Consider the following 41,488-nt stretch of genomic DNA (forward strand, 5'->3'; position numbering starts at 1 on the left):
CGATTCGACCTAAATTTCTACTCCAAACTAAAAAATTTCTGTTCTTTTTTTTTATTTAATTAGGAAGGGAATCTGCCATGTTTTTGGAAGCTTCGATTTCTTGAAGATTCATAACTACTTCAGTCGGGTCCCAGTAACCAATTTGTCTCACTATTTTTCCGTCAATAAATTTGTATGTAAGATGAATTGGTATGGTGATTTCTTTTCCATTGGCAGCCAAAGTTGCTTTCCATTCTAACCAGCTATTGACCCAAGTTTCACCTTCATCGGTCACAACCATTTCATATTCTGGTTCATTATTCGTAAATCCACGACTGGAATAATTGGCATCATTTGCTTTATGATACGCAACAGTTTCTTTTTTAGACATAAATTTATCTTTAGAATTTGAGTTGAAAAATGTTTTCGAGCTATCAGCATAGACACTCATATCATAAGTCTTATCATTATAACTTTTGATAGCTTTCTTTACTGTTTCAATCTCTGGTGATTGTTGTGTGTAGCGTGTGTCTTTTTGAATACAGGCTGTAAACAGGACTATTGCAAGTCCTAATAAGAATAAATTTTTCATTGGTTTTATGTTTTGAGATAAACCTACAAGGTTGAAACCTTGCAGGTTTGGTTATTGATTGGTTATTTTTTTGCGGTATAGCCTAAATCTGGACGCATCGCACCAGTTTTTACTTCGTAGCGATCTAACAAGGCAAACATTTCACTAAATAATTTTTTACCTTCATCACCAAGTAATGTGTCATTTTCTTCGCTTGCTTTTGCATAAGACTGCTCATCTTTTGCAGAAATCACTGCTAAATAATATTCTCCCATGGTGCCAAATCCGCTGTGATACATTCTGTAATGTTCTTTTGCACCTTTTTTTACATAGAGTGCTTGGATTTCTTTGATTTTAGCGCGAAGTGCTTGGGAGTTACTTGGTGTGACATACAAAAAATGCCATTTTCTGTAGTCTTGTCCGGGAGTATTTAAGGTCAGACCATCAGGCATATAGGAGAGGTCGTTGTTTAAAGTGACAATATAGTCGCCATGTTTGTCATAACACTCATTGAAGCGTTTGAAAATATCCCGAAAGTCATCTTCTCCCATTTTTTCCATTAAAGGTGCCAATGGGTTTTTGTCTAGGTCGGCCATGTTTGCAATTGGTGTAATGCTTAAATAGGTGCCGTCATTAACATGGGCCGTTGTCCAATCGGCATCTTTAAGATCATGTTTTTTGCAAGCTTCAATAAAATCTTTTGTAACTTTTTCGTAATCTGCCTGCTTGGAGGGTTTAACTTGATCTGCATGAATCCAAAATGTTTGGTTTTGTGCAACAGTGAATGTCGATGCTGTAACTAACAAGATTGCTGTTAACAGCGCGTTTTTTAAAGTTTTCATGATTAATAGTTTATAGTTGGTTAATAGTTATTGCATGCTGATATCTTTTGCCAGCGTATAAGTGTAGTCCCATATATTATCCACCGATGCTCTTAGTTTTGTACGAGTCTCTTTCGTTTTTGCCTTACCATGTACACTTTCGTATATTTTCCATACACCATCTCTATCGACGTCTAAAGCAGCAAAGTCTTTAAAGGGAGTCGATACAAAATAATCGCTACCTTCTCCGCCCATCACACTGTACCAGTAGCCTCTACTCTCACCTTCTTTTGAACTCATAGTGGTGGTAACGTCCTTTATAACTTCATTAAAGGCAGCATCATCTTTTACTTTAAAGTTTGTAACCCAAACAATAGACATGTCTCCCAAAGGCGCTTTTCTGCTTATTTCGGGCATAGGCGTTGCCATATTGAATTCTGTGCTTTCAATGTGCGGTGTAATATATTCTAGGCCAACGGCACGACATGCTTTTCCTGCTGCATCTTCTTTATCCATTTCGGCCCAATTCGCCATGTTTCCGGAAAGCACATACACATTTCCTTTACCTTGTATACGATGCCATACATTCCATGTGTTTGTTCCGTTATTGTCCTTATAACATTTGTTCCATTTTTTTACACCCTCTTTAAAATTACCGTCATGGCCATATTTTATGGTAAATTCGGTTAGGTTCATAATAAAGTTTTCTTGCTCTTGGGATTGTGAAATCATTGGCAACATCAATAGCAGTGAAAGTGCAAAAAAGGTTGTTTTTAAAATTTTCATGATTAATAGTTTTTATGGTTATTATTAACCTAAACTACTGTATATCAATATAAAATAAAATCAATCTAGGACGAACAGTAGCATAGTCTGTCCGAAACAACCGATTTATTTATCGGAAGTTATGAAAGTAGAAGAAAGGGCGTTTTCTTTAAATGGTCTGCAATCGATTCAATAATTCCTCTTTTAAGATTTTGCTAACAGGAATGGCTTTTTTGGCAATCACGATATGACTGTTCGCTACTTCATCAATTTGGGAAAGATTGACAATGAAGGAACGATGCACTCTTATAAAGTGTTTTTGTGGCAATTTTTCATCCATATCCTTTAGTGTCATGACCAAAAGATATTCTTTGTCTTTGGAATAGATGCGGCAATAATTGCGTTCGGCTTCGATATATAAGATGTCCTTAATAACCACTTTTACCATTTTATCGAGATGGCGAACGAAAATACAATCGCTTAAGATGAAGGGTGAATTGTTGGTCATGGTTGCACTACTTTCAGAATCTTTGCGACAATGTATCTGATTGATGGTTAATTCTATGGCTCTTTGGAGATCCAGTTTTTTGAAAGGTTTGGAAATAAAAGCATAAGGATTGGTGGCTTTTGCTCTATCAAAATTAACATCATCAGCATTCGCCGTCAGGTAAATAACAGGAATGTCGTAATCATTTTGCATAATTTGTACGGTCTCTATGCCATCGAGTTTGCCCTTTAAAGAAATATCCATCAATAGTATGTCCGGTTGGTTCTGTTTGATATTTGTTAATGCTTCTTCACCACGAGGAATGATGCCTGTAACGTCATAGCCCAAACTGGAAAGTTGCAAGGAGATATTGGCAGCAATAATCATTTCGTCCTCAACAATCAATATTTTTATAGGTGTTGCCATTATGCTGCTGGTTTAGTTTTAAATTGAAATAAAATGGACGTGCCATTCTCATGGTCTTCCATCATTTTTCCATCTAATTGTTGGGTCAATAATTGAATGAGTTGTGAGCCAAAACCTGTTCCTCTTGGTGCCATTCCAACTACTTTGCCCACGCCATTATCGGCAACTCTTAAGGTCAATAATTCGGGTGTTGATTGTGATAAGCTAATGAGAATATTTCCTCTGCCATCTTTTGGGAAGGCATATTTTAAGGCGTTTGTCAATAATTCATTGACGATTAGGCCAATTGGTACTGCAGTGTCTACATCCAATTCCAAATTGTCCATGGCACATTCTATTTTTACTTTGGCATCTGCATCAAACGTATCCAAAATGCCTTCACCGAGATTTAAGAAATAGTCTTTCATTTCGATACTGCCCAAGTTTTCACCTTGATACAATTTCTGATGGATGATTCCCATGGATTGAACCCGATTTTGGCTTGCCATCATGGCGTCTTTCGTGGCTGAATCTTCCAACTGTGCTGATTGTAACGCGAGCAGACTTTTGACGAGTTCAAGATTATTTTTTACACGATGGTGGATTTCTTTGAGGAGCAGTTCGTTCTGTTTGTTTTTGGTATCCAATTTCAAGTTCAACAAGCTTAATTCGTTATTTTTATGTTGACGTTTTTTATAATAATAAAACAATCCGAATACTATAATTGCCAATAAACTAGCTAACACGATGTACAATGCTTTTGCCCTCTGTTGTTGTGCTATTTTTTCATCCTGAAAATAAATTGTTGCATTTTTTTGACCCGTTTCATACTTTGCCTGTGCTTCCGTCTCCAGCCCATGGATGGTATTGTCCTTAAACTCTTCAAAGGCTTGTGCATATAAATGGTGATAGAATAATGCTAATTTGTAATCTTGAAGAGATTCATAAATATTAGAAACATGCATGTAGTTTTCCCAAAGGTTTCTCTCCCTTCCAGTCTTTTTCATGATGTCAATTGCTTGAAGGTTATAGGGAAGTGCTTCTTTATATTTTCCTTGTAATAAATACACATGGCCAATATTTCCCAATGAAGGAATTAAATAGCGTTCCAAACCCATTTTGGTAGAATTGTCAAAATTGGCTTCGTAATCGGCAATGGCTTCATCATAGCGATCCATGTACTTATAAATATTACCTCTCCAATTAATGGATGCCATCATCGGAATGCCATATTCTCCTAATTCGGCATACAAATCGATTGACTTATTAATGGACGCCAATGCCTGCTCAAGGTCAGTTGTGGAAAATAATTGGTCATTAGCCTTTATGCGATAGGCATTGGCTAGCTCTTCCTTGGCATCCAATCTTTCTAATATCGCTATTGCCTTATCTGCCCATCTGACGCCTTCGGCATAACTTCGTTCATAATATTTTAAATCACCGATAGCTGTATAGCATTCAGCAATTCCTTTTTGATTATTGGTTTTTTCAAATAGATCAAGTGCCTTATATACGGTTTGTGTGGCTTCAGCATAATCTGCCTTGACCATCAAAAGATCTTTCCATTTTAGATAAGTAAAGGCAAGTTGGTCGTCATTTTTATGTTCTAAATGGATGTCTCTTAATTTTTCAACATAATAAAATGCCGAATCAAGTTTTGAATAGTCCTTATGATAGGTGACTAAATAACCATAGGTTTTGGCAAGCGCATCCTGATTTTTAATTTGTTTGGAAAGTGAAATGGCGCGATAAGAATTGTTAGCTATTGCTGTAGAATCGGATGGAATTTTGATATGTGAGTCCAACCAAATCAACAAAGAATCCAACGTTACCTTATCAGAATTTTGAGCATGGATAAAAGTTGTAAAAAAAAGTAAAAATGCAGTGGTTAGAGAATGTTTCATAAGTCTTAATTATTACTGCTAACAAGACTTGAGGAGGATTAAATATACTAATTTTTTGTTAAATAATTAGAAATTAGAGAGTTCGATGGCGTTATTTTTTTGGTACTAAATACGTTCTTCCGTAGTTGCGGTTTGCTGTTTCCCGTATTCTTTTTTGTAGATACTTATTAGAGCCAAAAACAGACTGATCAATAAAGGCCCAAAAATCAATCCGATAAAACCAAAAATTGGGACCCCAACAATAACTCCAATTAAGGTGATTAGGGGGTGCACGTCATCTAATTTTTTCAGCACATAAAGGCGTATAATATTATCTGTAGAGCCCACTACTACAAACCCGTAGATCAAAATGGCCCACGCTTGAAAAGTCTCACCAGAAGAAAGGCTAACTAAAAACACCGGTACAATCCCGATAAGGGTCCCAACAAATGGAATCATAGAGCCTACAGTAACGATCACGAACCAGAAAAAAGGTTCGTCAATACCAAAAATCAAAAACCCGATTAAGGCTATAACACCTTGGGCAATCGCCACCAAAGGAATTCCAATGGCGTTAGAACGCACCATGGCTTGAACTTCAAAGCCTATTTCTCTTAAATTATCTCTGTTTAACGGAATGTATTCTGTTAAAGATTCGCGCAACTCTCTTCGGTTGGTCAACATATAGTACAGCATAAAATACATAAGGCCAATAGCAACAAAGGCGTTAAAAGTGCCACCTACCAAATTCTGTAAATTTTCTGAAACCCATCCTGTGATGGCGCTAGTATCAATATTTTTACCAATGTCAAATCCTACAAAGTGCTGTACTTTACTCAACTGATCCTTAAAAGCCGTAACTACTTGTTCACTATTGTTGACGGCCCTACCAATTTTACTGCTCAGCATCCAAACAATACCCGTAAGTGGAATCAGGATTCCAACAAAAGAAATCAGCATAATCATTAAAGCAGCTAAAGTTGGGTTCCATTTTCTGTTTTTTACCAATGAAGTCATCCATTTTCTGAAAAGGATATAAATGGTTATTGCACCAAGAACACCAGTAAGATACGGCAGCAGCTCTCTAAATATAAGACTTCCCATAAATAGAATGAGAAGGATCACGAAGATTTGACGAATTAATTTGGGTGGTATTTGGTTCATTTATAAGGTCGTGGTTGCGTTATTGAAAGTAAAATCTGCCAATTTAAAGATAGTGCAAGTTTCTTAATTTAAAGTTTATAAAAATAGCGCACATACAATTATTATGCACCCAAATCAATTTCAATTTGATTATTGATAATATCTTCAAAAGTCTCACGCTTTCTTATCAAATGGGCTTTTTTATTGTGCCAAAGCACCTCCGCAGGTCTAAAGCGTGAGTTGTAATTGCTAGCCATGGTAAAACAATAGGCACCAGCGTTTTTAAAGCATAAAATATCACCCTCACTAATTTCGTTGATACGGATATTACTGGCGAAAGTATCGGTCTCGCAAATATAGCCTACCACTGAGTAAAACCGCTCGCGTCCCTTAGAATTGGAGATATTAATGATTTCATGTTGTGAGCCATATAGCATTGGTCTGATCAAATGATTAAAGCCAGAGTCAACTTGGGCAAAAACAGTAGAAGTAGTCTGTTTGACAACATTTACTTTAGTCAGAAAAACACCGGCTTCACTCACCAAAAATTTCCCAGGTTCAAAGGCCAAGGTCAACTCCCGTCCATATTTTTTGCAGAATGCATTGAAACGTTCGGAGAGTTTTTGGCCCAATTCTTCAATGTTTGTTTCAATATCACCTTCTTTATAAGGCACTTTAAAACCAGATCCAAAATCAATAAATTCTAAATCCTTAAAATGCAATGCCGTATCAAACAAGATTTCGCTGGCATATAAAAAGACATCAATATCAAGAATATCACTTCCGGTATGCATATGGATCCCGTTGATGTTCATCTTGGTGTTATCGATAATGCGCAACAAATGCGGAATTTGATGAATTGAAATCCCAAACTTACTATCAATATGGCCTACAGAAATATTGGTATTACCACCAGCCATGACATGCGGATTGATCCTGATGCACACCGGTGTTTTTGGATGACGCGTGCCAAATTGCTCTAAAATGGAAAGGTTATCAATGTTGATCTGTACGCCAAGTTTTGCGGCCATTTCAATTTCTTCAAGAGATACACCGTTTGGGGTAAAGATGATTTGTTCAGGAGAAAATCCAGCCATCAAGCCTAATTTAACTTCCTGAATGGACACAGTATCTAATCCTGAGCCCAAAGTTTTAAACAACTTTAATATTGAAATGTTGGATAAAGCCTTAACAGCATAGTTTAATTTTAATTTTTTAACCTTACTAAATGCAGAAGTCAAGCGTTTGTATTGCGCACCTATTTTATCTGAATCATAGACGTAAACTGGACTTTCGAAGTCTTTTGCGATTTGTAATAAGGTTTTATGTTCCATTTTTGAAGTTTAAATTTTAACAACGGTAAAGCTAAATCCTTTTTTTTATTCGAGCATAAATAAAATACTAAAAGTGATACAACTTTTTCTATGATGAAAACGGCCCCAACAAACAATACTTAAATTTATTGGTTAAAACATTTATCTTGATTACTTTTGTGCTGCATAAAAATAGAGATTTCCGCTTGGGCTGGAACATTTCCAGAAGCTAAAAACGGAACAATTATATACTGATCAATATGAATTTACACGAGTATCAAGGAAAAGATATTTTAAGCAGTTTTGGAGTCCGTATCCAACGTGGTATCGTCGCAAAAAATGCTAACGAAGCTGTTGCTGCAGCAAAACAATTGACCGCTGAGACCGGAACCGGTTGGTACGTGATCAAAGCACAAGTTCATGCAGGTGGACGTGGTAAGGGTGGCGGTGTCAAGTTGGCCAAAAGCCTTAAAGAGGTTGAAGAAGTTTCAGGAAAGATGATTGGCATGCAATTGATCACACCTCAAACGTCAGCAGAAGGTAAAAAAGTGCATCAGGTTCTGGTGGCTGAGGATGTTTACTATCCAGGAGCTAGTGAAACCAGTGAGTTTTATGTATCTGTACTATTGAATAGAGGTACCGGTCGTAACATGATCATGTATTCTACTGAAGGTGGAATGGATATTGAAACTGTTGCTGAAGAAACACCACATTTAATTTTTACAGAAGAAATTGATCCTTCCACAGGTATTTTACCGTTCCAGGCAAGACGAATTGCATTTAATTTAGGTTTGGAAGGCAATGCCTTCAAGGAAATGACCAAATTTGTGACCAATCTTTATACAGCTTATGTAGCCTCTGACGCCTCTTTGTTTGAAATCAATCCGGTATTGAAAACCAGTGATGATAAAATCATGGCTGTTGATGCCAAAGTGACCATTGATGACAATGCACTTTATAGACACAAAGATTATTTGAACTTACGCGATTTGCGTGAAGAAAGTGCCATTGAAGTTGAAGCGGGTGCTTTAGGATTAAACTATGTTGATCTAGACGGTAACGTTGGCTGTATGGTTAACGGTGCGGGGTTAGCAATGGCAACCATGGATTTGATTAAGCAAGCAGGTGGTGAACCAGCAAACTTTTTAGATGTTGGTGGTACTGCAGATGCGGCTCGAGTTGAGGCAGCTTTCAGTATTATTTTAAAAGATCCGGCTGTTAAAGCTATCTTGATCAATATTTTTGGTGGGATTGTACGTTGTGACAGAGTTGCGCAAGGTATCATTGATGCCTATAAAAACATGGGCAATATTGATGTGCCAATCATTGTGCGTTTACAAGGTACGAATGCTGATATCGCCAAGAAATTAATTGACGATTCAGGATTGGATGTTATGAGTGCTACTGAATTTCAGGAAGCTGCTGATAAGGTACAGTCGGTTTTGGCCTAATCATATTATAAATACTATTTATCAGACCTCACAGGTTTTCAAAACCTGTGAGGTCTTTTTTATTGAAATTGGTTGAGGTTTCTGATTCCTTGATGTTTTAGGGAGTGATAAAGGCCGATAGAAACCTCTCAGAAATTCTACAAACGAAATTACAATCCTTAATCATTCTTTTTAGGCTTCCCTTTCTCAGCTTTAGCTGGCATCGGTCCGCGCAGATGAATGACTAATCCGTTGAGGAAATTGCGCAAAATTTGGTCCCCACATTCCACATAATTGGGATGGTCCTCTTTTCTAAATAAAGCTCCCAATTCACTTTTTGAGATTCTGAAATCTACAAGCGCTAGGATTTTAATAATATCGTCGTCTCTTAATTTCAGTGCGACGCGTAGTTTTTTAAAAATATCGTTGTTAGTCATGAGGATGTTATTACGTTAATAAGGTATTGAAAAATTCAGTTATCTCGCAAGATTTGTTACTTCAAAAAATTTAATTTTTTTTAATTCTTAATTCTTAATTCTTGATCAACCATTGATAGGCTTTAGGAAAATTTTGACGCCACAGCGCTTCATTATGTTGTCCGCCTTCAGTAATTGTATTTTTTATATTGTTTTGTGGAACACCTTTTGTCAATAATAGGTCCACCATTTTAGTTTGATCCGGAACCATAGTCTCAGATTCTTCAGAACCTGCCAAAAAGTAAAACCTTGAATTTGGAGAAATAGTCGTCTCAGAGACCAGATTAAAAATACGATTACTGAACCAGAATGATGGTGAAAAAATAACCCGCATTCCCAAAGGTTTCGGGATATTTTACGACCGCATAAAAAGATAGTAAGCCACCAAGCGAAGATCCAAATATGGAGGTGTGTTTGACGTTCTTGAGTGTTCTGTAACTCGCATCAATTTGTGGTTTTAAAGTGTTGATGATAAAATCGAGATACTGATCGCCTTTCCCGCCCCCATATGTTTCATTGGGATAGGGTGTTAATTCATCCATTCGCTTATCATTGCCATGTTCAATGCCTACAATAATTACCTTACTGTTTGCGATTGAATCCAGAGACTCATCCACATTCCATTCGCCTACATAAGAGGTTGCGGCATCATATAGATTTTGGGCATCATGCATGTAAATGACAGGATACTCAGTAGTGCTTTTCAAATAATCTTTTGGAAGATACACCCAAATCTTTTTTTTAACCTGTAGTTGTGGCGCTTCTATGGTGAATGTAGACACTTGCGCAGATGCCGTACTTTGAGCATGGGTAAGCGTGCTCAACCCGAAAATAAATGCAATTAGAATTTTAGTAAATGTCATTACTGGTGTTGATGGATTACAGATCACAAATTTATAAATAAACGCTGATTGCAGTTCACCGAAAGCAACTTTTGATTTGGTGAAAATCGGTGAAATGCAAATTATTTATAATCAATTGATTATCAATATATTGAAGTCTTAAAGTGTACGAAAGTAAAATAATCACGATGAATTACCGTTTATTTTTCGATAAGTTACTAATAATCAACGATTATCAAAAAGCTATTCTGTTTAACTTTATAAAAGTAAAATTAGAATCTCCCTCATATGATAAATCGTGTAGAAAAATTGAGTTTGCTCTCTGAAATGATTGCTTTTGCTCAAACTGACGCTTCCATAAAATCCATAGAATATAAGTTTCTTGCAGGTGTTGCCAAACAACTGGAGGTCTCTCAGGCAGACTTTGATTATCTGTTTGAATTTCCTGTGAATTATGTGCATCTAAAATCGCATAGTGAGCGTATTGTTCAGTTTCATAGGCTGGTGTTGCTGATGAATTTAGACCAAGATATCTCAAATAAAGAACTTGTAAAGTTGCATAATTTTGGTTTGCGCATGGGATTGGGCCACGAATCCATCAATCGCGTCTTGGATTTAATGGAAAGCTTTCCCAATAAAATCGTTCCGCCCGATTTCTTAATCGATATTTTTAAGGTACAGTATAATTAGTTTTCAGTCAGCAGTCAGCAGTCAGCAGTCAGCAGTCAGCAGTCAGCAGTCTTCAGTCTTCACTCTTCACTCTTCAGTCTTCGGTCTTCGGTCTTCAGTTGGCGGTCTTAAGTCTTCTTTCCATTTTGTTTGTTTGATGCAAATTATTTTAAAGTATATCAATACTATCAACAAACGATTTTATTTTTGTCTATTGTCTATTGTCTATTGTCTATTGTCTATTGTCTATTGTCTATCTTCTTAGGCTTTCAACTGTTCCAATTTGCCTTGGTACGCCTTAATATCATCTCTTAATTGCGCGGCAATGATAAAATCCAAAGCCTTCGCCGCTTGCTCCATGAGTTTGCGCTTCTCTCGGATTTTCTTTTCTAATTGGTCTTTGGTCAAATACTGGCTTTCAGGCTCGGCAGCTTTTGCGGCTTCAATCTGATAACTATACGTACTCACTGAGTTTTTTGCCAATATATTGTCTAAGCTTTTGTTAAGAGCCGTAGGGATTTGCCCATGTTTGGTATTGTAGGCAATTTGTTTTTCACGACGGTAGTTGGTATCGTCAATAGTTTTGCGCATACTATTGGTAATGGTATCTGCATACATAATGGCTTTCCCATTTAGGTGTCTTGCAGCCCTTCCAACTGTTTGCGTCAATGATCTGTTGGATCTTAAGAATCCTTCTTTGTCAGCATCCAAAATAGCTACTAAGGATACTTCGGGTAGATCCAACCCTTCACGCAGTAAATTCACACCTACCAAAACATCAAACACACCTTTACGCAAATCCTGCATAATCTCTACGCGTTCCAAAGTGTCGACATCACTGTGAATATAGCGCACCCTAATTTGAATTCTGTCTAAATATTTCGTCAATTCCTCAGCCATACGTTTTGTTAGGGTCGTGACCAAAATACGTTCATCCTTGTCTACACGTTGATGGATTTCCTCAATCAAATCATCAATTTGGTTCAAGCTTGGGCGTACTTCGATAATCGGATCCAATAATCCTGTCGGACGAATCAATTGCTCCACAAAAACACCATCACTCTTTTGGAGTTCATAATCGGCAGGTGTGGCGCTCACATAAATAACTTGATTTTGTAGCGCCTCAAACTCTTCAAACTTCAAAGGTCTGTTGTCCATCGCTGCGGGAAGCCTAAAACCATAGTCCACCAAATTTATCTTTCGGCTTCTGTCTCCACCGTACATGGCGTGGACTTGTGAAATGGTCACGTGACTTTCATCTACCACCATCAAATAATCATCAGGAAAATAGTCTAAAAGGCAAAAAGGGCGTGTCCCTGGCAAGCGACCGTCCAAATAGCGCGAATAATTCTCTATGCCAGAGCAATAGCCCAATTCCCGAATCATTTCCAAATCAAACTCGGTACGCTCTTTTAATCGCTTTGCTTCTAATGGCTTGCCGATATCTATAAAATAATCGTGTTGTTTAACCAGATCATCCTGAATCTCTCTAATGGCACCTTGAAGAACTTCAGGGGAGGTGACAAACATATTGGCAGGATAGATATTGATCCGGTCATAAGTTTCAATCACTTTATTATTTTGAATGTTGAAAGCTTCAATCTCTTCAATTTCATCACCAAAAAAGTGAACCCGCACGCCATAATCGGCATATCCAGGAAAAATATCTACGGTGTCACCTTTAATCCTGAAATTTCCATGATTGAAATCGGCTTCCGTTCTAGAATACAGACTTTGCACCAATTTATGGAGCAGCTTTGTTCTTGAAATGACCTCATCCCTTTTGAGAGTAATGACATTTTTTTGAAATTCCACAGGATTTCCAATACCATATAAACATGATACGGAAGCCACTACAATAACATCTCGTCTGCCCGAAAGCAGGGAAGAGGTAGTGCTCAAACGCATCTTTTCGATTTCTTCGTTGATGGAGAGATCCTTTTCTATATAAACGCCAGAAACAGGAATGTAGGCTTCTGGTTGGTAATAATCATAATAGGAAACAAAATACTCTACCGCATTTTCAGGGAAGAATTGCTTAAACTCAGAGTACAATTGCGCTGCCAAAGTTTTGTTGTGTGCCAAAACTAAGGTTGGCTTTTGCACTTCTTCAATAACATTGGCCACGGTAAAAGTCTTTCCAGAACCCGTTACACCTAATAAGGTTTGATACTTATCATTGTTCTCAATGCCTTTTGAAAGTTGTTTGATGGCTTGAGGCTGATCTCCAGTAGGTTTAAATGCTGATTTGATTTTGAATTTCATTTTGCAAATTTAACCAAAGTTTTTTGAAGAATAACGGGTAATTTAAATAACATAGCACCAAGGATTTAAGCCCTGTTCTAGTAAGCATTTGGATCAATAAATTGAGTAATAAGGTTAAGTTGGAATTTAATTTCACTTTAATTTTACAGTACCGCACTTATTTGATTCCTCTAGCTTAATTCTTAAAACAGATGAATTATTAACAAATCTTAAATTAATAGAACATGAAAAATTTGAAACAATTAACTTTTACCATTTGTATGCTTATTACTTTTGGCGCATTTTCCCAAAACGATAAAGACCAAGAGATTATGTCTGATGCGCAAAGTGCAAAAATGAAACTCATTGAGGCCGATGCGACGCTTAAGGAATACTTTGATAGCGCTGCTGGATATGTATTGTTTCCTAATGTAGGAGAAGGCGCGTTTATTATTGGAGGCGCTACCGGTAATGGCGTAGTTTATGAAGATGGCGATGCAATTGGTATGGCAAGCTTAACAAAATTGGATATTGGTCTCCAAGCAGGAGGTCAGGCCATTATAGAGATCATATTTTTTGAGACTGAGGCAGCTTTGATGGAGTTTAAAGAAGGTCAATTTGAATTTTCCGCTGAAGCTTCAGCGGTTGCTGTAGAGTCTGGTGTGGCTGCCAAAGCGAGTTATTCCGATGGTGTTGTTGCCTTTGCATTGCCAAAAGCAGGGCTTATGGCAGAAGCTTCAGTTGGTGGACAAAAATTTACTTTTACACCATTTGATTAGAAATTTTGATGATCTTAAAGATCATTTCATTATCAAGACGTCCATTGCAATTTTGTAATGGACGTTTTTTTTGCTTAAAATTTAAATTAGCTATTATTTTAGATTGCTCTCAATAGTTGAGACTAGTCTTTTGTATTAACGCCTTAAAGCAAAGTGGCCCTTGAGTTGAAAAGATACATTGTCCTTTTTAACGTCAGCAACAAACCAATAGTCTGTGGCTGGCATTTTTTGGCCATTGAGTGTCCCGTTCCAACCTTGAGAAGTAGAAGTTAGCTGCGCCAATTGTTTCCCATAACGGTCATAGATGTACACAATAGTTCCTGGTAGGGTTTCTACACCTGTAACATGCCATGTGTCAAAATACCCATCATCATTAGGTGTCATAAATTTTGGCGTGTCAAGTACAATAACCTCTTTGGTGACTTTGGAACAGCCGTTTAGATCTATTATGGTGACCAAATTCGCGCCAATAGGCACATTTTCAAAAACATTAGACTCTTGAGGTGCCTCGTCATTCAATACATACAGGTAATTTCCTATGCCACTAATGGTGACGGTGATGTTGTTGGGGTCAGAAAAATCAACCGTTTCCGTAACTTCAATGGTGGCAGCTTCTGATTCTGTAACGTTAAAAACCTCAGTTGTTTCACATCCAAAAATGGAAGTTACTTTTACCCAATAGGTACCTATAGTAGTGATTTCAATTTCTGGTGTGGTTTCATTTGTTGACCAAATATAGCGGTCATCAGCACTATTGGTGTTGGCACTTACCATAAGTGGTCCATAGTCCAAACAAATCACCTGATCTCCAATATCCAATACTGGTCGAGGATGTACGTAAGTTTGAAATTGGGTAATGTCGTAACAGCCCGTTACCTTATTTTCAATACGTGCATATATGATTTGCATATCTGTAGCAGCGTAAATTGTAGTGAGCGCTTCTTTGTTGTCGTGTGCTTTATCATTAGTATCATGATAAGTCACAGTGAAATTTCCTGAAACTTGGCTGCCTAAAATACGACGGGTTTGGTCGGAAAAATCAAAAGTAAAAAAGCCATCAAAATCATCGTCACAAGATTCCAAATCTATTGGGGTGTTGGCAATAGGTAGCGGATTCACTTTTAATGTAAATTGATGGGTAATAAAACAATGGGTTGTGGCATTCTCTATTCGCACATAAATCATGTTCGATGCTGATGGATAATTATAATCTTTGTCCAGTGCATTAGTAGCATCCAAAGCGTCACTTTTATTCTTGTAATATGAAATGAGTGTATTTGAAGTGTCGTCAACAAGAAGGTTGTCCACTTGTGAGAGATCATAATAAGTGTTCTCAGTATCACAAATTGTTATAGAATCAATCGCATTAAAAACAGGAGGCGTATTGACAATTAACTCTAAAGGAATGGATAAATAACATTCAGAAATGGTATTGGTCAATCTCACATAAACCGTTTGTGGATTTGAAATGTTTGTATACGATTCTGGTTGGGAAATGGCGTTGGTTTCTGCTTCTAAATCTTGGGCTGTTTCGTAATAGGCAATCACAAGGTTGTTTTGTCTCACCTCTAAAATATCAATTTCTGATAGTTTTAAATCGAAAGTCATACGACCATCATAATCAGTGTCACATTGTATCATTGGTTTTGATGGATTTGCATCTGGAGCTTTAATGACCCCCAAACTGAAGTCGGTTATGGAAGCGCAAATAGTACCATTTTCTATCCTCGCGAAAATTTGCTGCGGATTTTTGATGTTGGCATATTTTGTATCAATAGGGTTCAGCGCGTTTTCGGCATTAGCTCTACTTGTGTAAAACGTAATATCCAAAGTGTCAGTGATACCTGCTGAAATTTCTGAAATCTTTTCTGAAAGATCAAAAATCTCACTTTGATCATTTGAAATATCATCACAAACAAACCAATCTGAAGGCACATTAAACTCCGGACTTGTACCAACTTCAATAGTAAAGGAGGAGGTGCCATAACAAGTGATGTCTGAAGTGTTCTCAACCCTCACAAAAATAGTTTGAGGTGTGTTGACATTCTCATAAACGACTGTTTTGCTTAAAGCATTCGTTCGGCTATTGGCGTCATTTTGATTGAGATAATAAGAGACGCTTTTACCAATTTGACCATTCAATATTTCAGAATCCTTAGTTTTAAATATAAATTCCCCAAAGCCGTCGCTATCACTTTCACAATAAATGTAATTGCTGATAGGGGTAAAGGCAGGCAACGTATTGACAATAATCTTAATGGGCTCTATGGCATGGCATCCTGTGAGTTGGTTTTCTACACGTGCATATACGGTTTGTGTGCTGGACTTAAAATTTGAGCTATCGGTTATGGCCTCAGTGTTGCTTTCAGCAAGCGCAAGTGTTTTGTAAAAGGAAAATATCCGATTGCTACGGTCCGTCACCAATTCATCAATTGTAGTGTTCAAGTTGACATTATAGAATCCGTCCTGATCATCATCACAAATGACAATATTTTGAGGGGTGCTGGTTTCAGGTGCCGGTAAAACAGTTATTTCAAAACTTTTAATATCAGAACATCCAGTAGCTTTTGATGTGGTGCGTGTGTAAAGTTTTAGTGGATTTGAGGTGTTTGTGTAAAAACTAGGAAGACTATTCGTGTTTTTATTGGCATCGTCTTCAGTTGTAAAGTAAAGCACTCTATAGCCTTCTTCTTCGTTGGCAACCGAAAAATCAAAAGAACCCAAATCAATTGACGTGAAACCGTCTTGATCAGTATCACAATAGGTGACTGCTCCTATGGACGGAAAATCAATATATGGATTGAGCAACAAATTTATTTCTGCCTTTTCAGTACACGTGGGATTGTTTAAAGTGATGTACAAAGTTTTCGGGAATTGGGACGGAATGTAAGGGACGGCAGTGTTTAGTGAATTTACTTGATTGCTTTGTTCTTCTGGAGTTTCGTAAAAAGTAATGGTAATATCTGGAAGATCATTGATGATCACTTCAGCAATATTATTAAGGTCAAAGCTTGGCACCTCACCATCTTTAATATCACAAATTGAAAAATCCTTAATAAGTGTACCCGTCAATAAAAGATTTGTATGAATTTCAAAAGGAGCTACAGATGCGCAACCGGAGCTGTCATCAGTTACCCTAATATAAAGTGTTTGAAAATCTTTCTTAATGTTTGTGTAATTTGTAGGATTTACAATGGCGTTGCTTCCTGATAAGGCATCTTCATAAATTTCATGGAAGGAGACTGTCACTCCGGTCAATCCGTCTAGAACCTGATAATTGATGTCATTAAGGTCAAAATTTGCAAATCCGTCGTGTTCAGGGTCACATGCGTCCAAGAAATGATCCTCCGCACTCATTATTACGGGGCTATCCAATACTATCAAATTTAACGTGGTTGTACTTACGCATCCTGTTTGTGCATGTTCAACACGCACGGCCAATTGTTCAGTTCTTGATTGGTTGTTGTATGGAGAAGCAATCGGATTGACGCCCGCCTTTGCATCTGATTGTGTATGGTAATAACTGACGATCAAATCAGATTGGCCATTGATGATCTCCTCATTTTTTTCGGTGAGATCAATGGACGTCAGACCGTTTGGTGTAACGTCATCACAAACAATGAAATCTGTTGGTGTGGTAATTTGTGGTAGGGTATTGACCACAATATCAAATGATGAATAGGCCAAACAGCCGTTGATAGTATCTTCAATTCTGACAAATATCGGTTGCGGATTACTGGTGTTGGTAATAGGGTCCAAGATTGAATTACTGTTGGCCAGCGCATCATCATTGGTGTAATGATAAGAAATGCTATAGGCAGAATCGGGAACAGCATCCAGAACATCATTGTTTTTAACATTAAGGTCAAAAACCTCAAATCCATCTCCGGAAGTATCATCACAGATTTCAAGATTAGAAATTGGTGAAGCCGTTTGGGTTGAGCTCAAAACAATAGTCACACGATCTTCAATGGTACAAGAGGTGTTGCCTAATGGAATATCGATCTTCACGGTGTAGGTTCCTGATTGACGGGCTGCTAAAGTAGATTGTGTTTCTCCGGTAAGAAGTACATCGTTTAAAAACCATGAATAGATTCCTTCTGGATTATCAATATTGCCATCAAGCGTTAATTCATCGGCACAGGTGGTAATGTCCTCGCCTAAGTCAACAACCGCAGTAAAACTATTGCCTTCAATAAAAACTGCCGAATCATAATTGGAATCTGTTTGGTCAGCAATAATCAGTTTAATGTGATATTTTACATTAGGGACGGTGTTCGCGGTAGCGGTCATCATTTTGGTCCTACCATCATAATTGGTGTCGCCAATGCCATAACCTTCAAAATATTCAGCGTTTGATGCAGGACAAAACCCTACTATGTTGTTATGAATGGTATTGGTGTTAACTGGGGTTGTGGTTCCTGGAATGAGCGCAATATTTGTATAGGGGTCACTCGTTCCTGCGCGTTTGATCAAAAATGCGAAACCATCTGAGTATTCACATGGAAAATTTCCATAATATTCTTCAGAAGCTAAAATATAATTGAACTGGATTTGATTGGAAAGCGATGAAAAGTCAAACTCTACCACGGTCGCATTGAGTGTGTTCGAAATGCCTAATGCGGTCTCAAGGTCGGCATCTGACTGCCAATTGGATTCGCCTTCATTTAAGGTTTTATCCGTAGAGGTATTACCAGCAGAATTGGCATTTCCGCTAGAGAGCATGATGCCGTTTTTAAACGGAAAGTTAGAGCTGCCCCTTTCAAAATATCCAAAACTCGAAAGCCCATTTACAGAACCGTTGACGGGAGAGGAGACGTTCGAAATCTCCACACAACCCTGAATCAAATTATTTTCGATAAGTTGTTGGGGGCTAACGTTACTATCTACGGTTATTTGTTGACCGAATGCTTGAGTACACAAAATACATGCAAAAACAAGGAGGGAAATTTGTAAAAATTTCATGCTCTATAGGTTAAGTTTAGTCGGGAGATCCCATTTTGGGGCGATGAAATTTCCAAATCAATTTAATTAAGGTGGAAAAGTAGGTAATTATTGGATGAAATGCAAAATAGAACGTCTAAATGCACTGAAGATTAACATTTTGATGTGGACGACCAGAAACTTATCCTTTTTAAATGATGTGATTACTTTGTTTAATTTCTTAAAACATTCCGCTAGTACAGATGGTTTAGAATTTTACAACATTGGTAATCAGTGTTTTTATATGTTTTTTGGTTCATTTGAAACCATAGGTTTAATGAGCTGAAAATCAAGATTTAAACCTTATGTATTGGTAGCTTTCGAAAATGAACTTCTTAGAAATAATTGGATGGAGATAGCGGAATTGCAAATTTTAGTTGCTTTATCCGATTGAAATGTCCTAGAATACGCCGTGAAAAACTAAAAATTAGAAAATAATGAGCAACGTATACGAGTATTACACTATTTCAAAATTGTCTTTTGAGTACACTTATGTGTCTATTTTTGATGCCATAAACCAGATTAGCGTTTTAGCGTAAAGTGGCCTTTAAAAACTCGTCCATCTTGCAAAGTCACAGAAAACCAATAATCGTCTGGAGCTAGTTGTTTTCCAATGTAAGTACCATCCCATCCATTGTTGAGAGGGTTCAATTCTTTGAGCAGCTTGCCCATTCTGTCAAAAATATAAATGGTACTCTTGGGCTGGAACTGTTCATTGATACCATAAATCTGCCAATAGTCATTGATGCCATCGTTATTAGGTGTGAAATATTTTGGAAAACCAATCACAGAAATGAGTTTCTCGCTAATCCCACAGCCATTTATATCCCTGACAAAAACGGTGTGAAAACCAGGGGCAACGTTGTCAAATGTTGCACTTTCTTGATAAGGGCCGGTGATGGCATCAACCGCATAGTCATAATCTCCTTCTCCCGTAACCATGATCGTAACGGTATTATTTTGGGATCCATCGTTGATGTCGATATTATTTATGGTTGCTATATTAGAAGGAAGAACCACAACAGTCCTATCCTTGAAACAACCGTCGGTATTGGTCACCCTGACAGTATAAGTTCCGGCAGCATTCACCATAATTTCGGATGTACTTTCGCCTGTAGACCAACTGTAAATATAGTTGCTTGGTGCATCGCCTATAATGCCACCGTTAATAGTAATACGCTCAGGAAAATTGTTCAAACAGTAAATGGTTTCAGTTTCCAGTTCCACATTTGGCATTTTAAAAACAGTGAGTTCAACTTCACTAATGCCGTAACAAGCATTGCTGTTTTCAACCCTTGCGTAAATGGTTTGAGAATAGGGAACCGTATTCGTAAAATTGTTGGGCAGCGGATTGGTCTCCAAAAGGGCATCCTCGTAAGTGGCGTAATAAAACAGTTCGAGGCCGGCAGGTAATGTGTCCAAAACCCCAGCATCTGCATCAGAAAGTCTAAAGGTGTAATAGCCGTCTTCTGTACCGTCATCGTCACAATTGGTTAACAGTGCATCATTGGCTGAGGTAGTGCTAACCTTCAACGTCAATTGCGCCACGCTAAAACATCCGGTCAGATCATCGCTTACTTTGACGTAAAGTAATTGTGGATTATTTAGATTTTCAAATGCGGTCCCGTTAACTTCGTTGGCCCCTGATATTAAGTCGACACTGCTCAAATAGTAAGTTAATGTTCTGTTGGATGCACCACCAGTAAGGGCATCTTTGGCTTGGTCTAAATTAAAGCGTGTGTATCCATCGGGTATACCATCTTCATCACACTGGATGATGGAGCTATTGAACGCATCCGGTAAGGCGTTGACCACAAGATCTAAGGTGTTAATGGTTTTGCAATTATTGTTTATGGCATCTTCTATTCTGACAAATAGTTGTTGTTGATTGGGAGTTGTGTTATAGTATGGACTTGTTAATGCTCCAGAGCCGGCTTCTGCTGAAGCTTTCGACGAATGATAGGTGATTTTTATTGAAAAAGGATCTTGACCTTTGAGGATTTCCGAATTTCTCGACTCCAAGTCAAAATAAGTTTGTCCATTATTGGAATTACCATCGTCATTAGAGTCACACAACTCATATGGTGTTGGAGGGGAAAAATCAGGCCCTAAATTAACGATGAGTGAAAAATCGGTGACTTCAAAACAGCCGGTGATGTCATTGGTAATTCTTGTATAAATTTTTTGCGGATTGGAACTATTGGTATAAGGACTTATAAGCGGATTGAAGTTGATATTGGCGTCACTTTCACTGGCGTGATAACTTATGGTAACGTCCAATTGCGTTCCCATGATCCGGGAGGTGTTTTGATCTAGATCAAAACTTGCAAAGCCATCCTCGTAAGGAGTGACAGTATCACACAATTCTAAATCTAAAGGTGTTAATGTACTTGCCTCATTGACTGGAGGCGAAGAAAACTCGGCAGAACCCGTCCATTCCAAAGTAAAACCGCTATTGCCGATGGGCCTATCAATGACTATAAAATAGGTGTCTCCAGCAGATACATTTAACCATTCCACAAAACTATTGCCGTCTGGTCCTGGACCTTCAGACGTGTCTCCAGCGCCTGCACGCATCCCTGTAAAGTTGTTGTTTTGATTGGCCGCAGCAGGATTGGTAGTAGAACACCTGATGGCGAAACCCAAATTATTGCAAGACACATTTGGACCAAATACAAAAAAATCATAATCTTCTTGAATTGAACTGCTGTTGGGACGCAGCGTAAATCCTAAAGTGCCATTGCTGACCAGACTTACTTGAAGCCAGATACTATTGTTTTCTTGGCTGCTACAACTATTTGAATTGTTCAACTCTTGGTTTCCAATGCCACTAACATCTAAATTAACGCTTGAATTTCCGCAAATGATTACAGAGTCAAAACAATCGGTTGGATATTGGGCTTGAATATTCTGAGAAAAAAAAAGCAAAGTGAATGCAAAGAGGAGTTTGAGAAGTGTTTTCAATATAATTAGCGTTTTAGCGTAAAGTGGCCTTTAAAAGTTCGTCCATCCTGCAAAGTCACAGAAAACCAATAATCGTCAGGAGCCATTTGTTTTCCAATATAAGTACCATCCCACCCACTGTTCAGCGGGTTCAATTCTTTGAGCAGTTTGCCCATTCTGTCAAAAATATAAATGGTGCTCTTGGATTGAAACTGTTCATTGATACCATAAATCTGCCAATAGTCATTGATGCCATCGTTATTAGGTGTGAAATATTTTGGAAATCCAATCACAGAAATGAGTTTCTCGCTAACCCCACAGCCATTGGTATCCCTCACAAAAACGGTGTGGAAACCCGGGGCAACGTTGTCAAATGTCGCATTTTCTTGATAAGGTCCGGTGATGGCATCAAGCGCATAGTCATAATCTCCTTCTCCCGTAACCATGACCGTGACGGTATTATTTTGGGATCCATCGTTGATCTCGATATTTTTTATGGTGGCTATATTTGAAGGAAGAACTGTAACAGACCTATCCTTGAAACAACCTGCGGTATTGGTCACCCTGACAGTATAAGTTCCGGCAGCATTCACCATAATTTCGGATGTACTTTCGCCTGTAGACCAAGTGTAAGTATAGTTGCTTGGAGCATCACCAATAACGCCCCCGTCAAGTGTAATAGTCTGTGGGAAATTATTCAAACAGTAAATGGTCTCAGTTTCCAGTTCCACATTTGGCATTTTAAAAACAGTGAGTTTAACCTCACTGATGCCGTAACAGGCGTTGCTGTTTTCAACCCTTGCGTGAATGGTTTGGGAATAGGGAACCGTATTCATAAAATTATTGGGAAGCGGATTATTTTCTAAAAGTGCATCCTCATAAGTTGCATAGTAAAACAGATCGAGCCCGGCAGGTAATGTGTCCAAAACGCTAGTGTCTGCTTTTGAAAGTGTAAAAGTGTAATAGCCGTCTTCTGTACCGTCATCGTCACAATGCGTTAATTGTGCATCATTGGCAGAAGTGGTACTTACCACAAGGGTCAATTGCGCCAAACTGCTGCAATTGGTAAGGTCATTGATAACCTTGACATAAATCACCTGCGGATTGTTAACATTGCGAAAAGCACTTCCGTCTATTTTGTTCAAGCCATTTTCGGCATCAGACATACTATAATAATATTCCAAATTTCTGTCAGATGCGCCACCAGTTATGGCATTTTTAGCTTGGTTGAGGTTAAAGGTCGTAAAACCTTCGGGATTGCCATCTTCATCACATTGGATAAGCCTGCTGTCAAAAGCTTCTGGTAATGGGTTAATGGTGATGTTGAACGACCTTATCGAATAACAACTCTGGTTGAGATTATTTTCTAACCTTATAAAAATGGTTTCTTTGTTAGGTGTCGTATTTCTATAATTTAAAGGCAATGGGTTGACATCCTTATCTGCATCTAGTTGTGAAGGATGATAGGAAATGGTATATAAACTCATGTCTTGCATGCCAACAGCTTCAGGAGTGACTAAATTTAAATCAATGGTGGCAATCCCATCCCTAGTATTACCCTCAGTATCACAAAATTCTATATCTGTAAAATTGTCAATTTGAGGGGTAATAAAAACTTCAATAAAAAAAGAAGTGGTAGCGAAGCAATTGGGGTTTTCTTTGTTTTGAACCCTTGCAAAAATTTCTTGTCGGCGGGAGGTATTGTTATAGTTGCCTACAATTGGAAATTGGTTCAGATTAGCGTTTTTCAAAGATTCAAAATAGTGCACCTCAAAAGTTGAAGGATTTTGAGTTCCTAAGATATTGGCGTCATACGTTGTTAAATCAAATAAAACTGTGTCTGTTGTACCACAAATACTATCGTCATTAATAGTGTTGGCCACAGGAATTTCAAAGATGCCTATAAAAGCTTGACCAACAATGGGACATTCACCATTATTAGGTTCAATGAACACTTCATAAAAACCAGTAGTATCCACAAATAATTTCTCACTAGTTTCTGATAAAGGGAGTCCGTCTTTTGTCCAAGCGTAAGTACTATTGGGGGTAAATTCAGCCTTTAACGTATAGCTCTCACCTTCACAAAGTCTTAATTCTGTTACACTTGTACCATTTTGGATGATATCAACTTGTGTATTAAATAAGGATTGGATGAACGGTGGTAACCCAATACTGCTAGTGTGTGAACCATCATTATTGACATCCAAAAGCACCCCATTTTGATTGTAAACTACAGCGTTTCCATTGGCTTCAGGATTTTCAATAACGCCCAAATAACGATTGAGGTTACTTAGGCCTTGAAAACTGCGCTGTGCTCTATAAATTTTCTTGTTGATAGCCAATTGTAAGGCACCACCACTTATAACTTCGCTTCTGTGAATGACTACCTGCGAGTTTGGTATATTACTTTGGGATAAATCCCACTGCACAATTTTACTACTGTTGCGTTCGTCAATAGTGGCATATACTTTTTTGTTATCTGCTGAAAACTCAACGCCATACGGACTGTCGTCCTGTTGCGGTGCATAAAGTTCTACAGAATTAGAGACAATTCCTGTATCATTATCAAAATCAAAAAGATACACGCCTCCAGCAGCTTCAGTGCCCAATTGCGTAGCAAAACCCAAATGTGCTGCAACAAGTTTCGTTCCGTCAGGTGATGCTTTTAAGTATCCCAAAGCATTCCTTCGGTATCCAGAAATAGGGACCGTTGGGCCAACTTTAGACACCACAGGGGTAGGAATAACGCCTTCACTTTCAATTTTAAAAGCATAAAATTTATCTATAAATTGGGTGATCACCCATATGGAATAACAATCATCAGCCTTTACAGCGGTTATTTTTTCTGAACATTTAAAATCTACCTCATTGGGATTATTGACATCATAGGTGATGAGTGGCATATTCTTTTCAGAAGAAACCACGTCTCCGAGACCCCCATTCAAAGTCATATCCACCAAAGAAAACGTGAGTCCGTTGTTAACACCATCACCGCTAAAATCTGCAGTGTTTGGGTAAGCTGAAGAATTTAAATGATGAGGCTCATCTACCGCAAAAATATAATAGAAATTGGGATCTTGGGGTTTTGGTACAATCAATCCAGAAGATGTACTTGAATCATCTCCCAATAGGCCCGTACCAGCTGCTTCACTCGCATTGGCCATAGGTTGGTGGTTCTTGTTCCAAATTGTGCGGCCATCAGAATAAAATAAGAGATTGCCATTGCTGTCAGAGATTGTTGTGCAGCCTTCAAGTGTATTCAATTGTCCATCCGTCAGCGCGGTAACACTGCCATTGGCGCTATTAAACTTAACCCCGGCGTTTCTTCCAAAATACCAATACGACGCCTCATTTTGTGAATACATAGAGAGGCTTATCAGTATAAGCAAGAGTAGAGGGATTTTTTTCATAGGGATAGCTATAGCTACCAAATATATTATAAATCCCGTTGCTTTAATAATCTGTACGATAAAAAGATAAATACCGCTGTCCAACCCAAAACAATAACAAGTTCATACCAATGTACAGCGTAGTCATAGGCCATATCAATTTTTTCGGGATATTTGCTCATGACCACACGTTGGAAAGGTTGGTTGATCAAATTGTACATCGATTCCAATGGCAAAAAGTTCTTTATTTTCCATGCCATGTCTAGGTTGAAAACCTTAACAGCCACCCCAAATACTATCCATTCAAAAATGTACAGGAGAAACAGGAAGGCCAGGGCAAAAGCAGAGCGCTTGACCAACATTCCGAAGAATAAACACAAGCTGAAAAAGCCTACCAGTTTAACAAAGTATGCCAGTAAAAATTCAGTTTCGCTAAAGATGATAGAAGCTTCTGTATAACTCGAATAATAAAGTCCGATACAAAATGAGCCGATTGCAATTAAAACAGTGGCTAAAAGTGAAAAGAAAACGATGGTGTAAAACTTAGAAAGGATGAATTCTTTTTTGCTCAATCCGTCAATCAAATTCTGTTTTATGGTTTTGTTGCTATACTCGTTGCCTATCATGCTCACCACAACAATAGCGAAAAACAACTTAAAATAGGAGGCGAAAAATGTAGTAATGTGCCAGATGATTGGGAAATTGAAAATACCAAGTTCTCCCAATTCTAAAGTAAAGAATCCGAAGAAATTAATTTTTATGGAAGATAGGATCAAAACCGTGAAAGGCAGAATAAATGAAATAAAGATCAGCACTTTACTCGCTCTGTTTAATAGTAGTTTTTGTAGTTCTAAATTGACTAGTCGTAACATAGGGTTGGTTTTGATTGATTAGTTGTTGTCAGTTAATTTGAGGAATTGTTCTTCTAAACTTTCCTTGCGCATTACCAAATGCGACAGCGTAATGCCTTTCTCAAACATCAGTTTATTAAAGGTTGAGGCATCCATAGGTTCGTTTAAAAAGGCGGTGATGAGTTCGCCTTCCTCTTTTACACTTATAAAATCAGGGTTGTTTTGAAGAAAAGATATTAAAGTCTCATGTTGAACAGATTTAAGCTCAAAAAAACCATGGCTGGAAATCATTTCATCCACACGACCAGAGTATAATTTTTCACCCTTACGAAGTACAACAACGTGAGAACAGACTTTTTCAACTTCATCCAAAAGATGCGATGCCAAAAGAATGGTCGTTCCTTCACTCGCAATCTGTTTGATCAGGGATCTAATTTGATGAATTCCCTGTGGATCCAATCCGTTGGTAGGTTCATCCAAAATCAGTATTTCAGGATCATTCAAAAGGGCAGAGGCAATGGCCAGACGTTGTTTCATACCCAAAGAAAAGTTGCTGAACTTACTGTTCTTTCGGTCTAAAAGTCCAACAATCTCTAGCTTCTCATCGATCTTACTATAATCAACACCTTTAATTCTACAAACCAGTTTTAAATTTTGGTAAGCCGACATGTAAGGATAGAAATTCGGATTTTCTATAATGGCGCCCACCTTTTTCAGCGCGTCATGTGTTGTGGTTTGGCCTTCAAACCAGCTAAAGTCACCCGAAGTTTTGTTGACCACATTAAGGACGATGCCCAAAGTAGTTGATTTGCCACTTCCGTTTGGGCCTAAAATGCCGTAAACGTTCCCTTTATTGATAGTGAATGATAAATCTTTGACTGCTGTGAGATACCCAAATTTTTTGGTGAGATTGTTGATGGTAAGAATGGTTTCCAAAATATTTTCTGATTGATTAGTTACACGTATGACGAGTGATGGTTAAATTTGTTACATCTGTAAATATAAACACTTACATTTGAGATCACTCAAAAGCTATGCAAGATCTAAAAATATCCTTACGCAAACCGTCTTATCCCGTAACTGAAAAGTTGCACAAGTATCTCTCTGAATACAACAGAAATATTAGGCTGCCCATCTTTTATGACGATTTATTACGCTTTCAGGGTGCGGTGGTGTTATATGATAAAGATGATATTGACACGCTTTGGGTGCGGGTTTATTTTAATGAGTTTGAGCGTCAGGAGATCGATCTAAGCCTGAAAAAGGTTTATACGATATTACATTCTGATGGAAACGAGCGCACCATCCCATTTTTGAATGTGGATGCTATTGACTATTGCACGTTTGGAAATTCAAAGCCTTTCCGCATCAAAATCAGGAATATCCTGAATGACAATTATACCTATTTTTATATCAAAAAAGCTGATGCTTCCCGCATTTATGGACTGGAATTGGAGCATATGCTGTCACCATACAATCTGAATTTTTTAGTGTTTCAGGACACTTTGATTGAAGAGCATATTGCAGGCGTTCCTGGAGATGAGTTTATTAAGAACATGTTGCCCAAGTGTACGCCTTCTGAAAAATCGCAGATTGCCAAGGAGTTTGTAAAGTTCAATGAGCGTTGTATGATCAGGCTTTTGGGAGACATGCGTTCTTATAATTACGTGATTGTGCCCACGCATGATTTTGACAATATTGTCTATAAAATTAGGGCGATTGATTTTGATCAGCAGAGTTATGAAGGCAAATTCAATGTATACCGACCACAATTTTTCAAGGAGAATTTAGCAATGGTAGAATTGGTTCAGGAAAAATTCCAACAGGAATCCATTGATCAGTATAAGTTGGAAGAACGTTCTATTGTTGCCAAACGATTGATCAGTTATCATGAACGCATTAAGGAACTGTTAGAATGTATGGTGGCGGATACGCTTTCTACCCCTGAACACATCACACTTTTAAAAATGAAAATTTTTGAATATACCCAGGATTTAAAATTCAAACACAGTAAAAATATGGGCGAAATTGTAAAGAATGCCTTAGATTTTGTGCAGCGTAATTATGAGAATGTGAACACCAAGGAATTGAGATGAATAACACATTCAGACTAATTTTTTTAATTCCAATTCTCATCAAAGTCCAAACTCTCATAATCGTCGACATCTAAGTCATCATCAAACTCATTGTAATCATCATCATCGTCTTCAGCTTCAAATGATTTTTGTGGCGCTTCAGTTGGGATTTGACCATGTACAAACATCAAATTTGGATAATCAGTACCTTCAGCTTCTTCAACTATTTCTGCCAATTCCACAAAAAAGGTCCACATGCTAAAAAAATCATACACATAAATCAATTTGGTTTGCATTTCATACACCACGTCCTTGATAGGTGTTTCAGCCATAAGCCTAACGTCATCATAACTTTCACCCGTGTCAAACATAGAGATTTCCTCACCCTGATTCCAGTCGTCATCACTTAAATAAAACGAAGCCATTTCAATACCATCAAACCCAAAAGCTTGGGTAATGCTGTTGTGCAGGTCTTCAAGCGTATCTGTTTCTCGGATTTCTAAATCTCTAAAAACATCATCTTCGGTGTCATTGTCAAGAATAATTCTGAATCTGTAAACCATGTGTAAAATTTAATTTGCAAAGGTAACCCTTTTTCTACTACCTACTAAAGCGATGCAAGGTAAATGTCATTACTGACAAGAGGAAAAATGCCCCTATTTGATGGGCGACACCCAACCATAACGGGACGCCGTAAATGATGGTAAGGACGCCCAATAAAAACTGTACACCTACAAGAATCAAGAGGCCATTGATCCCGTTTGATTGTAACATTGTCAACTTCATTTGTTTGGCGCGATACCAGATAATACCGATAAAGATAACAACAACATAAGCAAATGTGCGGTGCACAAATTGAAGGCCACTTGGGTTTTCAATAAGGTTCAGATAAAACGGTTCCATGGCATAAGCTGATTCATGGATAAATTTCCCTTCATTCATCATAGGCCAATGGTTATGCAACAATCCGGCTTTTAATCCGGCTACAAAACCACCGTAAATAATTTGTATAATCAATATCACGTAACCGACACCAATAAGATTTCTGAAGTTTTTATCGATTGGTTTTCGGTCAGGAAACTTTAAATCTAAGGCTACCCAAAGCGTTGCAGAAAATGTTATAAATGCAGTGGTCAAATGTGCTGCCAATCTATAATGGCTCACATCTGGCATATCTACCAAGCCGCTTTTTACCATATACCATCCCAAAAAGCCTTGGAATCCACCAAGAAATAATAATACGAAACACTTCTTTATGGTTTTTGCGGTCAGTTGTTTAGTGACCAAAAAGTAGATAAACGGAAAGATGAAAACCAAGCCAATCAGACGCCCTATAACACGATGAAACCACTCCCAAAAGTAAATGCCTTTAAAGTCTGATAGGGTGAAATGCGAATGCAGCTTCTGAAATTCTGGATACTGTTGGTAAAGTGCAAAGGCTTCCTGCCATTCTGCTTCATTTAACGGCGGAATGGTACCTGTAATTAGTTTATAATCTGACATGGACAGCCCAGAATCTGTTAACCTGGTGATGCCCCCAACCACTACCATGATAAAGAGTAGTGTGCAACCTGTAAGAAGCCAATAGATGACTTTCTTGTTATCTTTTTGTTTTGCCATTAAAACTTGAATTTGAATTTGAATTTGAATTTGAACTTGACTTTAATTTGAACTTGACTTTCATTTTCAACTTCAAGTTCGATTTCAATTTAATTAATCCTTAATCACTAATACCTCTAATCCTAGACGTTTCCCTTCTTCCAACATCAACGCATAAGCTGCTTGATGCTCATTTGGAATTTTACCTTCCAGAATAGCTTCTTTTATGGTCTCTTTTATTGTTCCTATCTCTCGAGAAGGTTTTAACCCAAAGGCTTCCATAATTTCTTCACCAGACACTGGAGGCTGGAAGTTGCGCACGTGATCCCGTTCTTCAACCTCAACAATTTTGTCTCTGACGAGTTTAAAGTTGTTGTGATATTTTTTAAATTTCTTCGGGTTTTTTGTAGTGATATCTGCCTCACACAGCACCATCAAGTCATCTACAAAATCACCAGCATCAAACACCAAACGTCTCACGGCAGAATCTGTAACTTCCTGAGCTAAAACGATAGGTCTAGAACTCATAAAGACCATTTTCTGTACAAACTTCATCTTCTCATTCAATGGCATTTTCAACCGTTTAAACAAACGGTAAACCATTTTTGAACCCTCAAATTCATGACCGTGGAAGGTCCAACCTACTTTCTTGCTAAATTTTTTTGTAGGTGCTTTGCCAATATCATGTAAAAGGGCTGCCCAACGCAACCAAACATCATCTGTGTTTTGGGCAATATTGTCAACCACTTCCAAGGTGTGGTAAAAATTATCTTTGTGCCGTTGCCCTTCCTTTTCATCAATACCTTTTAGAGCGGTGAGTTCTGGAAGGATATAGTCCAACAGTCCTGTTTTTTCCAATAATAAAAAGCCGAGGGAAGGGACGTCACTTTCGAGAATTTTATTGAGCTCTACTACGATGCGTTCTTGTGAGATGATTTTTATACGTTCCTTGTTTTTTGAAATTGCTTCAAGCGATGCATTTTCTATGGTAAAATTGAGTTGGGTGGCAAAACGGATGGCGCGCATCATTCGCAACGGATCATCACTATAAGTAATATCAGGATCTAACGGGGTTCTGATGATCTTTGATTCCAAATCTTTCAGACCCTCAAAAGGATCAAGTAGGTCTCCAAAATTTGCCGCACTTAAATTTAAAGCCATCGCATTAATGGTAAAATCACGCCGGTTCTGATCATCTTCCAGGGTGCCGTTTTCCACTACAGGATTTCTACTCTCTTCACTATAAGATTCCTTCCGTGCGCCAACAAACTCTATTTCAATGTCATCATAACGCAACATGGCGGTGCCGTAGGTTTTGAATACTTGCACTTTGGGATGGTCTGGAATATTTTTGGAAACTTGTTTTGCCAAGGCAATACCACTGCCAATGGCTACAATGTCAATGTCTTTATGTTGTCCGCGTTCCAAGATATAATCGCGAACAAAACCACCAATCACATAGGCGTCTATTCCTAGTTCTTCTGCAGATTGGGAGATGATTTTGAAAATGGGATGGATCAACGCTTGATGTTTCATAATTTTCAAATTTCAAGTACCAAAAACCAAATGGATTGTTGGAATTTGGAATTTGAATTTTGGAGTTTCTTTTATCGAATAATTCTTACTTTCCCATTCGCGCTCAACTTAATGATTGACGATGGTTTTGTACAAATTTTTTCACGATGCAAATTTACGACATAGTCCACACCTTTTAAAATAAGAGTGTCTATTTCTTGAAATGTTTTTGGAGTAGATTGCCCACTTATATTTGCTGAGGTTGACACGATAGGTTTCCCGAAGCGTCGGAGTAGCTGGAAACAAAAATCGTCGTTGGGTATTCTAATGGCTATGGACTTATCTTCAGCAATTAAATTTTCTGCTAAATTTTGTGCATCATCATAAATAATGGTAATTGGATCTTCTGAAACCTCGAAAATATCAAAGGCCACTTTAGGGATTTCCTTTACATATTTGCCCAACATTCTGTCATCAGCTACCAAACAAATGAGTGCTTTGTTGTCTTCGCGTCCTTTCAATTGGAATATTTTTTTGACAGCCTCTGGATTGGTAGCATCGCAGCCTATTCCCCAAACGGTATCGGTTGGGTAGAGTAGTAGTCCGCCTTCTTTTAAAACCTGTAAGGCGTTTGAAATTTCTTTTTGCATATTTTCTAATTCCTAATCTTAATTTCTAAATTTCCCTGTCCTTGTTTTTAGGATGACATTCAATGTCAATATAATTTCTAACTTTGAGAAGCTTTATTGGTCTCAGATTTAGTTAAAACTATGTACTTTAGTGCATCTCGCTTTAGCTTCTAAAAATTTTGACACGAATTTCACGAATTTTCACGAATTCATTGGTTCATTGAAAATACAGTCGTAAATCATTTACTGTAAATTTCACGAATGCAACAGACTTTCAGTCTGTTTTAAAAAATCTATGGCACTTTAGTCCATAGTGATTTATTTTTTCTTTGCGCAACTTTGCGTCACAACATTGCAAACTCAACAAAACTCCACATTCGAAAGTTTCCCGCAGACCCGCCTGTCGACATAAAGGTGACGCAGATTTTCGCAAATTGTTAAGTCTAAATATTTCATAGATCAAGATTTTCAGAGAACCTAATACCTCAAACCTCAAATCTAAATTTTTAGCTTCTATTTTTCCTCAGCAACCACATTTTGACATAGCGCATAAACACAACATACCCTTGTAGATATCCAATTGTTAAGCCTATCACACCATCTCTAAATCCGCTTTGAATGATATAATGTTTGAAAAATCCCCAAAATGGCTTTAAAACAAAATGATATGGATTCAATGTTCCCGTTTTTTTATTCATAATCTTTAGCTTGCCAAGTGGCATACCTGTTCATCTTCTCAATGTAGTTGTCAAGGGTTGTATAACTCTGATGGATCAATTTGTGCTTTAAAGTTCCAAGGTCACCATTAGCAATAATTTCCGCGTGGACCTGTTTGTCTTCATAGTTGCAAAAATCACGTTTAAAAAGGCGGATCACCTTATCGTTCCGCCAACCACTGTAATTAACCTGTTCTCCCATGAATATGTTGGTCCTGCCAATCCAATACGCCACAATTTTTGGATCAGGATTTTTAAGAATTTCTAAAATTTCAGATTTTAATTCGGTAGTAACGCGTTCATCAGCATCGATCAATAAAATCCATTCGTGTTGTGCTTGAGGAATGGCCCAATTTTTTTGAGATGCGGAGTATTCGTAATCTCTTCTAATGACTTTTGTGGCTAATTCCTGTGCTTTTTCAAAAGTGCCATCGGTACTTAAGCTGTCCACTACCAGAGTTTCATCAGCAAAATCAACAGATGCTATAGCTGCCTCAATATTGTGAATTTCATTACCTGTGGGAATAATGGCAGTCAGTTTTTGCATAGCAAGATTTAGGTTTGATAGATGTGTAGATTAAATGCAAAAATAAGGATTTTGTGATATGCAATCCAACCTTTAGGCATCTATTAAGTACTTGGCAATGGCGGTTTGGGTTTTAGTGCTGTCAAAGGTATTGATAGCAAAATTGTAGCCTTTTAAACCCATCTCTTTTCTAATCTCCGGATTGTTGTAGAGGTATTCAATTTTATCGGCAAATAAATGGACGTCATTGAGTGGTGTTAGAAATCCTGTTTCATTGTTGATTACCACTTCTGGATTGCTGCTCACGTTAAAAGCAACAATAGGTTTTTTACATAGAGCTGCTTCGGCCAGGACATATCCAAAACCCTCCCATAAAGAAGAAAGTAAAAAAACATCACCTGAATGCATAATGTCTTTTGGGTTTTTTATAAATCCGGGAAAGAGAATTTCTTCCTTCACATTCAGGGTTTGTGCCAAGGTTTCCAAATCGTCCTTTAACCTGCCTTCACCTCCAATAATCAGCTTGAAATTAAGGTTTCGGAATTTTAATTCCTGAGCGATGTCAATCAGGAACTTTTGATTTTTCTGAAATTCCAAGCGTCCCAAATTGACCAAAACAAATTCGTCCAACTTTTTGTTATAGACGGGTTTGAAATCTCTTTCTAAAAATGAATCAATAGCAATGCCGTTATAAATGACTTCAATTTTTTCTTCGGGAAATAGATTCGGGTTATTCTCAAGCACTGTTCTTTTTGTGGCAATGGAGTTTGCCAAAATATCGGTCACTACGGAGCTAAAATAATAGCGATTAATAGCTGAATTTTTTATCGGTATCGCACTCCCACGCCTGTAAATAACACGTTTTACGCCAGCCAATTTTGCAGCTATTCCCGCTACTTTCAAATCTCTAGAAAGATTCATGATGATGATATCTATGTGATGCTGTTTAAGAATTTTTTTCACCTTAATAAATGAGAAAGGATTTAAAAAGCTAAGATTAGTGATTTTGATGAGTACATATTCTACTGTAGTTTTCTTCAGTCGTTTATGGAGTTCACTGCCTTCATTACAAATAAATAGCACCTCATAACCTTGTTGTTGCATGTAAATGCAAGTTTCTAGATGCCATTTCTCTCCACCGCCCCATTGGTCTGTGCTGTTAAAAAAGCAAATTGTTTTCATGGGTGTAAAGCTTTATAAGTTTCATAAATATGCTTAGCGATGACATTATCATTAAACTGTTGTGCATAATCCAACCCTTTACTATTCATTTTGTCTCGGAGTTCTTCATCTTCTAGTACAATCTGAATCGCTGCTTCGATGTCTCTAGGGTCGTTTGGATCAATATAAATGGAGTCTGGCCCACCGGCTTCACTAAAACAACTTTCTTTAGAGGTGATAACCGGTGTTTTTGAGAACAAAGCTTCTATTATAGGAATACCAAAACCTTCAAAAATACTAGGATAAACAAAAACGGATGCCATTTGGTAGATTTGCGCCAATTCTTCAGTATTCACATTCTTTAAAAAATGTACGCGATTTGTTAGTCCTTTGGCATTAATATACGCTCTAATTTCTTGGGCATAATCGCTTTTATCATTCCCAACCACCACCAAATTACAATTCAAATTTTCAATGGCTTTCACTAAATTGAGCAGATTTTTCCGTTTTTCCACAGTTCCTACATTTAAGATAAACTTTTTTGGTAAATTAAATTTTGATGAAGTTTGATTAAGTTCTTGGTTGGAATAACTTTTTTTATAGGCAGCATTGCAACCTTGATAAATCACCTTTATGCGCTTTGGATCTATATGTAGAAATCGAACAATATCTTTTTTGGTCTGTTCTGAAATGGCGATGATCATATCAGAATGATCTGCTGCATATTGAAATTTGTTGCGGTATATTTTTCGGTCGATGGGTTTGTAAAGTTCTGGGAAGTGCGCAAAAATAAGATCGTGGATAGTAACGATGGTCTTGATTTTTGTGTTTTGGATGCCTCTGGGGATTTCGCCCGTCAATCCGTGATAGATATCTATAGTATCTTCTTTTAATTGCTTAATGATAGCTTTTTGTCTCCAAAATGAAGAAAGAAAGCGCCAAAACGTTGTGTTTGGAAGTGTTTCTTCTGTGTTGGCATCCAACTGAAAAGCAACTTTTCCTGGTTTCGGATTATAGAGTACATATTGGTTTTCAGGATAAAAATGGGACACCATACGTATTAAATCGCGACTATAATTTCCTAGTCCGGACCTATTGTGAAAAGCCCGTTTGGCATCAAAACCTATCTTCATTTAGCTGTTTATAAAGTTGATATACTTTTTTTGTTGGTACTCATAGCTCCATTTTTTGTCCTGATACAGTGATGGGATTTCAATTGTTCTATTTGCTATTGCGTTTAGAATGTTTTCAAAATTAGCGTCATTATAACTGATGCCATTCGCTTTCAAATCAGGAATCACCTCATAAAATTTATGAAACAGTAGCGGTTTTTTAAACCCGAATGCCAAATTGAAAGCCCCTGTAATTTTGGAGTCAATATAGTTTTTATCCTGTTTTTGTAACAAAGGCATGATAAAATCGGAATGTTCCAAATAACTGTAATAGGCGCTATTTGGGATGAACTTTTCAAAAATAACAAAAGCATCTGAAACCTGATGTTTTTCTAGTTGTTGTTTAAGTTTTAAACCATCCTGATTATTGATATTTCCTAAAATTATAAATTTAAGTAGTTTGGGAATGTTGATTTGACTCAATTTTTCTACTAAAAATTGATAATCTCTGCGATCGAAAAACACACGTCCCGGAATACAGATCCATACTTCGTTTTCTTTTTTGCTGAGCCTTACCTTTTCTGTGGAAGGAAAGAAAATAGGGTAGAAGCTTTCCAGCTTCAGACTTTTATCTTTTAATTGGATATTGTTTTTTAGGGCATCACTTAGCGTGAAATATTTTTTGATTTTTGTACTGATGATTTTCTGTGTGAAACTTTTATTGAGTTTCCTAACATGATGGACTACACCGATGCATTCTGTTTTGTAACCATTCAAAAAGACGACGACATTTCTTAAGCTTTTGGATGAGGATGCCGTATTGAAAATCACCTTATCGAATGTTTTTAAGTGGTTGACCAATTTGAGCTGTAATGGTAAACGCTTCATTTTTGAAAGTGCGTCAAAGTCATACCGAAAAATAGGTATTGCAAACTCTTTATAACTTTCAACATCAATTTTAGGATGGATATATAAGGAAACCTCATGTCCCGCATCAGCAAGAAAGGATACTTGCGAAAACATACATTCTTCGTGAGACTCGGATAATTCCACTAAGGCGATCTTCATATTGCAAATATCTTTTAAAATTTTGCCACAAAATAACTAAAAAAAGAGTTTATAAATTATTTTCCATTCCTTTGTTGTTCAGAATGGGTTGATCGCCCAAAATTTGATACATGAAAACCATAAAATATTATCTCCATCAGCTTTTTAAAAAGGACTATTCCTTAGAAAATGCACCTATCAAAACCAAGAGTATTCAAGACTCCTTTGACTATTTGGAGGAACGCATGGATCAAAAGGAGCGCCTATTTTTTGTGAGATTTGGGGATGGTGAATTTATGACTTTATTAAAAAGAGACCATCGCAACTATATTTACAACGAAGGCTTGGCCATTGAAATTGAGGGATCTTTCAGGATAAAGGATGCTAATTATCTCATTTCCTGTCCTATTAATTATCCTTACGATGAATTTCACGCCAAAGGAATTTACAAACAATTCTCATGGCAAAACGAAATGATTGAAGTGATGGACACCATGGATATCAAAACTCATGTTCTCTATGAAAACCCGTGTGTTTTTCAATGTATGGCAGTGTTTAAACCTCAACGTTTACGGAAATTTTTAAACAATCATGTGCGTTCTAAATCTAAAATGTTCATCGGTTCTACACCAAAAGAAGTCGCTGAAAAACTTTACGGACCAATTGATTACTATGTAAAGATTCCTGTAAAAAACGCCTATGAAACGATAGAGGAATGGTGGCCAGAAATAGAAAGAAATGCTGATAAAGTAGAATTGATCATTCCTTCGGCTGGAAGTACATCAAATGCCATAGCTTTAAGATTATGGAATCTAAATATCCAGGTGAAATTGATTGATTTTGGGTCAATTGTGGATGCGGTTGATAGAAAAGTCTCACGAACTTGGATTCGCTTAAAAGGGCATACCGCTCTAAAAATTTTGAACAATCCGCCAGAATTTACCTTAAAAGAAAAACTTAACAACTTTGGAAAGGATGTTAAGTTTTTCTTTAGAAATCAGATTATTTAGAGGAAGAACCAAGAGCCTTCCAATACATCGGAACTGCCAGAATTAAGAACAAAGACTTGATATAGAATACTAAAAAGGATCCTTCATTGTAGCAAAACTCTTAATACTTAATTATAAAAGCGCAGCGGTCTTAATTCTGATAAAACCTAAACCGCCACATTATATTCACGTAACGCATCATTTAATGACGTTTTCTTATTGGTGCTTTCTTTGCGTTTCCCAATAATTAAGGCACAAGGCACATTATATGTTCCTGCAGGAAACTCTTTGGCATAACTTCCAGGAATCACAACAGAACGTGCCGGAACAATACCTTTCATTTCAACAGGTGCATCACCAGTAACATCAATAATTTTGGTTGATGCAGTTAAGCAAACGTTCGCGCCCAAAACAGCTTCTTTTTCAATTCTTACACCTTCTACCACAATACATCTACTACCAATAAACGCGTTATCTTCAATAATTACAGGAGCTGCTTGCAAAGGTTCCAAGACACCACCAATTCCCACACCGCCTGATAAATGCACGTTTTTACCAATTTGCGCACAACTGCCCACAGTTGCCCAAGTATCTACCATGGTGCCTTCGTCAACATAAGCACCAATATTCACGTAACTCGGCATCAAAATGGTGCCTTTACTAATATAAGCACCGTGTCTGGCAACCGCATTGGGCACTACACGTATCCCTTTATCGGCATAGCCGCGTTTTAACGGAATTTTATCATGGTATTCAAAAATTCCCACTTCAAAAGTTTCCATTTTTTGGATTGGGAAATAAAGCACGACTGCCTTTTTGACCCACTCGTTTACTTGCCACCCATCAGCAGTGGGTTCAGCTACTCTTAAAGTGCCTTCATCTAGCAAATCGATCACACTTTTTATGCTTTCTATGGTGACTTTATCGGAGAGTAATTCGCGGTTTTCCCAAGCGTTTTCTATATTTTGTTGGAGTTGTTTCATGTCTAAATTTAAGTTCACACAAAGATAAACCTATAATTGATTTTGGGAAATTTCTTAATGGAACTTTGCAGTTTGCTTTTAAGACACAGATTACACAGATTACACAGATTACACAGATTACACAGATTTCAAGGATTTCAAGGATTTCAAGGATTTCACGGATTGGATTTAGATACTATTCAGAAAGAGATTTAAATGCCGTAACTTTGCCACTAGCAGGAATTATAAAGAGATTCCTGCCTTCGCAGGAATAGTATGGCAAGAATATTAGCAATAGATTACGGAACAAAGCGCACGGGTATTGCGGTAACTGATGAACTTCAAATCATCGCTTCTGGATTGACCACTGTGGCCACGAAGGAGCTCTTGCCGTTTTTAAAAGCGTATATCTCTAAAGAAAACGTAGAGTTGTTTCTGGTAGGAGAACCCAAGCAAATGAATAATGACGTTTCTGAAAGTGAAGCGTCTATTCAAACCTTTTTAAACAAACTTGCCAAGTCAATTCCTACGATGCCTGTTAAGCGTGTTGATGAACGCTTTACTTCAAAAATGGCCTTCCAAACAATGATTGATAGCGGCCTCAAAAAAGGACAGCGCAAAAATAAAGCATTGGTGGATGAAATTAGCGCGACCATCATTCTTCAAAGTTATCTCTACAATCAGTAACTCCCTAGTAACAATTTTATCCTAAGTTTCTAAATTCCTAATAAGTATTGTATTTTTGCAGTCTTAAATTTAAAGATCAATGATTTTACCTATTGTTGCCTATGGCGATCCTGTTTTAAAAAAGGAAGGCGAAGACATTTCTACAGAGTATCCCAACCTGAAGGAGGTCATTGCCAATATGTACGACACCATGTATGAAGCCTATGGTGTTGGTTTGGCAGCGCCGCAAGTGGGACTTTCTATCCGCTTATTTTTGGTAGACACCACACCTTTTGCAGACGATGAAGATTTGACCAAAGAAGAGCAGGCATCATTGAAAGATTTTAGGCGTACCTTTATCAATGCTGAAATCCTTGAAGAATCGGGTGATGAATGGGCTTTTAACGAAGGCTGTTTGAGTATTCCAGAGGTTAGAGAGGATGTGTTTAGAAAGCCAAAAATTAAAATCCAATATCAGGATGAGGATTTCGAAACGCACGTTGAGGAATTTGACGGACTTGTTGCTAGAGTGATTCAACACGAATACGATCATATTGAGGGTGTTTTGTTTACCGATAAACTGTCGACCTTAAAAAAGCGCTTAATCAAAAGTAGATTGAGTAATATTTCAAAAGGAAACATCAGCGTCGATTATAAGATGCGTTTTCCTGCCATGAAAAAGAAACGTTAATTTTTTACAATCCTAAGGGCAAAGGTATATATTTGTCAACTTCAAAATAAAAAGCATATAAAGAATATGAGTTTAGATAAGATTTTATCCATTTCAGGGAAACCAGGGCTATATAAAATTGTAACCCAAACACGTAGCGGTTTTGTTGCAGAATCGTTGCTCGATAAAAAGCGTATGACCGTTAACATTCACAACAATGTGAGTGTTTTGAGCGAAATTGCGATGTACACACTTACTGAAGAAGTCCCATTACGGGAGGTTTTTAAAAAGGTACGTGCGAAAGAAGATGGAAAACAAACGTCTGTCAGTCATAAAGATTCTAAAGATGCTCTAGAAGAATATTTCTTTGAGGTTTTACCTGATTATGATGAAGATCGTGTCTACCCAAGTGATATCAAAAAAGTGATCCAATGGTATAATATTTTACAAGCCAATGATCTGTTATCTGCTTTGGATGAAGAACAAGAAGATAAGTCAACAGCTTCCAAAGTAGAAGAAGCACAGTCCAAAGCTGCAGCTAAACCGGCTGCTATTAAAAATGTAGCATCAAAGGCAGCAGCCTCTAAAAAAGGGGGATCTACTAAAAACACAAGTGCTAGAAAAACCTAGAAAGAATAAAGAACAAAAAGCTGATTCAACACTATACAAACCCATAATTTCATTTGAAAATTGTGGGTTTTTCTTTTGTTATCATTGAGATTTTAAATTCATCTCCAGAAAAAGCTTTCATTTTCGTAATTTTAAACTTTTAGACAGATAACCATTATGACACGCAGACAAGAACAATTACAAGCCTTTGACCGACTTTTAACGATTATGGACGAATTGCGTGAGCAATGCCCGTGGGATAAAAAACAGACCATGGAAACGCTTAGGCATTTGACCATTGAAGAGGTGTATGAACTTGGTGATGCTATTTTGGAAAAGGATTTGGACGAGGTTAAAAAGGAATTGGGAGATGTGCTGTTGCACATTGTATTTTATTCTCGCATTGGCAGTGAGACAAAAGACTTTGATATTGCCGATGTGTGTCATAGTATTTCTGACAAGCTCGTTGAACGCCATCCGCATATTTACGGCGATGTAAAAGTTGAGAATGAAGACGATGTTAAACGCAACTGGGAACAAATCAAATTAAAGGAAAAGGGGAAAACAAGCGTCCTGCAAGGAGTGCCAAAAAGTTTGCCCGCTATGGTAAAAGCCAACCGCATACAAGATAAAGTAGCCGGTGTAGGTTTTGATTGGGAGCATCCTGAACAAGTTTATCAAAAAGTGGAGGAGGAGCTCAACGAATTGAAAGTTGAAGTCGCCAGTGGAAATAAAGATAAAATGGAAAGTGAATTGGGTGATGTCTTGTTCTCAATCATTAATTATGCCCGCTTTTTAAAATTAAATCCAGAAAATGCATTGGAACGAACCAATAAAAAATTCATCAAAAGATTTCAATATTTAGAAGCTAAGTCTAAGGAAATCAATACGTCCTTGTCTGAAATGACCTTGGCCGAGATGGATGTGTACTGGGAGGAAGCAAAAAAAGTGTGAATTTTTTTCCATCTGGTAATCCAAACACGAGATTGTGCACGTATATATGGTATAGTGAAACTTTCTAGTTTCATAATCATAAGTAGGTAATCTTAATTATATTTTAAGCGGTATTAGTTAAGATTAAAATTTAGTTTAGTTAGGGGTCAAAATCCTATCTGTTTTTACAGATAGGATTTGATTTTTTAGGATGTTTGGTATTTTTAAACTTATTAGTACTAATACTAATTCCATAAAAAAAAGCCCAATCTCTTATATCGAAAATTAAGGTACGTTTTATTTTTT

The 41,488-nt window shown here is 37.5% G+C and carries 35 protein-coding genes; 9 read left to right on the forward strand and 26 right to left on the reverse strand.

Going from position 1 to position 41,488, the window contains the following annotated elements; genetic code table 11:
* Window positions 1-55: 55 nt before the first annotated feature.
* From A9996_RS14850 to lysA, 7 genes are all read right to left on the reverse strand, one after another.
* Entirely contained in the window at window positions 56-571 is a 516-nt protein-coding gene (locus A9996_RS14850; protein ID WP_066436766.1) for a nuclear transport factor 2 family protein, read from the reverse strand.
* 62 nt (window positions 572-633) lie between these two features.
* Entirely contained in the window at window positions 634-1,392 is a 759-nt protein-coding gene (locus tag A9996_RS14855; RefSeq protein ID WP_066436768.1) for a hypothetical protein, read from the reverse strand.
* 27 nt (window positions 1,393-1,419) lie between these two features.
* On the reverse strand, window positions 1,420-2,157 hold the full coding sequence (locus A9996_RS14860) for a hypothetical protein (protein ID WP_066436771.1): 738 nt from the start codon (window positions 2,155-2,157) through the stop codon (window positions 1,420-1,422).
* A 148-nt stretch (window positions 2,158-2,305) separates the two neighbouring features.
* Window positions 2,306-3,049, reverse strand: coding sequence for a LytR/AlgR family response regulator transcription factor (locus tag A9996_RS14865; RefSeq protein ID WP_066436773.1), 744 nt, complete (start codon window positions 3,047-3,049; stop codon window positions 2,306-2,308).
* Window positions 3,049-4,932, reverse strand: a complete 1,884-nt coding sequence (locus A9996_RS14870; RefSeq protein WP_066436775.1) for a sensor histidine kinase — start codon at window positions 4,930-4,932, stop codon at window positions 3,049-3,051. Before A9996_RS14870 ends, A9996_RS14865 begins: the two co-directional genes overlap by 1 nt.
* A gap of 105 nt (window positions 4,933-5,037) precedes the next feature.
* The gene (locus A9996_RS14875) at window positions 5,038-6,075 is read right to left on the reverse strand and encodes an AI-2E family transporter (protein ID WP_066436776.1); all 1,038 of its coding nucleotides are present in this window, start codon (window positions 6,073-6,075) and stop codon (window positions 5,038-5,040) included.
* 101 nt (window positions 6,076-6,176) lie between these two features.
* On the reverse strand, window positions 6,177-7,388 hold the full coding sequence (gene lysA, locus A9996_RS14880) for a diaminopimelate decarboxylase (RefSeq protein WP_066436781.1): 1,212 nt from the start codon (window positions 7,386-7,388) through the stop codon (window positions 6,177-6,179).
* Window positions 7,389-7,627: 239 nt separating this feature from the next.
* Between lysA and sucC the strand changes: the two genes are divergently transcribed.
* On the forward strand, window positions 7,628-8,818 hold the full coding sequence (sucC, locus tag A9996_RS14885; RefSeq protein WP_066436783.1) for an ADP-forming succinate--CoA ligase subunit beta: 1,191 nt from the start codon (window positions 7,628-7,630) through the stop codon (window positions 8,816-8,818).
* A 158-nt stretch (window positions 8,819-8,976) separates the two neighbouring features.
* On the opposite strand, the gene A9996_RS14890 is transcribed toward sucC, so the two are convergent.
* From A9996_RS14890 to A9996_RS14895, 3 genes are all read right to left on the reverse strand, one after another.
* A complete protein-coding gene (locus tag A9996_RS14890) occupies window positions 8,977-9,234 on the reverse strand; it encodes a DUF1456 family protein (protein ID WP_066436786.1) in 258 nt (85 codons plus the stop codon).
* 94 nt (window positions 9,235-9,328) lie between these two features.
* Window positions 9,329-9,607: an alpha/beta hydrolase gene (locus A9996_RS20980; protein WP_346210650.1), complete on the reverse strand. Its 279-nt coding sequence runs from the start codon at window positions 9,605-9,607 to the stop codon at window positions 9,329-9,331.
* The gene (locus A9996_RS14895) at window positions 9,570-10,136 is read right to left on the reverse strand and encodes an alpha/beta hydrolase (RefSeq protein ID WP_346210651.1); all 567 of its coding nucleotides are present in this window, start codon (window positions 10,134-10,136) and stop codon (window positions 9,570-9,572) included. Before A9996_RS14895 ends, A9996_RS20980 begins: the two co-directional genes overlap by 38 nt.
* Window positions 10,137-10,403: 267 nt before the next feature.
* Here A9996_RS14895 and A9996_RS14900 point away from each other — a divergent pair, with 267 nt between their 5' ends.
* A complete protein-coding gene (locus tag A9996_RS14900) occupies window positions 10,404-10,805 on the forward strand; it encodes a hypothetical protein (RefSeq protein WP_066436787.1) in 402 nt (133 codons plus the stop codon).
* Between the two features lie 240 nt (window positions 10,806-11,045).
* Here A9996_RS14900 and uvrB read toward each other — a convergent pair whose 3' ends face one another.
* Window positions 11,046-13,049: an excinuclease ABC subunit UvrB gene (gene uvrB, locus A9996_RS14905; protein ID WP_066436788.1), complete on the reverse strand. Its 2,004-nt coding sequence runs from the start codon at window positions 13,047-13,049 to the stop codon at window positions 11,046-11,048.
* A gap of 224 nt (window positions 13,050-13,273) precedes the next feature.
* Here uvrB and A9996_RS14910 point away from each other — a divergent pair, with 224 nt between their 5' ends.
* On the forward strand, window positions 13,274-13,807 hold the full coding sequence (locus A9996_RS14910) for a lipid-binding SYLF domain-containing protein (protein ID WP_066436789.1): 534 nt from the start codon (window positions 13,274-13,276) through the stop codon (window positions 13,805-13,807).
* 135 nt (window positions 13,808-13,942) lie between these two features.
* Here the strand turns inward: A9996_RS14910 and A9996_RS14915 are convergent, their stop codons facing one another.
* From A9996_RS14915 to A9996_RS14940, 5 genes are all read right to left on the reverse strand, one after another.
* Complete coding sequence (locus A9996_RS14915; protein ID WP_066436791.1) at window positions 13,943-18,772, reverse strand: T9SS type B sorting domain-containing protein; 4,830 nt, start codon at window positions 18,770-18,772, stop codon at window positions 13,943-13,945.
* A gap of 540 nt (window positions 18,773-19,312) precedes the next feature.
* Window positions 19,313-21,754, reverse strand: coding sequence for a T9SS type B sorting domain-containing protein (locus tag A9996_RS14925; protein ID WP_066436797.1), 2,442 nt, complete (start codon window positions 21,752-21,754; stop codon window positions 19,313-19,315).
* A 5-nt stretch (window positions 21,755-21,759) separates the two neighbouring features.
* Complete coding sequence (locus A9996_RS14930; protein ID WP_169817259.1) at window positions 21,760-25,098, reverse strand: T9SS type B sorting domain-containing protein; 3,339 nt, start codon at window positions 25,096-25,098, stop codon at window positions 21,760-21,762.
* Between the two features lie 71 nt (window positions 25,099-25,169).
* The gene (locus tag A9996_RS14935; protein WP_066436802.1) at window positions 25,170-25,994 is read right to left on the reverse strand and encodes an ABC transporter permease; all 825 of its coding nucleotides are present in this window, start codon (window positions 25,992-25,994) and stop codon (window positions 25,170-25,172) included.
* Window positions 25,995-26,012: 18 nt separating this feature from the next.
* A complete protein-coding gene (locus A9996_RS14940; RefSeq protein WP_066436808.1) occupies window positions 26,013-26,909 on the reverse strand; it encodes an ABC transporter ATP-binding protein in 897 nt (298 codons plus the stop codon).
* 98 nt (window positions 26,910-27,007) lie between these two features.
* Between A9996_RS14940 and A9996_RS14945 the strand changes: the two genes are divergently transcribed.
* Window positions 27,008-28,069, forward strand: a complete 1,062-nt coding sequence (locus A9996_RS14945) for a hypothetical protein (protein ID WP_066436811.1) — start codon at window positions 27,008-27,010, stop codon at window positions 28,067-28,069.
* Between the two features lie 23 nt (window positions 28,070-28,092).
* Here A9996_RS14945 and A9996_RS14950 read toward each other — a convergent pair whose 3' ends face one another.
* The 9 genes from A9996_RS14950 to A9996_RS14985 form a co-directional block, all read right to left on the reverse strand.
* A complete protein-coding gene (locus A9996_RS14950; protein ID WP_066436813.1) occupies window positions 28,093-28,611 on the reverse strand; it encodes an IS1096 element passenger TnpR family protein in 519 nt (172 codons plus the stop codon).
* 37 nt (window positions 28,612-28,648) lie between these two features.
* Window positions 28,649-29,668 (reverse strand): COX15/CtaA family protein, encoded by a 1,020-nt coding sequence (locus A9996_RS14955; protein WP_066436816.1) that lies wholly within the window; start codon window positions 29,666-29,668, stop codon window positions 28,649-28,651.
* Between the two features lie 93 nt (window positions 29,669-29,761).
* The gene (locus tag A9996_RS14960; RefSeq protein WP_066436819.1) at window positions 29,762-31,183 is read right to left on the reverse strand and encodes a CCA tRNA nucleotidyltransferase; all 1,422 of its coding nucleotides are present in this window, start codon (window positions 31,181-31,183) and stop codon (window positions 29,762-29,764) included.
* A gap of 71 nt (window positions 31,184-31,254) precedes the next feature.
* Window positions 31,255-31,812: an L-threonylcarbamoyladenylate synthase gene (locus tag A9996_RS14965; protein ID WP_066436822.1), complete on the reverse strand. Its 558-nt coding sequence runs from the start codon at window positions 31,810-31,812 to the stop codon at window positions 31,255-31,257.
* Between the two features lie 485 nt (window positions 31,813-32,297).
* Complete coding sequence (locus tag A9996_RS20985) at window positions 32,298-32,489, reverse strand: hypothetical protein (RefSeq protein WP_346210652.1); 192 nt, start codon at window positions 32,487-32,489, stop codon at window positions 32,298-32,300.
* A complete protein-coding gene (locus A9996_RS14970) occupies window positions 32,482-33,054 on the reverse strand; it encodes a glycosyltransferase family 2 protein (protein WP_346210653.1) in 573 nt (190 codons plus the stop codon). Before A9996_RS14970 ends, A9996_RS20985 begins: the two co-directional genes overlap by 8 nt.
* 72 nt (window positions 33,055-33,126) lie before the next feature.
* On the reverse strand, window positions 33,127-34,215 hold the full coding sequence (locus A9996_RS14975; RefSeq protein ID WP_066436826.1) for a glycosyltransferase: 1,089 nt from the start codon (window positions 34,213-34,215) through the stop codon (window positions 33,127-33,129).
* The gene (locus A9996_RS14980; RefSeq protein ID WP_066436828.1) at window positions 34,212-35,327 is read right to left on the reverse strand and encodes a glycosyltransferase family 4 protein; all 1,116 of its coding nucleotides are present in this window, start codon (window positions 35,325-35,327) and stop codon (window positions 34,212-34,214) included. Before A9996_RS14980 ends, A9996_RS14975 begins: the two co-directional genes overlap by 4 nt.
* Window positions 35,328-36,374 (reverse strand): hypothetical protein, encoded by a 1,047-nt coding sequence (locus tag A9996_RS14985; protein WP_066436831.1) that lies wholly within the window; start codon window positions 36,372-36,374, stop codon window positions 35,328-35,330.
* 110 nt (window positions 36,375-36,484) lie between these two features.
* Between A9996_RS14985 and A9996_RS14990 the strand changes: the two genes are divergently transcribed.
* Window positions 36,485-37,363 carry a GT-D fold domain-containing glycosyltransferase gene (locus tag A9996_RS14990; protein WP_066436833.1) on the forward strand — a complete coding sequence of 293 codons (879 nt, stop codon included), beginning with the start codon at window positions 36,485-36,487 and terminating at the stop codon, window positions 37,361-37,363.
* Window positions 37,364-37,509: 146 nt separating this feature from the next.
* On the opposite strand, the gene A9996_RS14995 is transcribed toward A9996_RS14990, so the two are convergent.
* Entirely contained in the window at window positions 37,510-38,325 is an 816-nt protein-coding gene (locus tag A9996_RS14995; RefSeq protein WP_066436837.1) for a 2,3,4,5-tetrahydropyridine-2,6-dicarboxylate N-succinyltransferase, read from the reverse strand.
* Window positions 38,326-38,580: 255 nt separating this feature from the next.
* Here A9996_RS14995 and ruvX point away from each other — a divergent pair, with 255 nt between their 5' ends.
* The 4 genes from ruvX to mazG all read left to right on the forward strand — a co-directional run bounded on the left by ruvX (window position 38,581) and on the right by mazG (window position 41,203).
* Window positions 38,581-38,991: a Holliday junction resolvase RuvX gene (ruvX, locus tag A9996_RS15000; RefSeq protein WP_066436840.1), complete on the forward strand. Its 411-nt coding sequence runs from the start codon at window positions 38,581-38,583 to the stop codon at window positions 38,989-38,991.
* Window positions 38,992-39,070: 79 nt separating this feature from the next.
* Window positions 39,071-39,661: a peptide deformylase gene (gene def / locus A9996_RS15005; RefSeq protein ID WP_066436846.1), complete on the forward strand. Its 591-nt coding sequence runs from the start codon at window positions 39,071-39,073 to the stop codon at window positions 39,659-39,661.
* 66 nt (window positions 39,662-39,727) lie between these two features.
* Complete coding sequence (locus A9996_RS15010; RefSeq protein WP_066436848.1) at window positions 39,728-40,270, forward strand: DUF5606 family protein; 543 nt, start codon at window positions 39,728-39,730, stop codon at window positions 40,268-40,270.
* A gap of 156 nt (window positions 40,271-40,426) precedes the next feature.
* Window positions 40,427-41,203 (forward strand): nucleoside triphosphate pyrophosphohydrolase, encoded by a 777-nt coding sequence (mazG, locus tag A9996_RS15015; RefSeq protein ID WP_066436849.1) that lies wholly within the window; start codon window positions 40,427-40,429, stop codon window positions 41,201-41,203.
* The last annotated feature ends 285 nt before the right edge of the window (window positions 41,204-41,488 follow it).

The organism is Gelidibacter algens, from assembly GCF_001678675.1.
Lineage (GTDB): Bacteria > Bacteroidota > Bacteroidia > Flavobacteriales > Flavobacteriaceae > Gelidibacter > Gelidibacter algens.

Coding starts and splice junctions, on each gene's coding strand:
- A9996_RS14850 (WP_066436766.1), bottom strand. CDS start 571: ATGAAAAATTTATTCTTATTAGGACTTGCAATAGTCCTGTTTACAGCC.
- A9996_RS14855 (WP_066436768.1), bottom strand. CDS start 1,392: ATGAAAACTTTAAAAAACGCGCTGTTAACAGCAATCTTGTTAGTTACA.
- A9996_RS14860 (WP_066436771.1), bottom strand. CDS start 2,157: ATGAAAATTTTAAAAACAACCTTTTTTGCACTTTCACTGCTATTGATG.
- A9996_RS14865 (WP_066436773.1), bottom strand. CDS start 3,049: ATGGCAACACCTATAAAAATATTGATTGTTGAGGACGAAATGATTATT.
- A9996_RS14870 (WP_066436775.1), bottom strand. CDS start 4,932: ATGAAACATTCTCTAACCACTGCATTTTTACTTTTTTTTACAACTTTT.
- A9996_RS14875 (WP_066436776.1), bottom strand. CDS start 6,075: ATGAACCAAATACCACCCAAATTAATTCGTCAAATCTTCGTGATCCTT.
- lysA (WP_066436781.1), bottom strand. CDS start 7,388: ATGGAACATAAAACCTTATTACAAATCGCAAAAGACTTCGAAAGTCCA.
- sucC (WP_066436783.1), top strand. CDS start 7,628: ATGAATTTACACGAGTATCAAGGAAAAGATATTTTAAGCAGTTTTGGA.
- A9996_RS14890 (WP_066436786.1), bottom strand. CDS start 9,234: ATGACTAACAACGATATTTTTAAAAAACTACGCGTCGCACTGAAATTA.
- A9996_RS20980 (WP_346210650.1), bottom strand. CDS start 9,607: ATGCGGGTTATTTTTTCACCATCATTCTGGTTCAGTAATCGTATTTTT.
- A9996_RS14895 (WP_346210651.1), bottom strand. CDS start 10,136: ATGACATTTACTAAAATTCTAATTGCATTTATTTTCGGGTTGAGCACG.
- A9996_RS14900 (WP_066436787.1), top strand. CDS start 10,404: ATGATAAATCGTGTAGAAAAATTGAGTTTGCTCTCTGAAATGATTGCT.
- uvrB (WP_066436788.1), bottom strand. CDS start 13,049: ATGAAATTCAAAATCAAATCAGCATTTAAACCTACTGGAGATCAGCCT.
- A9996_RS14910 (WP_066436789.1), top strand. CDS start 13,274: ATGAAAAATTTGAAACAATTAACTTTTACCATTTGTATGCTTATTACT.
- A9996_RS14915 (WP_066436791.1), bottom strand. CDS start 18,772: ATGAAATTTTTACAAATTTCCCTCCTTGTTTTTGCATGTATTTTGTGT.
- A9996_RS14930 (WP_169817259.1), bottom strand. CDS start 25,098: ATGTATTCACAAAATGAGGCGTCGTATTGGTATTTTGGAAGAAACGCC.
- A9996_RS14935 (WP_066436802.1), bottom strand. CDS start 25,994: ATGTTACGACTAGTCAATTTAGAACTACAAAAACTACTATTAAACAGA.
- A9996_RS14945 (WP_066436811.1), top strand. CDS start 27,008: ATGCAAGATCTAAAAATATCCTTACGCAAACCGTCTTATCCCGTAACT.
- A9996_RS14950 (WP_066436813.1), bottom strand. CDS start 28,611: ATGGTTTACAGATTCAGAATTATTCTTGACAATGACACCGAAGATGAT.
- A9996_RS14955 (WP_066436816.1), bottom strand. CDS start 29,668: ATGGCAAAACAAAAAGATAACAAGAAAGTCATCTATTGGCTTCTTACA.
- A9996_RS14960 (WP_066436819.1), bottom strand. CDS start 31,183: ATGAAACATCAAGCGTTGATCCATCCCATTTTCAAAATCATCTCCCAA.
- A9996_RS14965 (WP_066436822.1), bottom strand. CDS start 31,812: ATGCAAAAAGAAATTTCAAACGCCTTACAGGTTTTAAAAGAAGGCGGA.
- A9996_RS20985 (WP_346210652.1), bottom strand. CDS start 32,489: ATGAATAAAAAAACGGGAACATTGAATCCATATCATTTTGTTTTAAAG.
- A9996_RS14970 (WP_346210653.1), bottom strand. CDS start 33,054: ATGCAAAAACTGACTGCCATTATTCCCACAGGTAATGAAATTCACAAT.
- A9996_RS14975 (WP_066436826.1), bottom strand. CDS start 34,215: ATGAAAACAATTTGCTTTTTTAACAGCACAGACCAATGGGGCGGTGGA.
- A9996_RS14980 (WP_066436828.1), bottom strand. CDS start 35,327: ATGAAGATAGGTTTTGATGCCAAACGGGCTTTTCACAATAGGTCCGGA.
- A9996_RS14985 (WP_066436831.1), bottom strand. CDS start 36,374: ATGAAGATCGCCTTAGTGGAATTATCCGAGTCTCACGAAGAATGTATG.
- A9996_RS14990 (WP_066436833.1), top strand. CDS start 36,485: ATGAAAACCATAAAATATTATCTCCATCAGCTTTTTAAAAAGGACTAT.
- A9996_RS14995 (WP_066436837.1), bottom strand. CDS start 38,325: ATGAAACAACTCCAACAAAATATAGAAAACGCTTGGGAAAACCGCGAA.
- ruvX (WP_066436840.1), top strand. CDS start 38,581: ATGGCAAGAATATTAGCAATAGATTACGGAACAAAGCGCACGGGTATT.
- def (WP_066436846.1), top strand. CDS start 39,071: ATGATTTTACCTATTGTTGCCTATGGCGATCCTGTTTTAAAAAAGGAA.
- A9996_RS15010 (WP_066436848.1), top strand. CDS start 39,728: ATGAGTTTAGATAAGATTTTATCCATTTCAGGGAAACCAGGGCTATAT.
- mazG (WP_066436849.1), top strand. CDS start 40,427: ATGACACGCAGACAAGAACAATTACAAGCCTTTGACCGACTTTTAACG.